58 protein-coding genes (2 of these 58 running past the window's edge) are annotated in these 54,407 nt (G+C 70.5%); 33 read left to right on the forward strand and 25 right to left on the reverse strand.

Going from position 1 to position 54,407, the window contains the following annotated elements; genetic code table 11:
• From AB0L00_RS35365 to AB0L00_RS35390, 6 genes are all read left to right on the forward strand, one after another.
• Positions 1–687, forward strand: partial view of an ABC transporter ATP-binding protein gene (locus tag AB0L00_RS35365; RefSeq protein WP_364441634.1) — the 3' portion only. The gene continues 447 nt to the left of window position 1, outside the view; the window shows 687 of its 1,134 coding nt (coding positions 448–1,134); its start codon lies off the left edge, out of view; its stop codon occupies positions 685–687.
• On the forward strand, positions 684–1,907 hold the full coding sequence (locus AB0L00_RS35370) for a spermidine/putrescine ABC transporter substrate-binding protein (RefSeq protein WP_364441635.1): 1,224 nt from the start codon (positions 684–686) through the stop codon (positions 1,905–1,907). The genes AB0L00_RS35365 and AB0L00_RS35370 overlap by 4 nt, the downstream gene beginning before the upstream one ends.
• Positions 1,908–1,910: 3 nt before the next feature.
• Positions 1,911–2,765, forward strand: a complete 855-nt coding sequence (locus AB0L00_RS35375; RefSeq protein WP_364441637.1) for an ABC transporter permease — start codon at positions 1,911–1,913, stop codon at positions 2,763–2,765.
• On the forward strand, positions 2,762–3,598 hold the full coding sequence (locus AB0L00_RS35380) for an ABC transporter permease (RefSeq protein WP_364441639.1): 837 nt from the start codon (positions 2,762–2,764) through the stop codon (positions 3,596–3,598). The genes AB0L00_RS35375 and AB0L00_RS35380 overlap by 4 nt, the downstream gene beginning before the upstream one ends.
• 7 nt (positions 3,599–3,605) lie before the next feature.
• Entirely contained in the window at positions 3,606–5,003 is a 1,398-nt protein-coding gene (locus AB0L00_RS35385) for an FAD-dependent oxidoreductase (RefSeq protein WP_364441641.1), read from the forward strand.
• A 148-nt stretch (positions 5,004–5,151) separates the two neighbouring features.
• Complete coding sequence (locus AB0L00_RS35390) at positions 5,152–5,772, forward strand: ABATE domain-containing protein (RefSeq protein WP_364441642.1); 621 nt, start codon at positions 5,152–5,154, stop codon at positions 5,770–5,772.
• Between the two features lie 127 nt (positions 5,773–5,899).
• On the opposite strand, the gene AB0L00_RS35395 is transcribed toward AB0L00_RS35390, so the two are convergent.
• Entirely contained in the window at positions 5,900–6,340 is a 441-nt protein-coding gene (locus tag AB0L00_RS35395) for a TetR-like C-terminal domain-containing protein (protein WP_364441644.1), read from the reverse strand.
• 192 nt (positions 6,341–6,532) lie between these two features.
• On the opposite strand from AB0L00_RS35395, the gene AB0L00_RS35400 reads away from it, so the two are divergent.
• Complete coding sequence (locus AB0L00_RS35400; protein ID WP_364441646.1) at positions 6,533–6,772, forward strand: hypothetical protein; 240 nt, start codon at positions 6,533–6,535, stop codon at positions 6,770–6,772.
• A 314-nt stretch (positions 6,773–7,086) separates the two neighbouring features.
• On the opposite strand, the gene AB0L00_RS35405 is transcribed toward AB0L00_RS35400, so the two are convergent.
• Entirely contained in the window at positions 7,087–8,025 is a 939-nt protein-coding gene (locus AB0L00_RS35405; RefSeq protein ID WP_364441648.1) for an alpha/beta hydrolase, read from the reverse strand.
• Between the two features lie 235 nt (positions 8,026–8,260).
• On the opposite strand from AB0L00_RS35405, the gene AB0L00_RS35410 reads away from it, so the two are divergent.
• A complete protein-coding gene (locus tag AB0L00_RS35410; protein ID WP_364441649.1) occupies positions 8,261–8,902 on the forward strand; it encodes a TetR/AcrR family transcriptional regulator in 642 nt (213 codons plus the stop codon).
• Here AB0L00_RS35410 and AB0L00_RS35415 read toward each other — a convergent pair.
• The gene (locus AB0L00_RS35415; RefSeq protein ID WP_364441651.1) at positions 8,899–9,867 is read right to left on the reverse strand and encodes a helix-turn-helix domain-containing protein; all 969 of its coding nucleotides are present in this window, start codon (positions 9,865–9,867) and stop codon (positions 8,899–8,901) included. The two genes, AB0L00_RS35410 and AB0L00_RS35415, sit on opposite strands and share 4 nt — an antisense overlap.
• Before the next feature lie 231 nt (positions 9,868–10,098).
• On the opposite strand from AB0L00_RS35415, the gene AB0L00_RS35420 reads away from it, so the two are divergent.
• Both AB0L00_RS35420 and AB0L00_RS35425 read left to right on the forward strand, forming a co-directional pair.
• Positions 10,099–10,584 (forward strand): hypothetical protein, encoded by a 486-nt coding sequence (locus AB0L00_RS35420; RefSeq protein WP_364441653.1) that lies wholly within the window; start codon positions 10,099–10,101, stop codon positions 10,582–10,584.
• A 103-nt stretch (positions 10,585–10,687) separates the two neighbouring features.
• The gene (locus AB0L00_RS35425) at positions 10,688–10,867 is read left to right on the forward strand and encodes a hypothetical protein (protein ID WP_364441655.1); all 180 of its coding nucleotides are present in this window, start codon (positions 10,688–10,690) and stop codon (positions 10,865–10,867) included.
• Between the two features lie 67 nt (positions 10,868–10,934).
• On the opposite strand, the gene AB0L00_RS35430 is transcribed toward AB0L00_RS35425, so the two are convergent.
• Positions 10,935–12,008, reverse strand: coding sequence for a tyrosine-type recombinase/integrase (locus tag AB0L00_RS35430; RefSeq protein ID WP_364441656.1), 1,074 nt, complete (start codon positions 12,006–12,008; stop codon positions 10,935–10,937).
• 165 nt (positions 12,009–12,173) lie between these two features.
• Between AB0L00_RS35430 and AB0L00_RS35435 the strand changes: the two genes are divergently transcribed.
• From AB0L00_RS35435 to AB0L00_RS35450, 4 genes are all read left to right on the forward strand, one after another.
• The gene (locus AB0L00_RS35435; protein ID WP_364441658.1) at positions 12,174–12,824 is read left to right on the forward strand and encodes a TetR family transcriptional regulator; all 651 of its coding nucleotides are present in this window, start codon (positions 12,174–12,176) and stop codon (positions 12,822–12,824) included.
• Between the two features lie 154 nt (positions 12,825–12,978).
• Positions 12,979–14,112, forward strand: a complete 1,134-nt coding sequence (locus AB0L00_RS35440; protein ID WP_364441660.1) for an epoxide hydrolase family protein — start codon at positions 12,979–12,981, stop codon at positions 14,110–14,112.
• Positions 14,113–14,177: 65 nt separating this feature from the next.
• Positions 14,178–14,627 carry a helix-turn-helix transcriptional regulator gene (locus AB0L00_RS35445; protein WP_364441661.1) on the forward strand — a complete coding sequence of 150 codons (450 nt, stop codon included), beginning with the start codon at positions 14,178–14,180 and terminating at the stop codon, positions 14,625–14,627.
• 214 nt (positions 14,628–14,841) lie between these two features.
• On the forward strand, positions 14,842–17,232 hold the full coding sequence (locus AB0L00_RS35450) for an excinuclease ABC subunit UvrA (RefSeq protein WP_364441662.1): 2,391 nt from the start codon (positions 14,842–14,844) through the stop codon (positions 17,230–17,232).
• A gap of 118 nt (positions 17,233–17,350) precedes the next feature.
• Here the strand turns inward: AB0L00_RS35450 and rox are convergent, their stop codons facing one another.
• Together rox and AB0L00_RS35460 are read right to left on the reverse strand one after the other, a co-directional pair.
• Entirely contained in the window at positions 17,351–18,778 is a 1,428-nt protein-coding gene (gene rox / locus AB0L00_RS35455; protein WP_364441664.1) for a rifampin monooxygenase, read from the reverse strand.
• A gap of 293 nt (positions 18,779–19,071) precedes the next feature.
• Complete coding sequence (locus AB0L00_RS35460) at positions 19,072–19,716, reverse strand: TetR/AcrR family transcriptional regulator (protein ID WP_364441665.1); 645 nt, start codon at positions 19,714–19,716, stop codon at positions 19,072–19,074.
• A 125-nt stretch (positions 19,717–19,841) separates the two neighbouring features.
• On the opposite strand from AB0L00_RS35460, the gene AB0L00_RS35465 reads away from it, so the two are divergent.
• Positions 19,842–21,314, forward strand: coding sequence for an MFS transporter (locus AB0L00_RS35465; protein WP_364441667.1), 1,473 nt, complete (start codon positions 19,842–19,844; stop codon positions 21,312–21,314).
• Between the two features lie 57 nt (positions 21,315–21,371).
• Here AB0L00_RS35465 and AB0L00_RS35470 read toward each other — a convergent pair whose 3' ends face one another.
• Positions 21,372–22,013: a helix-turn-helix domain-containing protein gene (locus AB0L00_RS35470; protein WP_364441668.1), complete on the reverse strand. Its 642-nt coding sequence runs from the start codon at positions 22,011–22,013 to the stop codon at positions 21,372–21,374.
• 70 nt (positions 22,014–22,083) lie between these two features.
• On the opposite strand from AB0L00_RS35470, the gene AB0L00_RS35475 reads away from it, so the two are divergent.
• Entirely contained in the window at positions 22,084–22,977 is an 894-nt protein-coding gene (locus tag AB0L00_RS35475) for an NADP-dependent oxidoreductase (protein WP_364441669.1), read from the forward strand.
• 183 nt (positions 22,978–23,160) lie between these two features.
• On the opposite strand, the gene AB0L00_RS35480 is transcribed toward AB0L00_RS35475, so the two are convergent.
• On the reverse strand, positions 23,161–24,246 hold the full coding sequence (locus AB0L00_RS35480; protein ID WP_364441671.1) for a DUF5937 family protein: 1,086 nt from the start codon (positions 24,244–24,246) through the stop codon (positions 23,161–23,163).
• A 102-nt stretch (positions 24,247–24,348) separates the two neighbouring features.
• On the opposite strand from AB0L00_RS35480, the gene AB0L00_RS35485 reads away from it, so the two are divergent.
• On the forward strand, positions 24,349–25,593 hold the full coding sequence (locus AB0L00_RS35485; RefSeq protein WP_364441673.1) for an MFS transporter: 1,245 nt from the start codon (positions 24,349–24,351) through the stop codon (positions 25,591–25,593).
• Between the two features lie 73 nt (positions 25,594–25,666).
• Here the strand turns inward: AB0L00_RS35485 and AB0L00_RS35490 are convergent, their stop codons facing one another.
• A complete protein-coding gene (locus AB0L00_RS35490) occupies positions 25,667–25,984 on the reverse strand; it encodes a helix-turn-helix transcriptional regulator (protein WP_364441674.1) in 318 nt (105 codons plus the stop codon).
• A 52-nt stretch (positions 25,985–26,036) separates the two neighbouring features.
• On the opposite strand from AB0L00_RS35490, the gene map reads away from it, so the two are divergent.
• Positions 26,037–26,804: a type I methionyl aminopeptidase gene (gene map, locus AB0L00_RS35495; RefSeq protein WP_364441676.1), complete on the forward strand. Its 768-nt coding sequence runs from the start codon at positions 26,037–26,039 to the stop codon at positions 26,802–26,804.
• 100 nt (positions 26,805–26,904) lie between these two features.
• Here map and AB0L00_RS35500 read toward each other — a convergent pair whose 3' ends face one another.
• Positions 26,905–27,660, reverse strand: a complete 756-nt coding sequence (locus tag AB0L00_RS35500) for a TetR/AcrR family transcriptional regulator (protein ID WP_364441677.1) — start codon at positions 27,658–27,660, stop codon at positions 26,905–26,907.
• Between the two features lie 150 nt (positions 27,661–27,810).
• Here AB0L00_RS35500 and AB0L00_RS35505 point away from each other — a divergent pair, with 150 nt between their 5' ends.
• Positions 27,811–28,902, forward strand: coding sequence for an NAD(P)/FAD-dependent oxidoreductase (locus AB0L00_RS35505; RefSeq protein WP_364441679.1), 1,092 nt, complete (start codon positions 27,811–27,813; stop codon positions 28,900–28,902).
• 25 nt (positions 28,903–28,927) lie between these two features.
• Here AB0L00_RS35505 and AB0L00_RS35510 read toward each other — a convergent pair whose 3' ends face one another.
• Positions 28,928–29,689 (reverse strand): SDR family NAD(P)-dependent oxidoreductase, encoded by a 762-nt coding sequence (locus AB0L00_RS35510; RefSeq protein WP_364441680.1) that lies wholly within the window; start codon positions 29,687–29,689, stop codon positions 28,928–28,930.
• 190 nt (positions 29,690–29,879) lie between these two features.
• Between AB0L00_RS35510 and AB0L00_RS35515 the strand changes: the two genes are divergently transcribed.
• Entirely contained in the window at positions 29,880–30,734 is an 855-nt protein-coding gene (locus AB0L00_RS35515; RefSeq protein WP_364441683.1) for a helix-turn-helix transcriptional regulator, read from the forward strand.
• A 95-nt stretch (positions 30,735–30,829) separates the two neighbouring features.
• Here AB0L00_RS35515 and AB0L00_RS35520 read toward each other — a convergent pair whose 3' ends face one another.
• From AB0L00_RS35520 to AB0L00_RS35530, 3 genes are all read right to left on the reverse strand, one after another.
• Positions 30,830–31,249: a crosslink repair DNA glycosylase YcaQ family protein gene (locus AB0L00_RS35520; RefSeq protein ID WP_364441684.1), complete on the reverse strand. Its 420-nt coding sequence runs from the start codon at positions 31,247–31,249 to the stop codon at positions 30,830–30,832.
• On the reverse strand, positions 31,144–31,488 hold the full coding sequence (locus tag AB0L00_RS35525) for a crosslink repair DNA glycosylase YcaQ family protein (RefSeq protein ID WP_364441685.1): 345 nt from the start codon (positions 31,486–31,488) through the stop codon (positions 31,144–31,146). Before AB0L00_RS35525 ends, AB0L00_RS35520 begins: the two co-directional genes overlap by 106 nt.
• Before the next feature lie 201 nt (positions 31,489–31,689).
• Positions 31,690–32,190: a DUF3237 family protein gene (locus AB0L00_RS35530; RefSeq protein WP_345364378.1), complete on the reverse strand. Its 501-nt coding sequence runs from the start codon at positions 32,188–32,190 to the stop codon at positions 31,690–31,692.
• A 77-nt stretch (positions 32,191–32,267) separates the two neighbouring features.
• Between AB0L00_RS35530 and AB0L00_RS35535 the strand changes: the two genes are divergently transcribed.
• Both AB0L00_RS35535 and AB0L00_RS35540 read left to right on the forward strand, forming a co-directional pair.
• On the forward strand, positions 32,268–32,837 hold the full coding sequence (locus AB0L00_RS35535) for a TetR family transcriptional regulator (protein WP_364441687.1): 570 nt from the start codon (positions 32,268–32,270) through the stop codon (positions 32,835–32,837).
• Positions 32,838–33,145: 308 nt separating this feature from the next.
• Entirely contained in the window at positions 33,146–33,529 is a 384-nt protein-coding gene (locus tag AB0L00_RS35540; RefSeq protein WP_364441688.1) for a hypothetical protein, read from the forward strand.
• 53 nt (positions 33,530–33,582) lie between these two features.
• Here the strand turns inward: AB0L00_RS35540 and AB0L00_RS35545 are convergent, their stop codons facing one another.
• The gene (locus tag AB0L00_RS35545; RefSeq protein WP_364441690.1) at positions 33,583–34,596 is read right to left on the reverse strand and encodes a hypothetical protein; all 1,014 of its coding nucleotides are present in this window, start codon (positions 34,594–34,596) and stop codon (positions 33,583–33,585) included.
• A gap of 172 nt (positions 34,597–34,768) precedes the next feature.
• On the opposite strand from AB0L00_RS35545, the gene AB0L00_RS35550 reads away from it, so the two are divergent.
• On the forward strand, positions 34,769–35,953 hold the full coding sequence (locus AB0L00_RS35550) for a hypothetical protein (protein ID WP_364441691.1): 1,185 nt from the start codon (positions 34,769–34,771) through the stop codon (positions 35,951–35,953).
• Positions 35,954–36,008: 55 nt separating this feature from the next.
• Here the strand turns inward: AB0L00_RS35550 and AB0L00_RS35555 are convergent, their stop codons facing one another.
• The 3 genes from AB0L00_RS35555 to AB0L00_RS35565 all read right to left on the reverse strand — a co-directional run bounded on the left by AB0L00_RS35555 (position 36,009) and on the right by AB0L00_RS35565 (position 38,520).
• A complete protein-coding gene (locus tag AB0L00_RS35555; RefSeq protein WP_364441692.1) occupies positions 36,009–37,319 on the reverse strand; it encodes an FAD-binding protein in 1,311 nt (436 codons plus the stop codon).
• A 71-nt stretch (positions 37,320–37,390) separates the two neighbouring features.
• The gene (locus tag AB0L00_RS35560) at positions 37,391–37,828 is read right to left on the reverse strand and encodes a DUF4267 domain-containing protein (protein ID WP_364441694.1); all 438 of its coding nucleotides are present in this window, start codon (positions 37,826–37,828) and stop codon (positions 37,391–37,393) included.
• Positions 37,829–37,863: 35 nt separating this feature from the next.
• Positions 37,864–38,520, reverse strand: coding sequence for a hemerythrin domain-containing protein (locus AB0L00_RS35565; RefSeq protein WP_364441695.1), 657 nt, complete (start codon positions 38,518–38,520; stop codon positions 37,864–37,866).
• A gap of 55 nt (positions 38,521–38,575) precedes the next feature.
• Between AB0L00_RS35565 and AB0L00_RS35570 the strand changes: the two genes are divergently transcribed.
• Complete coding sequence (locus AB0L00_RS35570; RefSeq protein WP_364441697.1) at positions 38,576–41,821, forward strand: BTAD domain-containing putative transcriptional regulator; 3,246 nt, start codon at positions 38,576–38,578, stop codon at positions 41,819–41,821.
• A 37-nt stretch (positions 41,822–41,858) separates the two neighbouring features.
• Positions 41,859–42,761: an aminoglycoside phosphotransferase family protein gene (locus tag AB0L00_RS35575; RefSeq protein WP_364441699.1), complete on the forward strand. Its 903-nt coding sequence runs from the start codon at positions 41,859–41,861 to the stop codon at positions 42,759–42,761.
• Between the two features lie 40 nt (positions 42,762–42,801).
• Here AB0L00_RS35575 and sigJ read toward each other — a convergent pair whose 3' ends face one another.
• Entirely contained in the window at positions 42,802–43,740 is a 939-nt protein-coding gene (gene sigJ / locus AB0L00_RS35580; RefSeq protein ID WP_364441701.1) for an RNA polymerase sigma factor SigJ, read from the reverse strand.
• A gap of 155 nt (positions 43,741–43,895) precedes the next feature.
• Between sigJ and AB0L00_RS35585 the strand changes: the two genes are divergently transcribed.
• Positions 43,896–44,525 carry an LUD domain-containing protein gene (locus tag AB0L00_RS35585; protein WP_364441702.1) on the forward strand — a complete coding sequence of 210 codons (630 nt, stop codon included), beginning with the start codon at positions 43,896–43,898 and terminating at the stop codon, positions 44,523–44,525.
• A gap of 130 nt (positions 44,526–44,655) precedes the next feature.
• Here AB0L00_RS35585 and AB0L00_RS35590 read toward each other — a convergent pair whose 3' ends face one another.
• Positions 44,656–45,048: a RidA family protein gene (locus AB0L00_RS35590; protein WP_364441703.1), complete on the reverse strand. Its 393-nt coding sequence runs from the start codon at positions 45,046–45,048 to the stop codon at positions 44,656–44,658.
• 111 nt (positions 45,049–45,159) lie between these two features.
• On the opposite strand from AB0L00_RS35590, the gene AB0L00_RS35595 reads away from it, so the two are divergent.
• The 4 genes from AB0L00_RS35595 (at position 45,160) to AB0L00_RS35610 (ending at position 48,901) form a co-directional block, all read left to right on the forward strand.
• Positions 45,160–46,158 (forward strand): YafY family protein, encoded by a 999-nt coding sequence (locus tag AB0L00_RS35595; RefSeq protein WP_364441706.1) that lies wholly within the window; start codon positions 45,160–45,162, stop codon positions 46,156–46,158.
• 87 nt (positions 46,159–46,245) lie between these two features.
• Positions 46,246–46,653 (forward strand): YciI family protein, encoded by a 408-nt coding sequence (locus AB0L00_RS35600; RefSeq protein ID WP_345348159.1) that lies wholly within the window; start codon positions 46,246–46,248, stop codon positions 46,651–46,653.
• On the forward strand, positions 46,650–47,795 hold the full coding sequence (locus AB0L00_RS35605; protein ID WP_364441708.1) for a DUF6596 domain-containing protein: 1,146 nt from the start codon (positions 46,650–46,652) through the stop codon (positions 47,793–47,795). Before AB0L00_RS35600 ends, AB0L00_RS35605 begins: the two co-directional genes overlap by 4 nt.
• A gap of 176 nt (positions 47,796–47,971) precedes the next feature.
• Complete coding sequence (locus AB0L00_RS35610; RefSeq protein ID WP_364441709.1) at positions 47,972–48,901, forward strand: RNA polymerase sigma-70 factor; 930 nt, start codon at positions 47,972–47,974, stop codon at positions 48,899–48,901.
• A gap of 108 nt (positions 48,902–49,009) precedes the next feature.
• Here AB0L00_RS35610 and AB0L00_RS35615 read toward each other — a convergent pair whose 3' ends face one another.
• On the reverse strand, positions 49,010–49,669 hold the full coding sequence (locus AB0L00_RS35615) for a TetR/AcrR family transcriptional regulator (RefSeq protein ID WP_364441710.1): 660 nt from the start codon (positions 49,667–49,669) through the stop codon (positions 49,010–49,012).
• Positions 49,670–49,785: 116 nt separating this feature from the next.
• Here AB0L00_RS35615 and AB0L00_RS35620 point away from each other — a divergent pair, with 116 nt between their 5' ends.
• Positions 49,786–50,184 carry a Dabb family protein gene (locus AB0L00_RS35620; protein WP_364441711.1) on the forward strand — a complete coding sequence of 133 codons (399 nt, stop codon included), beginning with the start codon at positions 49,786–49,788 and terminating at the stop codon, positions 50,182–50,184.
• An 18-nt stretch (positions 50,185–50,202) separates the two neighbouring features.
• Here the strand turns inward: AB0L00_RS35620 and AB0L00_RS35625 are convergent, their stop codons facing one another.
• Positions 50,203–50,910: an SDR family NAD(P)-dependent oxidoreductase gene (locus tag AB0L00_RS35625; protein ID WP_364441713.1), complete on the reverse strand. Its 708-nt coding sequence runs from the start codon at positions 50,908–50,910 to the stop codon at positions 50,203–50,205.
• Positions 50,911–51,012: 102 nt separating this feature from the next.
• Here AB0L00_RS35625 and AB0L00_RS35630 point away from each other — a divergent pair, with 102 nt between their 5' ends.
• Positions 51,013–51,852 (forward strand): helix-turn-helix transcriptional regulator, encoded by an 840-nt coding sequence (locus AB0L00_RS35630; protein ID WP_364441714.1) that lies wholly within the window; start codon positions 51,013–51,015, stop codon positions 51,850–51,852.
• Positions 51,853–51,885: 33 nt separating this feature from the next.
• On the opposite strand, the gene AB0L00_RS35635 is transcribed toward AB0L00_RS35630, so the two are convergent.
• Complete coding sequence (locus AB0L00_RS35635; RefSeq protein ID WP_364441715.1) at positions 51,886–52,560, reverse strand: alpha/beta fold hydrolase; 675 nt, start codon at positions 52,558–52,560, stop codon at positions 51,886–51,888.
• 94 nt (positions 52,561–52,654) lie between these two features.
• Here AB0L00_RS35635 and AB0L00_RS35640 point away from each other — a divergent pair, with 94 nt between their 5' ends.
• Positions 52,655–53,245 carry a TetR/AcrR family transcriptional regulator gene (locus AB0L00_RS35640; protein ID WP_364441716.1) on the forward strand — a complete coding sequence of 197 codons (591 nt, stop codon included), beginning with the start codon at positions 52,655–52,657 and terminating at the stop codon, positions 53,243–53,245.
• Positions 53,246–53,254: 9 nt separating this feature from the next.
• On the opposite strand, the gene AB0L00_RS35645 is transcribed toward AB0L00_RS35640, so the two are convergent.
• Both AB0L00_RS35645 and AB0L00_RS35650 read right to left on the reverse strand, forming a co-directional pair.
• On the reverse strand, positions 53,255–54,223 hold the full coding sequence (locus AB0L00_RS35645) for a pyridoxal-phosphate dependent enzyme (protein WP_364441717.1): 969 nt from the start codon (positions 54,221–54,223) through the stop codon (positions 53,255–53,257).
• 163 nt (positions 54,224–54,386) lie between these two features.
• A protein-coding gene (locus tag AB0L00_RS35650; RefSeq protein ID WP_364441719.1) for a nuclear transport factor 2 family protein crosses the window boundary here: on the reverse strand, positions 54,387–54,407 show its 3' portion. Its footprint extends 438 nt past the window's final position; the window shows 21 of its 459 coding nt (coding positions 439–459); the start codon falls outside the window, past its right edge; it ends in the stop codon at positions 54,387–54,389.

Consider the following 54,407-nt stretch of genomic DNA (forward strand, 5'->3'; position numbering starts at 1 on the left):
CGCGAGCTGTCCGGCGGCCAGCAGCAGCGGGTCGCGCTGGCACGTGCGCTGGTCAACCGCCCTCGGGCGTTGCTCCTGGACGAGCCGCTCGGCGCGCTGGACCTCAAGCTCCGTCAGGCGATGCAGGTCGAGCTCAAGCGCATCCAGCGTGAGGTCGGCATCACCTTCGTCTATGTCACCCACGACCAGGGCGAGGCGCTGACGATGTCGGACCGCATCGCGGTCATGAACGAGGGCGTCATCGAGCAGCTCGGCCCGCCCCGGCAGGTCTACGAACGGCCCGCCACCGCGTTCGTCGCCGGATTCATCGGCACCTCGAACGTCCTGTCCGGCACCGTCGCCGGCACCGACGGCGACACCGCGGTCATCGAGCCGGGCCCCGGCGAGCGGATCCTCGTGCCGCACGCGAAGCCCGCGGCCGGCGGCACCGTCGAACTGACCGTACGGCCCGAGAAGATCGCCATCGGGCTGCATCCCCCCGACGGGGAGGTCTGCGCGCTGCGCGGCACCGTGACCGAGGTCGTCTACCTCGGCACGTTCACGAACTACACGGTCCGCACGTCCACCGGCGCCGAGGTCGTGGTCTTCCTGCAGAACGCCTCTTCCGCGGACGACGTCGCCGTGTCCGGGGACACCGTCTGGCTCTCCTGGGAGCCCCGCCACTCCTACGCGATCGGAACAGAATGAACGACATCGACCCGGCGTTCCTACGCGGCATGACCCGGAGCCGGCGCGACGCGTTGCGGCTGTTCGGCCTGGCCGGCGCCGGCCTCGGCCTCGCCGCGTGCGGCGTCAAGGGCCAGAAGGCGGCCCCGGCCAAGCAGAGCGACGTCCAGAAGTACTGGAACGGCAAGACCAAGCACGGCCACGTGAACTTCGCCAACTGGCCGCTGTACATGGACAAGGGCCGTACCCCGCTGAAGCAGTTCACCAAGGAGACCGGCATCGCGGTGACCTACCGCGAGGTCATCCAGGACGACCCGTCGTGGTTCGGCAAGATCCAGCCGCAGCTGCAGGCGAATCAGTCGATCGGGTACGACCTGATGGTCATCACCAACGGAGTGTCGTTCACCAAGCTCACCGAGCTCGGCTACCTCGTACCGCTGGACCACGCGAAGCTGCCGAACTTCACCAAGAACGCCGGCGCCGCGTACAAGAACGAGTCCTTCGATCCCGGCAACGTCTACAGCGTCCCGTACCAGACCGGGATCACCGGAATCGCCTACGACCCGACGAAGACCGGCCGCGAGATCACCAGCCTCGCCGACCTGTGGGACCCGAAGTTCAAGGGCAAGGTCGGGATGCTGTCCGACATCCAGGAGATCGGCAACTTCGGGATGATGGCGGTCGGCGTGAACCCGGAGAAGTCCACGCCGGACGACTGGAAGAAGGCCGGCGCCAAGCTGCAGGAGCAGAAGGCCCAGGGGATCGTCCGCAAGTACTTCGACCAGGACTACATCGACGCGCTCACCCGCGGCGACATCTGGCTGTCCATGGCCTACTCCGGCGACATCTTCCAGCAGAACCTGTCGGAGAAGTCGAACCTGAAGTTCGTCATCCCGCAGGAGGGCGGCACGATTTGGACCGACAACCTGACGATCCCGAAGACCGCCGAGAACCCGGTCGACGCCATCACGCTGATGGACTACTTCTACCGGCCGGATGTCGCCGCCCAGCTCGCCGAGATCGTCAGCTACGTGACGCCGGTCCCGGGCGCCAAGGACGTTCTCGCGGCCGAGGCCGCCAAGGCCACCGGCGCGCGGCAGAAGACGCTCCAGACGCTGGCGGCCAGCCCGCTGATCTTCCCCTCTGACGCCGACTACGCCCGGCTCCGGCACTACCGGAAGATGACGACGGCGGAGGAACAGCAGTACAACACGGTGTTCCAGCAGATCACGGCGGGGTGACCGATGCGCAGACGCCTCGCGCCGTACCTGCTCGTCCTGCCCGGCGGGCTCTGGCTCGCGATCTTCTTCGTGCTGCCGATGGTCGTCATGCTGTCGTTCTCGCTGATGCAGGGCGACGTCGTGAACGGCTTCCAGCTCACCTGGCACTGGCAGAACTACACCGACAGCCTGTCGGCCTACGCCGACCAGCTGGTCCGCTCCCTCGTGTACGGCCTGCTCGCGACGGCGGCGTGCGTCCTGCTCGCCTACCCGGCCGCGTACTGGATCGCCTTCCGCGGCGGTACGCGGAAGTCGACGTACCTGTTCCTGATGCTGCTGCCGTTCTTCGTGTCGTTCGTGCTGCGGACGTTCTCCTGGAAGTTCCTGCTGGCCGACGACGGCATCGTCCTGGGCCCGCTGAAGCACGCCGGGCTGCTGCCGCAGGACTTCCACGTGCTCGCCACCGGCTTCGCCGTCGTGGCCGGCCTGACCTACAACTACCTGCCGTTCATGGTGTTGCCGATCTACGTCGCGCTGGAGCGGGTGGACCCGCGGCTGATCGAGGCGGCGCAGGACCTGTACGCCGGCCGGGCGCAGGCGTTCCTGCGCGTGGTGCTGCCGCTGTCGGTGCCGGGGGTGTTCGCGGGCGTGCTGATGACGTTCGTCCCGGTCAGCGCCGACTACGTCAACGCGACGGTGCTGGGCGGCACGAACAACACGATGATCGGCAACGTCATCCAGAACCTCTATCTGGTGAACAACGACTACCCCCAGGCGGCGGCGCTGTCGTTCGCGCTGATGGCCATCCTGCTGCTCGGGATCTTCGCGTACGCGCGGGCGCTGGGCACCGAGGACGTATTGGAGGTGGCGGCCCGATGAGCGCAACCGTGACGGAGGCTGAGGCCGGGCCAACGGTCCGCGCACGGCGGGGCCGGGGCCGCTGGGGCGACCAAATCCTGTACGCCTACACCTGCGCGATCGTCGCCTGGCTGTGCCTGCCGATCGCCGTGATGATCGCGTTCGGGTTCAACGACGCCAAGGGGCGTCTCAACCTGACGTGGCAGGGCTTCACGGTCAAGTGGTACGGGAAGCTGTTCGCGGTTCCGGACCTGACCACGGCGCTGGTGAACTCGCTGACGATCGCGATCCTGGCCGCGCTCGGCGCGACGGTCCTCGGCACGCTGATCGGCCTGGCCCTGGGGCGTTACCGGTTCCGCGGCCAGGGCGCGCTGAATCTCGTGCAGTTCGCGGCGATCTCCGCCCCGGAGACCGTGATGGGCGCGTCCCTGCTGTCGTTCTTCGTCCAGTCGGGCGTGGGCCGGGGCTACCTGACGATCCTCGTCTCGCACATCATGTTCTCGCTGTCGTTCGTGGCGGTCACCGTACGGGCGCGGGTGCTCACCCTCGACCCGTTCGTGGAGGAGGCGGCACGCGACCTGGGAGCGAGCGGCTGGACGACGTTCCGGCTCGTCACTCTGCCCATGATCTTTCCCGCGGTGCTGGCCGGCGGGCTGCTGGCGTTCGCCCTGTCCATCGACGACTTCATCATCACGAGCTTCAACAGCGGTTCCACCCTGACGTTCCCGCTGTGGATCTGGGGTGCGCAGAAACAGGGGCTTCCGCCGCAGGTCAACGTCATGGGGACGTTGATCTTCCTGGCGGGCGTCCTCCTCGCGGTGGGCAACGCGGTGCTCGCCCGCAGGCGGCGGTGATCCGGCGATGAACGTCCTGGCGGCCCTGGCCGAGGCCGAGCCCACTCCGTACTGGCTGACGGACCCGGCGGCGCCCGAACCCGCGCCGGCCCTGGTCGGCTCGACCTCCTGCGATCTGGCCGTGGTCGGCGCGGGCTACACCGGCCTGTGGACGGCGCTGCGCGCCAAGGAGCGCGATCCGTCCCTGGACGTCGTCATCGTCGAGGCGGACGTGGCCGGCGGCGCCGCGTCCGGCCGTAACGGCGGGTTCTGCGCGGCGAGCCTCACCCATGGGCTCGGCAACGGCCTGGCCCGCTGGCGTGCGGAGATGCCCGTGCTCGAGCGGCTCGGCCGGGAGAACCTCGACGGAATCGAGGACACGGTGCGGCGCCACGGCATCGACTGCGACTTCGAGCGCACCGGTGAGCTGAACGTCGCGACGGAGGACTGGCAGCTCGCCGATCTGCGGACGCTGGCCGAGGAGTCCGCGGCCCTCGGCCGGCCCGCCGAACTCCTGGACGCCGACGCCGTCCAGGCGGAGATCGCGTCGCCCACCTACAAGGGCGGGCTGTGGGACCGGGACGGCGTCGCGATGGTGCACCCGGCCAAGCTCGCCTGGGGACTGCGGCGGGCCTGCCTCGCGGCCGGTGTCCGGCTGTACGAGCGCACGCCCGTCGACGCGGTCGAGGCCGAGCAGCACGGCCGGCTGCGGCTGCGCACCCCGTACGGCTCCGTCGACGCGGCGAGGGTCGCGGTCGGCACCGGCGCGTTCGCGGGGCCGCTGCGTCGCCTGCGGCACTTCGCCGTTCCGGTCTACGACTACGCGCTGGTCACCGAGCCGCTGTCCGCCGACCGGCTCGCGTCGATCGGCTGGCGCAACCGCCAGGGAGTCGGCGACGGCGGGAACCGGTTCCACTACTACCGGCTCACCGCGGACGGCCGGATCCTGTGGGGCGGCTACGACGCCATCTACCACTTCGGCGGTGGGGTCTCGTCGGCGCTGGAACGCCGCCCGCAGACGTTCGCGACGCTCGCCCGGCACTTCTTCGCGACGTTCCCGCAGCTGGAAGGGGTGCGCTTCAGCCACGCCTGGGGCGGCATGATCGACACGTGCAGCCGCTTCTGCGCCTTCTACGGCACGGCGTACGGCGGCCGGCTGGCGTACGCGGCCGGCTACACCGGCCTCGGCGTCGGAGCCACGCGGTTCGGGGCCGACGTCATGCTCGACCTGCTGTCCGGGGCGGACACCGAGCGCACCCGGCTCGAGATGGTGCGCTCCCGGCCCGTGCCGTTCCCACCGGAGCCGCTCCGCTACGGCGTCATCCAGCTCACCCGCTGGTCGCTCGCCCGCGCCGACCAGCACCAGGGCCGCCGCAACCTGTGGCTGCGCACCCTGGACCACCTGGGCGTCGGCTTCGACTCCTGACCGGCCGTACGTCCGCCTCGGCCAGGGCAGGCGGCCCTGCGCCGGACGACGAGCTCGACCGCGGCCTTGTCGGGAGCGGTAGGCGGAGTGCGGGTTTTCGAACGGAAGCAGCCGCTGGCAACCGTTAGAGGTGCGTTAGGGTGCGGCCATGGACACGAGCGCGCCGCTGCTCGGCGAACCGCTGCCCATCGAGTTGATGAACACGGTGTGGGGCGACCGCGGCGGCGTGCACGACGCGCTCGACGGGCCGGCCGGCGCCGAGGCGTGGCTGCGGGCCGTCCTCCCCCGCATCGAGCCGATGACCGCGTCCGACCTCGACGCCCTGTCGAAGGAGGACCTCGACCACCTGGCCCGGCGGCTGCTCGGACTGCGCGACGCCCTGCGGCGGCTCGCGGCCGAGGCCACCGGCGATCCGCGACCGGCGGCGGCCGCTCCGATCCGGGAGCTGGGGGCCGCCGTCGCCGTGGTCAACGAGGCCGCCCGCGCCGTACCACGGTGGTCGGCGCTGACGTGGACGCCCGGCGAGGCACCGGGCCGCCTCACCCACGCCGACGGGCGGGCGGCCGACGCGGCGGTCTCGGCCATCGCCGAGGAGGCCGTCGACCTGTTCGGCCGGCCCGACCGGCTGCGGCTACGCGCCTGCCTGGCCCCCGGCTGCGTCCTGTACTTCCGCAAGGACCACCCGCGCCGCGAATGGTGCTCCGCGGCCTGCGGCAACCGGGCTCGCGCCGCGCGCCACTACCGGCGCCACCGCCACCCGGCCTCCTGAGGCCGGGACCATCTCGGCCTTCTTCCGATCCGCTGTCTCACGGCCGGCCTCGAAGGCCGACGCATGCGCTCCCTGATTCGAGCGGCCCTCGTACCGGCGATCGGCACCGGCGCATCCGTCCTGTTGTTCAACGGTCTTCCTCGTCGGCGGAGAAGGTCCGAGTCAGCAGAGGCACGAGCAGGTTGTCCACCAGGTCGGCCAGGAAGTCGTGGCCGAGCGGCCGGCCGAGGATCATCCGGCGCATGACCTGGCCCTCGGCCACCTGATGCGCCAGCCGGGTCGATGTACAGGCGGACACCTCGCCACGGGCCACCGCGCGCTCCCCGACCGTCCGGAACGGTCCCCGATCCTCATCCGCGACGTGCGAGCGCAGGCTCTCGGCCAGTTCGGCGTCAGTCCGCATCGCGTGGATCAGCCCGGTCATCATGGTCAGGTACCGGTCGTCGACCTGATCGCACAGTAGGTTCAGGGCTGCCAGCAAGTCACCCCGCAGTGTGCCGGTGGACGGGATCGCGGTGACGTGCTCGGCGTCGCGCGCGTCCAGCGCGGCCTTGACGAGCTGCGCCAAGACGGAGATCGAGGGGCGTGCCGGTGCGGTGACCTCCAGAGGCGGGACGACGATCGCATTCCTCAGCCATGGGCACGGACCCGGGCTGGTGGTGATCCCCGGGAACAACCGGCGCGCGCACCACTACGGGGTCCTGGCACAGAGGCTGTCGGATACGTACACCTGCTGCAGAACGGCAAGCGCGTCGCGGCGATGGCGACCTTCCTCAAGGGCACCCGCCTGACTCCCATCGGGGACGCGCCGACGCCCGTGTTCCGCGCGCTGGCGTTCTTGCTGCTGCGCGGGGCCGACGGGCACGACACGTCGGCGATGATGGCGACGACTCCCGCCGAAATCGGCGAGATCGCCCGTCTGGACTCCGACGGCACCAGGTACGCGGGCATCGCATCCCCGACGTTGCTGATGGGCGGCGAGAAGTCGCCCCCTATCTGACCGGTGTGCTCCCCCGCCTGGCAGGAGTGATCCCCGACGCCCGACACGTGATCTTGCGTGGGCTGGACCACAACGCCCCCGATCTGAACGCGCCTCACGTGGTCGCCGAGCGGATCCGCGCCTTCACCCAGGTGCGGCTTCCCAAAGAGCGACCCCAGTAGCAGGGACAACCCGTGTCGAGCCCGCACGCAGGACCGGGTTCCAGGTACGGGCGGATCTAAAGCGGGTGTTCTTCCTCGATGATGAGGACCGGGCGGCCGCTCGTGACTTCGCGCGGACCGGGGCGGTGCGCAGTCGGGCAGGTTTGACCGGTGTCAGTCGCCGTCGAGGATGAAATCGGCTATAGCGGCAGCGACGGCTTCGGGCTGCTCATCGGGGATGAAGTGTCCAGCGTCGGGCACGACGACTCCGGTGGCGTCGTCGGCCCATGGGCTGATGGAGGCGGCCATGTCCGGGATGGAGCCGTGGCTGCTGGAGATTCCGAGGATGGGCACGGTCAGGTGCTGCCGCTTGAGCGCCTCGTGGTTCTTGCGCGCCGACTCGGCGGCGCCTCGGTAGTAGGCGAGGGAGGCGCGGAGGCCGCCGTCGACGGCGACGGCCGCTGCGTAGTGGTCGAGCTCGGCGTCGTCGAACGTGTCGGGAGAGAGGGCCTTCATCTTCAGGAACCAGCCGACGTAGTCCCGTTCGCGGCCGGTAAGCAGCGTCTCGGGCAGGTCGGGCACAAGGTGGAACGCGAAATGCCAGGTCTTCCACGCCCGATCCGGGTCGGTGGGAATCGCTTCCGGGAGGGTGATGCCGGGAATTCCGGCGTCGAGCAGAGCGACCCCGCGCAGTTGGCTCTCGAATTGAAGGGCGAGGGAGAAAGCGACCCAGGCGCCGATGTCGTGGGCGACCAGCCAGTAAGTCGACACTCCGAGAGCCTTCACGGCGGCGTGGACGTGCGCGGCGACCGTATGCGTGTCGTAGCTGCGCTCCGGACGCTCGGAGTGGCCCTGACCCGGCAGGTCGATCGCGATGACGTGGAACCGGCCGGCGAGGCTGGGCATCACCTTCCGCCAGGCCCACCAGGTCTGCGGGAATCCGGCGAGCAGGACAACAGCCGGGCCGGTCGGCCGGCCGCCTTCGACGGCATGAAGGCGGACGCCGTCCGCGTCGACCCAGCGGTGAGTGAATCCCGCCAGGTCGTGCAGGGGCAGGCCGCGGACAGGGTTACTTTCGCAGACGTGCCAAGCGCTCGTCGCAGGGTCAGTCACGGGGATCCTCCCATCGGTGTCAGGGGCGCTGGTTCGGTGCTTCGCCCGAGGGTTGGGCCCACGAGCGCGGTACGGATGACGAGAGCGGCCAGCGCGGTGCTCGAAATCCGGGTCCCGAGAGGGGCGCCCGGCCATGACCATGCTTGGAGGCTAGCACGTCTTGAACTGATCAGTTCAAGATAGAATGGCGCGCAGCGCAGCCCGAGACATCGACACACCGGCAAGGAAGTGCCACGTGGCAGGCAAGAAGCAGTTCGACATGGACACGGCGCTTGACGCCGCGATGATCCAGTTTTGGCGCGCCGGCTACTCCGACACCTCAGTGGACGATCTGTCCCGGGCAACCGGCCTGAACCGCAGCTCCATCTACTCCTCGCTCGGCGACAAGGACACGCTCTTCCTGCGCTGCTTGGATCGCTATGCCGCGCGCTACGGCGACAAGTACGACGACGCCCTGTCGTGTGCAGCCTCGGAGCCTCTTACAGCCGTTCGTGCGTTCTTCGACGTCACCCTCGAGCGCATCGCCGATCCCGAACTGCCGGATGGATGCCTGGTCGCCCAATCGGCCATGGCAATCCCGGCGCTGAGCCCGAGCGTCGCGGCGCACGCGAAGGAGGCGCTGGGCTTCCAGCGCTTGCGTCTACGCGCCGCACTGAAGGCCGGCCGATTGACCGACCAGGACGCCGAGGCCTTCGCTGAACACGTGGCGGCCGTGAACCAGTCTCTCGCCGTCATGAGCAGAGCCGGGGCGAGCCCGGCGCAGCTCCTGGCCATCGTGGGCGTAACCGTCGACGCGCTCTCACAGGCGTTGCGCACGCGCGACCAGCGCCCCAGGGCGACATCAGCCGAACCGACCACCCGCGAAGTACGGGACTAGCCGCCCGAGCCAGGGCCGCGTCGGCGGGACCTGCGGAACGCGGACCGGTAGGCGTTCGGGGTCGTACCGGCGACACGCTTGAAGCGTTCCCGGAAGGCCGTGGCGGATCCGAAGCCCGCCTGGACGGCGATCCGCTCCACGGAGTGGTCGGTGTGCTCGAGCAGGTACTGCGCCCGTCTGACCCGAGCGCGCAGCAGCCACTGCAGCGGTGTCGTGCCGGTGTGCTCGCGGAAGCGGCGGCTGAAGGTGCGGGTGCTCATACCGCAGCGAGCGGCCATGACCTCCAGGGTGAGGTCTTCTCCGAGGTGGTCCTCGATCCAGGTCAGCGTCGGCTCGAGCAGCGAACCGCGGGGCACCGGATGCTGCTCGTGGACGATGTACTGCGCCTGGCCGCCCTCGCGTTCCAGGGGGGTGACGGCCAGGCGGGCCGCGTCCGCCGCGATGGCCGAGCCCAGATCGCGGCGGACCATGTGCAGGCACAGGTCCAGTCCCGCGGACGCGCCGGCCGAGGTGAGGAACTGCCCGTTGTCCACGTAGAGCACGTCGGGCCGCACGTCGACCTTCGGGAACATCTCGGCGAACAGCTTCGCCGCGGTCCAGTGCGTGGTCGCGGCCAGACCGTCCAGCAGCCCGGTGGCGGCCAGCGTGAAGGCGCCGCCGCAGATCGAGGCGATGCGGGTGCCGCGAGCGGCCGCGTCGTGCAGCGCCTCCAGCGCGGTGGCCGGTGGCGGCTCCGCGGTCTCGCTACCGGGGACGATGATCGTGTCGGCGTCCGCGAGAGCGTCCAGCCCCCACGGCGGGTGGATGGTGAAGATCTCGGTCGCCACCTGCGGCTGCGTTCCGCACACCTGCACCCGATAAGGACGACGCCCGTCCGGCAGGCGGACCCGGCCGAACACCTCCACCGGAATGGCCATGTCGAAGACCACCGTCTGATCCAGCACCAGGATCGCCACCGTATGCACGAGCGCAGCGTACGCCGAGTTCCGGCCAACGGGTGGCCGTGCGCCAGGTCGGCGGCAGAAGGGATTTCGCAGTTCAGCGAGTTGGCGAGAAGTCGTTGGAAACTGTCGATCCAGCCTGTGGCCGGGACCTGCGAGGTCTCCTAGCGTGAGCGCGGCAGGCGACCTCGGGCCCGTCCCGATGAGTGCCTGACCCGTTTCCCTCCCCCACACCGAGAGCCCACATACACGGCGATGACCAAGATCCTCCTTATCCTCCACGTACTCGCGGCGGTCATCGCCGTGGGACCCGTGACCGTCGCGGGCAGCATGTTCCCCGCCGCGGCCCGTAAGGCGGCCGGCGCACCCGACGCGACCGAAGCGGTCGCCGCCGTACGCCTCCTGCACCGCATCTGCCGGGTCTACGCCGTCGTCGGCCTGGCCGTCCCCGTGTTCGGCTTCGCGACCGCCGGCAGCCTGCACGTCCTGGGCACTGCCTGGCTGATCGTGTCGATCGTGCTGACCGGCGTGGCCGCCCTCGTGCTCGCGCTGCTGGTCCTCCCGGCTCAGGAGAACGTCCTCGCCGGCCTGGCCGGCACCGGTTCCGGAGTCGCGGCGGCGGCACGGCCCGAGCCCGCGCGGATCAAACGGCTGGCCATGCTGACCGGCGTCTTCAACCTGCTGTGGGCCACGGTCACCGTCCTGATGATCGTGCGCCCCGGCTCGACCACGGGAGTGTGACCCCATCGCCGCACCCACCGCATCGACGCCACGGCCGACCCGGAGGCCGCTGCGCGTCTCCGCGACCGTCGAGCTGGTCAGCCTCGCCGTCCTGCTCCTCAACATGGCGACGGTGGACGTCGCCGGAATCGCCGCGCTCTTCGGCCCCGTCCACGGCATCGCCTGGCTGTTCGGCATCTTCGCCGCCTGGCGCGACCCGTGTCGGACCACGGGGATCGTGGTGTGCGCCGCCATCCCCGGCATCGGCGGCATGCTCGCACTGCGCGCGCTCGACCGCGCCTGAGCGTGGTACCGAGTCGAGGGGGCATGGGCCAGACCCCACCGGGAGGTGCTCGGCTACATCCGCGCGGTCAGGGCAGGCGCAACCGGTCGACGGCGTCGCGGCGCTGCCGTTCGGGGCGGCGGTCATAACGCGCCGTGGTGGCCGGAGAGGCGTGACCGACGAGCTGCTGGGCGGTGGCCAGATCGACTCCGGCGTCCAGCAACTCGCCGATGAAGGTACGGCGGAAGTCGTGCGGCGTGTGCGACGGGACGCCCGCCTGCGCCAGCCGGCGGGCGAGGATGCCGGCGATCGCCTGGCCCGTGGGATGGGCCAGGGCCCCGTCCCGGATCCGGCAGCGGCCGACCCTGCTGATCGGCGGGAACAACGCTCCGGGCCCACGGCCGCGAACGGCGATCCACGCGTCCAGGCGGGTCGCCGCCTCGACCGTCACGAAGACGAGCCGCTCCTTGTCGCGCTTGCCACGTACCCGCAGGGACCGCTCCGCCGGGTCGTAGTCGCCGATCGCCAGCCCGGCGATCTCTCCGCGTCGCGCGCCGGTGGTGTACAGGGCGGCGAGCAGCGCGGCGTCACGCCGCCCGGCCGGTGAGGGGTCGGCGTCGCACACGGCCAGCGCCGCGCCCAGGGAGCGGTCCGGGATGTGGTGACCGCGCGGCAGCCGGGCCCCCTCCACCGACTTCAGGTCGACGGCACGCTGATAGTCCTCGGCGGTCATCAGCCCGAGCCGCCAGCACTCGCGCAGGACCTGCCGCAAGGCCACCAGGTGCTTGTTGATCGATGACGGCGAGTAGGCCGGCCGCCCGTCCTCACTCGTCCTGGCGCGCAGTTCGGCGCGGATGCGCGTCGTGTGCTCGTAGCGGAGCAGCCACCACGGGCGCCCGGCCCCGGTCACGGTGTCGTCCATGGCGATGATCCGGGCGATACGGTCCAGGCAGCCGCGCATCGTCCGCCGCGACTGCTCGCTGTCGAGCCGGTCCAGATAGACGCGGTACGGGTCGCGCTCGGGCTCGTACGCCGCCGGCAGACCGGGAGCCCCCCAGTCGTGCAGGGCGCGCCCGTCGGTCGGTGACAGCCGGGCCGGTGTGCCGGCCGGGTGGATCCGATGAGGGATCGGTGCGCTCGCCTGAGGTTCGTCTTCGGTCATCGGCTGACCATCCTGTCATCCAACGGCGGCCTTCTTCGAGCGGTGCGCCTTCGTCCTCCATGGGTGTCACCGTGATCAAGTCCAGCGTCCTACGCGGAAGGGGCGAACGCGGCTGCCGGACACCGATGCGTACATTTGTTCCTAGTGGGTGTTACGTTTGTCCGCATGGCACCCATCGAACGGCCGTCGGCGGACCCTGCCGAGGGAGAGACGGCTACGGGAGCAGGGCACCGTTCTGCGGCCGGGTCGGGCGGGGTGCGGCGGACTCGCCGGTACGACCCGGACCGCAGGACGCGCATCCTGGACGCCGCGCTCGACGTGATCGCCGAGCACGGGAGGGCCGGGACGACCCACCGGCACATCGCCACGCGTGCCGACGTGCCGCTGGGCTCGGTCACCTACCACTTCTCCAGCCTGGTCGATCTGCAGGCGCAGGCGTTCGCCCGGTACGTGGAACTGCAGTCCGCGCACTTCGAGAGGCTGTTCGAGGACGTGCGAACGCATGAGCAGTTCGTCGAGGTTCTGGTCGATCTCGTCCATGGAGGCCCTGCCCGGCACCGCGGCGCGGTCCTCGGATTCGAGCTCCACCTGGCCGCGCTCCGCGACCCCGACCTGCGCGTTCTGACAGAAGCGTGGACGCGGGAGAGCCGGGCCGTACTGGCCCGTTTCACCGGCCCGGACGATGCCGCGCGCCTGGACGCCCTGCTGGAGGGAATGATCATGCATGCCCTGCTGGCGACGGTGCCGGAGCCGCGCGAGGTGACGCGGGCCGCGATCGCCCGGACTCTCGACCCGGCCGACGGAACGGGCGCGTGACCGGCCTGCCGGCCCTCGCCCCCCACCGGCCCTCGCCCCACCGGCCCTCGCCCCCCACCGGCCCTCGCCCCACCGGCCCTCGCCCCACCGGCGCGTGAAGCGACGGCCGGCGCCGGCGACGTACTGACAGCCAAGACAGACAAAGGAGACCTTCATGTCCCGCACTTCGCCTCTGCTCGCGGTCACCGACGCAGAGCTGAACGACCTGCGTTCTCGGCTGCTCGGCACCCGGTGGCCGCACGCCTGGCCTACGAGCGGGTGGGGCGCCGGCACCGACGCCGGCGAGCTGCGGCGACTCGTCGCGTACTGGGCCTCCGGCTATGACTGGCGCGTCCACGAAGCCGAGATCAACGCTCTCCCGTCCCACTTCGCGGACATCGATGGAACCCCGGTTCACTACCTGCGCTTCGACGGCGAACGCCCCGGCGCCCTGCCGATCGTCCTGACCAACGGGTGGCCCAGCTCCTTCCTCGAACTGCTCGGTCTGGCCGACCGGTTGGCCACGCCGTCGCGGTACGGGGGCGACGCCGCCGACGCGTTCACCGTGATCGTCCCCTCGCTGCCCGGATTCACCTTCTCGCCGCAGCGGCCCTCACTCACGGACCCGCCGCAGACCCACGAGCTCTGGCACCGGCTCATGCACGACGAACTCGGCTTCGATCGATACGCCGCCCACGGAGGCGACCTGGGCGCCGGGGTCACCTCGCGTCTCGGCGAGGCCCACCCCGAAGCGCTCGTCGGCATTCACCTGCTGGCGATCGCCGATCCGATCGCCTACGACGCCGCCGGCCTCACCCTGCAGGAACAGGCGTACCTCGACTCCGTCGCGGCGTGGAGCGCGGAGGAGGGGGGATACCAGCACCAGCAGAGCACCCGCCCCCTCACCCTGAGCTTCGGACTGGCCGACTCGCCGACCGGGCTGCTCGCCTGGATCGTTGAGAAGTACCGCGCGTGGAGCGACTGCGAAGGCGATCTGGCCACCCGGTTCAGCGACGACTTCATCCTGACCCAGGCATCGCTCTACTGGTTCACCGAGACCATCTCCACGTCGTTCCGCCCCTACTACGAGTACGCCAAGGGACTGACGCGGCGCGTGGAACGGGTCGACGTCCCTACGGCGCTCGCCCTGTTCCCGGCCGACCTCAGCCGGCCGCCCCGCAGCTGGGCCGAGCGCACCTACAACCTCACCCGGTACACGCGCATGCCCCGTGGCGGGCACTTCGCCGCCCACGAGGAACCGGACCTGCTCGCCCGCGACATCACCGAGTTCTTCCGCGCCTACCGGTGATCATCGGAGGGTGCGGACGCCGGCGGCGTTAGCAACTTCGGGTGCGACGTGGCACTATCTCGCAGGTGACCAGCAGACCCGCCGCCGCACCGCACCTGAGCGACCTCGCGCGGCTGCGCCGTGTCCGCGACCGGATCGACCGGGAGTACGCACAGCCACTGGACGTCGAGGCACTCGCCCGTGGCGTGAACATGTCGGCCGGGCACCTCAGCCGCGAGTTCAAGCGCGCCTACGGCGAGCCGCCGTACGCCTATCTCATGACACGGCGTATCGAACGCGCGATGGCACTGCTGCGCCGTGGCGACCTGAGCGTCACCGAGATCTGCTTCGCGGTCGGCTGCTCGTCGCTGGGCACCTTCAGCACCCGCTTCACCGAACTCGTCGGAATGCCACCCAGCGTCTACCGACGCCAGGCCGCGGGCTCGATCGTAGGGATCCCGTCATGTGTGGCCAAACAGGTGACCAGACCGATCAGGAATCGAGAAGCGCCGGTCAGCGGGCCGCAGCTAGCGTGACAGCCATTCACCGACGTCACCCCGCACCGCGTCCAGTCCTGGCACGAGGTGAACGAGCCGCCCGACCGCGAACTGATGCGCGACGGCCGCCGGCTGGTCTGACGCCCCGGCCGGATCCGCTGACCAGACGCCCCTGCTCGAAGCCGGCCGAACCGGGCCGGGCGACGCCGACGGAGACCGCGCGAACGGCTTCACCCGAACAGATGGAGACACGATGAGCATTGCCACGAGAACGGACACGCAGCCGCCTGCGCCGCACGTCGCCGACAGCCACGATCTGATCCGCGTGCACGGCGCGCGCGCGAACAACCTCAAGGACGTCAGCGTCGAGATCCCGAAGCGTCGGCTGACGGTGTTCACCGGCGTCTCCGGCTCGGGCAAGAGCTCGCTGGTGTTCGGCACGATCGCCGCGGAGTCGCAGCGGCTGATCAACGAGACTTACAGCGCATTCGTGCAGGGCTTCATGCCGACGCTGGCGCGGCCCGACGTCGACGTGCTCGACGGGCTGACGACCGCGATCATCGTCGACCAGCAGCGGATGGGTGCCGATCCCCGCTCCACGGTCGGCACCGCCACCGACGCCAACGCGATGCTGCGCATCCTGTTCAGCCGACTCGGGCAGCCGCACATCGGCTCGCCGCAGGCGTTCTCCTTCAACGTCGCCTCGATCAGCGGGGCGGGTGCGGTCGCCCTGGAACGCGCCGGACGTACGGTGAAGGAGCGTCGCAGTTTCAGCGTCACCGGTGGCATGTGTCCGCGCTGCGAGGGCCGGGGCTCGGTCAACGACATCGACCTGACCCAGCTGTACGACGACGCCAAGTCGCTCAACGAGGGCGCTCTCACGATCCCCGGCTACAGCAAGGACGGCTGGTACGGCCGCATCTTCAGCGGTTGCGGCTTCTTCGACCCGGACAAGCCGATCCGCAAGTTCACCAAGAAAGAGCTGAACGACCTCCTCTACAAGGAGCCGACCAAGATCAAGGTCGAGGGGATCAACCTGACCTACGAGGGCCTGATCCCGAAGATCCAGAAGTCGATGCTGTCCAAGGACGTCGATTCGCTGCAGCCGCACGTCCGTGCCTTCGTGGAGCGAGCGGTCACCTTCACCACCTGTCCCGAGTGCGGCGGCACCCGGCTCAGCGAGACGGCCCGGTCCTCGAAGATCAAGGGGATCAGCATCGCCGACGCCTGCGCGATGCAGATCAGCGACCTCGCCGAGTGGGTGAAGGGCCTGGATGAACCGTCCGTCGGGCCGCTGCTCGAGGCGTTGCGGGAGACCCTCGAGTCGTTCGTGGAGATCGGGCTGGGCTACCTCTCGCTCGACCGGTCGGCGGGCACGCTGTCGGGCGGCGAGGCTCAGCGCACCAAGATGATCCGCCACCTCGGCTCCTCGCTCACCGACGTCACCTACGTCTTCGACGAGCCGACGATCGGGCTGCACCCGCATGACATCCAGCGGATGAACGACCTGCTGCTGCGCCTGCGGGACAAGGGCAACACCGTGCTGGTCGTGGAGCACAAGCCGGAGGCGATCGCGATCGCCGACCACGTCGTCGACCTCGGCCCCGGCGCCGGTACGGCGGGCGGCACCATCTGCTTCGAGGGCACCGTGGAGGGGCTGCGGGCCGGCGGCACCATCACCGGCCGCCATCTCGACGACCGGGCGGCCCTCAAGGAGAAGGTGCGGCTCTCCACCGGCACACTGGAGATCCGCGGCGCGGCGACGCACAACCTCCGGAACGTCGACGTCGACATCCCCCTCGGGGTGCTCGTCGTGGTGACGGGCGTGGCCGGGTCGGGCAAGAGCTCGTTGATCCACGGCTCAGTCTCCGGACGCGACGGGGTGGTGTCGGTCGACCAGACCCCGATCCGCGGCTCGCGACGGAGCAACCCGGCGACCTACACCGGACTGCTCGACCCCATCCGCAAGGCGTTCGCGAAGGCCAACGGCGTGAAGCCGGCGCTCTTCAGCGCCAACTCCGAGGGCGCCTGCCCGAACTGCAACGGCGCCGGCGTGATCTATACCGACCTGGCGATGATGGCCGGCGTCGCCATCCCCTGCGAAGAGTGCGAGGGGAAACGGTTCCAGGCAACGGTGCTGGAGTATCACCTCGGCGGCCGCGACATCAGCCAGGTGCTCGCGATGTCGGTGACCGAGGCCGAGGAGTTCTTCGGCGCCGGCGAGGCGCGCACGCCGGCGGCGCACGCCATCCTCGGCCGGCTCGCCGACGTAGGGCTCGGCTACCTCAGCCTCGGCCAGCCGCTCACGACGCTGTCCGGCGGCGAGCGGCAGCGGCTCAAGCTGGCCACCCACATGGCCGAGAAGGGCGGCGTCTACGTCCTCGACGAGCCGACCACCGGTCTGCACCTCGCCGACGTCGAGCAGTTGCTCGGCCTGCTGGACCGGCTCGTCGACTCCGGCAAGTCGGTCATCGTCATCGAGCACCACCAGGCGGTCATGGCGCACGCCGACTGGATCGTCGACCTCGGCCCCGGGGCCGGCCATGACGGCGGCCGGGTCGTCTTCGAGGGCACACCCGCCGACCTCGTCGCCGCCCGTTCTACTCTCACCGGTGAGCACCTCGCGGCCTACGTCGGCGCCTGACCCAGGCCCTACCGGACACCGTGGAACGAGTTCTCGCACGTCACGGGAAGCCTCCCGGGGACCGGAAAGCCCCCGGGGGGAAGGACCGCGGTGTCCGGCCGGGTGCCGGCGACAGCGCTCAGTCGGCGGCAGCGCCGAACCACTTGGGCAGCCGGCCGAGCAGATCCTGCTGATCATCACCGACCCACGCCACGTGGCCGTCCGGCCGCAGCAGTGCCGCGGGTACGTCCAGTTCCTCGCTGACGTCGACGACGTGGTCGACCCGATCCGCCCAGCCCGCCACCGAGAGCCGGCCCGTCTGATCGAGCAGCAGCCCGCGACCGCCGTGCATCAGCTCGTAGAGGCGGCCCTGTTTCAGGCCGATGTCACGCATCCGCTTGCCGAGCAGTTCATGCCCGTCGCCGAAGTCGTAGCGGACCCCGATCCCGATGATCTTCTCGATCAGGTACCGGTGCACGTCCTTGAACTCCATCAGTTCCGCCATCAGCCGGCGCACTGCCTGGGGGCCCGGCTCGAGGGTCATCAGCTCGGACTGCGCGCGGGTGTTGTTCAGCACGTCGTCGGCCACCGGGCGCCGTTCGGTCTGGTAGCTGTCCAGCAGCCCCTCGGGTGCCCAGCCGGCGAGTTCGGCGGCCAGTTTCCAGCCGAGGTTGAAGGCGTCCTGGACGCCGAGGTTGAGGCCCTGCCCGCCGATCGGCGGGTGGACGTGCGCCGCGTCGCCGGCCAGCAGCACCCGGCCGACCCGGTAGCGCTCGGCCAGCCGGGTGGCGTCGCCGAAGCGGGACAGCCAGCGCGGTGAGTGCACGCCGAAGTCGGTTCCGGCGAACACCCGCAGCCGCTGCTTGAACTCCTCGAGGGTCGGCGGGACCGTACGATCCTCGGCCACCTCCTGGGCGGGAACGACGACGCGGTAGATCCCCTCCCCGAAGGGCCCGAGGCCGAAAATGTGATGCGTCTTGCGGACTTCCGCGACGATGGTGGCGACCGTCGCCGGATCCTCGGTCACCTTCATCTCGCCCAGCAGCCATTCGCCCTTGGCGGGCTCGCCGGGGAAGCCGACACCGAGCAGCTTGCGCACCGTGCTGCGGCCGCCGTCGCAACCGACGAGGTAGCGCGAGCGCAGCCGCGTGCCGTCGGCCAGCTCGGCGGTCACCCCCTGGTCGTCCTGGCTCAGCCCGACCAGCTCGCAGCCGCGCCGGACCTCGGCGCCGACCTCGATGGCGCGCTCGGCCAGCAGGCGATCGATGACGGGCTGCGGGATGCCAAGAATGTACGAATGCGCGGTGTCCAGCCGGTCAGGCCACGACTTGTCGATACCGGCGAAATAACCGCCGTACCTAAACTTTTTGCCGCGCTCGAGAAATCGCTCCAGCAGACCGCGCTGGTCCATCACCTCGATGCTGCGCACGTGCAGCCCGAGCGAGCGAACGATTTCGGTGGGTTCCGCGTCCTTCTCCAGCACGAGCACGTGCACTCCGTGCAGCCGCAACTCGCTCGCCAGCATCAAGCCGGTCGGCCCGCCGCCGACCACGATCACGTCGAACATGAATCACCCATTCCCCGAGGTTGCGTTTTCGGCCGGCCGCGCCGCGCGGTTCGGCGCCGAAGCCCCGATTTCCATCGGTGCCGGCTTCAGCCGCAGATTCTGCGGCATGACCCGGGTCTTGCCGCAAGCCCCCCTGTGCGCTATACATTGAAAGTGGCAAGGAGTGGATAATCTCCTTGCCTTTTCTCGTCTTCCCCTCGCTGTGCGGTCGGCTCGGGGTACCCGGCAGGGCGAGATGGCCAGGGCAGAGCTCCACGGTCCCGACAGCCGACGAAACCGGAGCGGCGCTGCGGTCAGGCGGTTTCCGGTCCGGGGGCCAGTGCGGGCGGTTCGCCGGGGAGGACGCCGGGGGCGGGGGTGCGCAGGCCGTCCAGGACGACCTGGAGGTTGCGGTCCCACTGGCGGGTGCCCGCCTGGAGGCCCAGAGTGTGGGGTCCGGTGGATGCGGCGACCATGAGGAACGTCACGTCTTCCCAGGTCACGTCCGTACGCATCGCTCCGGCCCGCTGAGCTCGCTCCACCAGGATCTGGATGCGGTCGCGCAACTCGGCCCGGGAATTGTCCAGAACGTCACCGAGACGCTTGTTGACGTCGCACAGCTCGTTGCGAAGGTGAATGTAGGACAGGGCGAACGTCGTGAAGCCCGCCCAGGGGTCTGGATCGGCCATCCCCTCGTCGCCCTTGGCGATGATCTCCCCCAGCACCTCGCCGAGGACCGCTTCGAGCAGGGCCTCGAGGGAGCCGACCCGGCGGTAGAACGTGCCGATGCCCACGCCGGCGCGGCGCGCGATCTCGTGGGCGGTGATCTCGCCACCCTCGACGGCGGCCTGACGGGCGGCGACGACGAGGCGTTCCACGTTGCGCCGGGCGTCGGCGCGCGGACGCCGGCCCGAACCGTCGTCCAGGAGCCGGTCCACCGCGGGAACTGCTGCTGCCATACGACCAGCCTAGCAATAAGCGGACCGACTCAGTCCGATTTAAGTGGACAGATCGCCTCCGGTTGCACTAGCGTCTCGATCCGGACGCAAGGCGTCCATTTAGCTTCGGAAGCGCGGGGTCGATCATGTCCAAGATTCCGCCAGGCCCGATGAAGATCACGGCGCTGGCCGCCGGGTTCGTCATGGCGAGCCTGGACACCACCGTGATGCAGGTCGCCGGGGCCACGATCCAGGAACGCCTGCACGCCTCCCTCTCCCAGCTCACCTGGGCCGTGGACGGCTACGTCCTCACCTTCGCCGCCCTATTGATGCTGGCCGGCGGCCTGGCGAACCGGGTGGGCGCGAGACGGGTCTACATGTGGGGCATGGGGATCTTCGGTGTCGCGTCGCTGGCCTCCGCGCTGGCGCCGGGCATCGAGGTCCTGATCGGGGCGCGGCTCCTGCAGGGGGCCGGGGCGGCGCTGTTCATGCCGAGTTCGCTCGCGCTCCTGGTGCGGGCCTTCCCGGACGCGCGCGAACGCACCAAGGTGCTGGGCGTCTGGTCGGCGATCGTCTCCTCGTCCATGGCGCTGGGCCCGACGGCCGGCGGCATCATGGTCGGTGCGTTCGGCTGGCGGAGCATCTTCCTGATCAACGTGCCGATCGGCATCGCGGGCATGCTCCTCACCCGCCGGCACATCGCCGGGGCCGGCGGGGACGCCCGGCCGCTGGCGGCCCCCGGGCACGCAGCCGTCATCGTCCTGCTGGCCGGCATCAGCTTCGCGCTGATCGAGGGACCGCAGCTCGGCTGGGCCGCGGCCCCGGTGATCGGCGCCATCGCCGCCGCGGCGCTCGCCGCCGTCCTGCTCATCGGCCGCGAGTACCGGACGGACAACCAGGTGATGCCCTGGACGCTGTTCCGGAGTGCCCGCTTCACCGGCGCCAACGCCGTGGGCTTCCTGTTCAACGCCGCGTTCTACGGCTCGCTCTTCATGATCGGCCTGTACGTCCAGCACGCCCGCGGCGCGAGCCCGCTCCAGGCAGGGCTGGAGATCCTGCCTCTCACGATCTTCATCCCGGTCAGCAACATCGCCTTCGCCCGCATCTCCGGGCGCATCACGGCCGGCCCGCTCCTCACCGTTCCCCTCGTGGTCGCGGGGGCCGCCTCGCTGGCCCTGGTCGCCCTCTCACCCTCCACCCCGTACTGGATGCTGGCCGTCGCCCTCGGCCTGACCAGCATCGCGGGCGGCATCATCTCCCCCGCCCTGACGGCGGCCATGGTGGACGCGACGGGCACCCGGCACGCCAACACCGCCGGTTCGGTCCTCAATGCCAACAGGCAGATCGGCTCCCTGATCGGCATCGCCTCCATCGGCGCCGTCCTGGCCGGCTCCCCCGACTGGACCGCCGGAGCGGCCCTCTCCTTCCTCATCGTCGGCGCCGCCTACCTCGCCGGGGCCCTGATCGCCTGGCGCCTCATCCACCTGCCCGAACGCCGCGAGGCCACCACGGCCTCCGAGGGTGGTCGTGTCGAGTCGCTCGTGCGGGGAGGTGAACCCGATCTCGCGCTGGCGGAGGTCACCGACCATGGTGACCAGGCCTTGAGTGATCGGCCGTAGCGGGCGAGCGCGGGGACGGCCAACGTGTCACCGGTCACGGATAGGCGTGGCAGGCGTTCAGCGACTCGTAACGGCCCGACCGGCCTCTGCCCTACCTGGAGGAACGGCTTCTCGCGCATGTCGAGAAGGGCCGGCGACCTCCCAGGCCGCCTCGATCATCAGGAAGATCTCGTCCACCGCGGCTTCCGGGTCGGCCGCCTCGCGGGCCAGCGAGTAGGCGTCGATCGCGAACCTCGCGATCGTCCGGCAGGCCGTCGTGCTCTGCGGCAGGTCGGGATCGGCGGCGATGGCCGTTGCCAGCGACTCTGCATGGCGCAGCCTCATCGACTCCTCGTACTCCCGCAGGGCAGGTGATCCGTCGACCATGCGCCAGATCGGGGCGGCGCTGTCCGCCGTGCAATGCCGCACCAGGGCCTGGATCTCGCGGCGCAGCGCAGGGATGAGCGGCTCATGTGGTGCCCGGCCGGTGACCGCCTGCGTGAGGCGCTGCTCGAAGTCTTCGTCCTGCTCGAACACCAGGGCCTCTTTCGAGGCGAAGTGAGAGAAGAGCGTGGTGACGGCCACGTCGGCCTCCGCGGCCACATCACGGATGCCCACCGCGTCGTACCCGCGTTCCAGGAAGAGTCGCAGGGCGGCGTCAGCGATCTTCTGGCGGGTCGCGGCCTTCTTGCGCTCACGGCGTCCGGGCGGCACGGTCATACCCTAACACTACCAGATACAAAGGCGGAGCGGTTTCAAAACACTAACCGTTAGTGCTACGGTCGGCCGTATGAAAAAAGTGAGCTTCGCCGCGTTCGGCGGTCCGGACGTTCTGCAACTCATCGACGCCGAGGAGCCCCACGCGGGCCCCGGTCAGGTACGCATCGCCGTGCGGGCGGCGGGCGTGAACCCCGTCGACTGGAGGATCCGTGAAGGCCAGATCCTGAAGGCCCATCCGATCGAGTTGCCCTCCGGAGTCGGGCTCGACGCCTCCGGGGTGGTGGACGAGGTCGGCGAGGGCGTCGAAGGTGTCGAGGTCGGTGACCGCGTGTTCGGCGAAGGCTCGAGCACTTATGCCGAGTTCGCCGTGCTGTCGGCCTGGGCCCGTATGCCCGAGGGCCTGACGTTCGAAGAGGCGGCCGGGTACCCCTCCGTGGTGGAGACCGCACTGCGCATCATCCGCGAGGTCGGTGTACGGTCCGGGCAGACGCTGCTGGTCAGCGGTGCGTCCGGCGGAGTCGGATCGGCGGTGCTGCAGATCGCCCGCGACCGCGGCATCACGGTGATCGGCACGGCTGGGGCCGCGAACCAGGACTATCTGCGCAGCCTAGGTGCCGTCGCCACGACGTACGGCGAGGGCTGGGTCGAGCGGGTGCGGCAACTCGGCCATGTCGACGCGGCTCTCGACCTGGCCGGCTCGGGCGTGATCCGCGAGCTCGTCGAGCTGACCGGGGATCCGCAAAAGGTGATCTCCATCGCCGATCTCGGTGCTCCGGAGCTCGGGGTCCGATTCTCCGGCGTGCCCGGGAGCGTCCCGGACGCGCTCGCCGACGCCGTCGGCCTCATCTCGCGGGGAAGGCTCCACATCCCGGTCGAGAAGTCGTACACGCTCGCCGAAGCCGCGGCGGCGCACATCGACAGCCATGCCGGTCACACGCGCGGGCGCCGGGTCATCATCGTCTGAGCCGTTTCCTGCGCGGTTGCGCGGCCCGGCAGGCTGAATTTTTTTGGGCGGTGGTGAACACGCTTCCGCCGCCGAGCCTGCCGGGCAGGGGCGCCTGCAGGTCTTCGAGCCGGTGCTCGCAGAATGCGGTTCGCGCAGGACTCGATCGACGAGAAGTGACAAACCCTGACAGACCGAAGCCGCTCAGCGCAGTACGGCCGCCAGCAGGTCGGCGCCCAGCGCCGTCAGATCGGGCAGATTGAGGGTGTACCGGACGTAACGACCGTGCCGCCGAGCCGTGAGCAGGCCCGCACGGCGCAGGACGGCAAGGTGGCGGGACACCTCCGGGGGTGAGAGTTCCCAGAAGTGGGCCAGCTCGCCGGTGGTGTGCGGGCCACGGGCCAGGGTGCGCAGTAGCCGCAGCCGTACTGGATGCGCGAGCGCCTCCAGCCGGAGGGTGACCGTCTCCAGAGAGACCGGTTCCGCCGGACCCGGCTCGGTGACGGGGTACTGCACCACCGGATGCCACCCGGGCGCGTGGACCGCCACCAGGTGTGGGCGGCCGAAGACGCTGGGGATGAAGGTGACCCCGGCGCCACGGGCGGCGGTCGCCTTGTCCTGCACCTTGTCCACGATGATGCAGTCGCCGTCCGGTGCCAGGGTGACCGCGCCGGAGACCGAGGCGAGTGCCGCCTCGATGCCCTGGCGCCTGAGCAGTTCGTTCTTCAGGCGCAGATCGGTGGCGAGCTGCACCGCGACGTCCGCCCAGGCGCCGTCGAAGAATGCCTCGGCGCATTCTTCGAGGGTGTGGCGCACTCGCGCCCGCACCACGGCCGGGTCCGCGAGCAGCCGTTCCGCGAAGGCCTCCTGCAGCGCGCCGCGGGCCTGGGCCACGTCCAGGGCCCGCTCGCGCGCGGCCGTATCGGTGAGCGGCGACGCCCCGCGGAAATGGACCCGGTTGCTGCCGCAGGTGGTGACGAGCGCGGCGGTCACATACTTTTCGTCGTCGATCCGGTCCACGTCGTCCAGCTCCTCGGCGAGGGTCAGCCGGGGTCGCGCGGGGATCAGGAAGTCGGCCTGTGAAGAACGCCAGAGGAACTCCGCCTCCCTGAGCCGCTCGGCCAGCTCCGGCCGCAGCCCGGCCCAGACGTCCGCGGCCCAGCCGGCGAACTGCGGATGGTGACCGGGTTCGGCCAGCACGTGCAGCATCGCGGTCAGCTCGGCCAGTGGGGAGGCGGCGAACCGCATTCGCTCGGACGGCAGACCGCTGATGTCGATCCTCAGCGTCATTCCCCCATCATCACCGCCCGGACAACCTGGCGACGGCGTCGATTGACGATGTGCGTCAACCGACGTGCCCTGCCTCAGCGGCCGAACGCATCGTCTGACGCCATGGCAACCATCACCAGAATCCAGCCCCGCGCCCTGATCCGCGCCTCCGGAGGCCCCCGCTATGCCGTCGCCCTGGCCGTGGACGCGCTGGGCACCGGCCTGCTGCGGCCCTTTCTGCTGCTCTACGGCGTGACCGTACTGAGGCTGTCCGTGCCGGTCACCGGCACCGCCATGACGGTCGGCATCGTCGCGGGTCTGGTGTGCATGCCCGCGGTGGGCCGATGGCTGGACCACGGCGCACGTAGCACGGTCGTGGCGGCGTCGATGCTGGTGCGGGTGCTGGGCGTGGCGCTGCTGCTGGCCGCCCCGGCGGGGCACACCTGGCTTTTCGCGACGGCGGCGCTCTTCCTCGGCATCGGCAACCAGGCATGGCCGGCCGCCCACGCCGCGCTCGTGGCCACGGTCGCCCACGGACGAGAACGCGACACCGCCCTCGCAGGGGCCCGCGCCCTGCGCAACGCCGCCCTGGGCATCGGAGCACTCCTTGCCGCGGTATGCCTGGCCGGTGGCACCACCGCACTGCGGGCGCTGGCAGTCGTCACTGCGCTCGCCTACCTTGCCGCAGCCGCCCTGGCATGGTCGGTCCACGTGCACGCACATCCGGCGGAGGCCGCCCCGGCCAAGGACCGGGACGACGAGCCCGCACCCCGGATGCTCGCGCTACTTGCCGCCAACGTGGTCTACGTCTTCTGCCTCAACGTCCCCGAGATCGCGATCCCCCTGGTCCTGGTGACGCAGTTCCACGCGTCCCCGGTGTGGCCGGCAGCCGTCTTCGTGGCGAACACGGTGCTGGTGGTCACCCTGCAGGTGCCGGTCACCGTCCTGATGTCCCGCTTCTCCCGGCGGGCCGTGCTGGCTCTCGCCGGCGTGGTACTCGCCGCGTCCTACCTCGGCTTCCTCGCGGCCACCTCACTGGGACACGGCTGGGGTACCCCGGCCGTCGCCGCGGTGTCCGTGGTCTGCACCATCGGCGAGATCATCTATGCCGGCAGCGCCACCGCGCTCGTCACCGCCCTCGCCCCGGCTCATGTCCTGGGGCGCGCCCTCGTCCGCTTCCAGCTCTCCACGGGCTTCGGTCTCGCCGTCTCCCCAGCGGTCATCACCGCTCTCGCCTCCCACGGCTCGGCCGCCCTCTGGGGCAGCCTCGCCGCTGCGACGCTCCTCTCCGCCTCCGCCGTCGCCACCGAGAAGGATCGAGGAACGCGGCTCAGCGGTTGCCGCCACCAGGCGCGAGCAGGCTCGTGAGCTCGGCGATCGCCTCCGGGGAGGGTTTGAAGTAGCGGCGGACGTTCTCCGGCTGCCTTCTGGCGGCGGAGCATCATCCCGCCGCTCTGCGCCTGCCTTCGGCCGGAGTGTCAGCGATGGCTTCGTCCGCGGCTTCGGCGGCCGCGTCGGGTGGACTGACCTGGACCAGCAGCGCGTCGAGTGACAGGTCCAGAACCCCGGCGACGGAGACGACCGTGAAGAAGGCCGGTGTGGGGATGCGGCCCCTCTCGATCTTCCGCAGAGTCTCCGGGGAGATCCCGGCCTGGAGTGCCACGTCGGTGATGCTGCGCGAACCTCTGGCCTCGCGCAGCAGGTCGCCCAGCCGTTCCCCGCGCAGGCGGTCGGCGATCGACAACGGTTCCCGTACCATGTGCCCAATACTAATACCGGTATAGTTATCGGAAGTTAGAAGGAGGCAGGAGTTGATCGAGCTCAAGACCGCCACCGAGATCGAGGTGATGAGGGAGGCCGGCCGGGTCGTCGCGGCGGTGCACGCACAGGTCCGTTCGTACGCGACAGTCGGCGTGTCCCTCCGCGAGCTCGACGAGCTGGCCCGCCAGATCATGCACGAGGCCGGGGCTGGATCGTCCTTCCTCGGCTACCACCCGGCGTTCGGCGCCACTCCCTACCCCGGCGTGATCTGCACCTCGGTGAACGAGGTCATGCTGCACGGCCTGCCCACCGGCTATCGGCTCCGTGACGGCGACCTGCTGAGCATCGACTGCGGCGCCCACATCGACGGCTGGCATGCCGACGGCGCCGTCAGCTTCTGCGTCGGCCGAGCCCGCCAGGGCGACGGCGACCTGATCCGGACGGCCGAGCACATGCTGGCCGCCGGGATCAAGAAGGCCGTGCCGGGCGCGCGGCTGGGCGACATCGGCCAGACCATGTCCCGCATCGGCCGCGCGGCCGGCTACGGCATCCAACACGACTTCGCAGGCCACGGCATCGGGCGGGCAATGCACGAGGACCCGTTCGTACCCAACGAGGGCCGTCGAGGGCACGGCCTGAGGCTCCGCCCCGGCATGGTCATCGCCATCGAGCCGAGCCTGATGGCCGGAGGCGATGACGACTACACGATGGCCGAGGACGGCTGGTCCCTGTGCAGCGGTGACGGCAGCCGTACGGTCCACGTCGAGCACTCGGTGGCCGTCACCGACGACGGGCCGGTCATCCTGACCCTCCCCTGAGGCCCGATGAGAGAGGGCCGCGGTTCGGTTGAGACCGGCCTCGAGGTTGCTTCCATGACCGGGAGTTACACCGGTACAGACCCGCCTCGGGCTGCGGCGTTCATCCGGCGGTGTCGGATGCCGGTGTCGGCTGGGGCTGGAGCCGGGTGAGGTTGTCCAACATCAGTCCGAGGGTGAACTCGAACCGGTCGTGTCCGGTGCCGGAGGTCAGCTCAGCGGCATAGCGTCGGGTCTGCGGAAACGTGTCGGCCGGCAGTGCGGTGAACCGGCGGATCAGCTCATCGCGGCCAAGGACCCATTCCTGGTCCGGGTGTCTGCGCCGCTGCTGGACCAGCGACTGCTCCAAGGTGTAGGCGCTGACGTAGAGAGACAGAGCATCGAGCACCCAGGCGGCGCTCTGCGGTTCGATTCCGCCGGCGAGCAGGATCGCCAGAAGCCCTTCCCTGACGCGCAACGTGGAGAGGTTGGTCGGGACTACGCCCAGCGCGGCACGGGAGACTCCGGGGTATTTCAGGTACTGGTCACGGATCTGCGCGTACACGTCGAGGATCTGCTCGCGCCACTCGGCCGGGTCCGGTTCGGGCAGCACGACCTCGGAGCAGAGCCGGCCGACGAGCAGATCGTCGATGTCCTCTTTGTTGACGATGTGCGCGTACAGCGACGACGGCCCGGTGTCGAGTACCCCGGCGACTCGACGGATGGTCAGCGCGTCGTAGCCCTCGGTGGCCACGACCTGCAGCGCGGCCTCGGTGATCCGGTCGACCGTGATGGGCTTCTTGCGCGGTGACGCCGCTGAGGGCCCCCCAGCGGGCTGGGCGTGACGAGCTGCTCGGCGTTGCCGGGGATCGGAGGGCATACCGATCACTATAGCTTGACACGATCTAAGTTCTCCAAGTAGATCTTGGATCGTTTCCGCAGAACTAAGTTCGTCTCTGCTCGGAAAGTCTGTTCAGGAGGACGTGTGATGCGAGTTTCCGTGGTCGGAGCCGGTCTGGGAGGTCTGTGCTTGGCACAGGGTCTGCGTGGTGCCGGGATCGAGGCCGGCGTCTACGAGCGGGACCCGGCGATCACCGCGCGGTTCCAGGGCTACCGGCTCGTGCTGAGCCCGATGGGGTTCGAGGCGCTGCGCGGATGTCTGCCGCCGCGCTGGCACCCGCTGCTGGACGCGATCGTCGGTGACGCCTACGCCGAGCGGCTGATCCTGGACCCGCAGCTGAACCGGATCGGCGAGCTCGGCCCCGGTAGGACGGGGATCGTGATCGACCGCCACGTGCTGCGGCACCTTCTGCTGACCGGACTCACCGTGCGCACCGGGGCCGCGCTGACCGGCTACGACGTGCTGGAAGACGGCAAGGTCGAAGCCCGGTTCGCGCACGGCGACCCGACCACCGCCGACCTGCTCGTCGGGGCGGACGGGGTCGGCTCCGCCGTCCGTGCGGTGCTCTCGCCGCAGACCACCGCGACCGACACCGGTATCCGGTTCGTCATCGGCCGTACGCCGCTGACCGAGCGCTTTGCCACCCTGGAGCCGGCCTTCGGCTCGAAGATCGCCGGGGCCGGGGTGAGCCTGATGCTCGGAGCGATGCGTTTCCGTACCCCGCCGAAGCAGGCGGCCGAGGAACTGGCACCCGAGGTGACCCTGCCCGATATCCGCGACTACGTGCGCTGGGCAATGATCCTGCCACCGAACGGCTCGCTCGGCGCCCCGACCGCGCAGGAGGCCGTGCTGTCCAGGATGGAGGGCTGGCATCCGGACCTGCAGGCGCTCATCGAGCAGGCCGACCCGGACAACAGCACCCTGCTGTCCATCCGGGTGGTCGAGCCCCGCGAGCGCTGGGCGCCCGGTCCGGTCACACTGCTCGGAGACGCCATCCACGCCGCCTCCCCGACCGGCGGCAACGGCGCGAACACCGCCCTTCGCGATGCCGACCTGCTGCGCCGCTGCCTGATCGAGGCCGACGAGCGCCGCCAAGACCTCCTCGGCGCGGTCGGCGACTACGAGCGGCAGATGTTCGAATACGGGGGCGAGGCCGTGCGCCACAGCCTCGCCGCGCTACCCGCCTTCGCCCCGACCCCGGAACGACCCGAGCCGGCATAGGTTCAGAACCTCCCGGGGAAGAGTGTCAGCCTTCGCGGCTGGGGAGCATGGCCAGGGCCTGGGAGCGCTGTGCGACGAGGTCGTCGTAGGTGCCGTCGCGCTCGGCCCAGCGGTGCATGAGGACGCCCTTCACGAGGATTTCGTGGGGGGTGGGATTCACCGAGAGCAGTTGCATGACCTCGGTGGCGAAGTCGTCGAGCGGCAGCGCGTGCGAGACCACCTTTTCCTGGTCCGCTGTGGCGACGGCCGGGGGGACGAGCTCGACGACGCCGACACCGGTGCCGTCCAGCTGCGCGCGCAGTGCCTCCGAGTAGGCGTGCACCGCGGCCTTCGACGCGGCGTAGCTGGGCATGGGCGGGAACGGCAGGAAGGCGATGCCGGAGGTGACGGTGATGAAGGTGCCGGCGCCCCGCCGGACCAGGTGCGGGGTGAAGGCGTCGATGACCCGGATGGTTCCGACCAGGTTGGTGTCGATCATCGTCTCTGCCGCCTCGAAGTGCGCGGGGTCACGCAGGTCCTCCAGGAGCATGACGCCCGACATCGTCACCACCGTGTCCAGCCCGGGGTACCGGGCGAGCACGGCGTCACGAAGAGAGGCGACGGAGGAGCTGTCGGTGACGTCGACACCGAACGTGCCGAAACCTTCCCCGGCGAGTTCCGCGAGCGCCTCCGGGTTGCGGCCGCCAACGGCCACGGTGCTGCCCGCCGCGGCGAACCGCCGGGCCAGCTCCCGGCCGATACCCGAGGTCCCGCCGACGATGAGAACGGTGCGGTTGGAGGGATCCACGAGATCTTCCCTTCAGTCCAGGGCGCCGACGGCGTTCAGGCCCGCGGCGCGGACAGTGATGTCCTCTGTCTCTTTCAGAACAGAGCCATCGCAGTCTTGACGACATCCGCTGGGCGTGGCAGGGCCCCCGTTTTCCCTGGTCCTGGCAGGGCCCCCTCTGAGTCACGCGCACCGCATTACGGTGTTTGGCATGAAGGACGAGGAATCCGGCAACCGGCTTGGCAGCTACCTTCGTGCCCGGCGTGAGCTGGTCTCCCCGGCGCAGGCAGGACTCCCGCCCGGTGGCAACCGCCGCGTGCCCGGCCTGCGCCGTGAGGAGGTCGCCCTGCTCGCCGGAATCAGTCCTGACTACTACCTGCGCCTGGAACGGGGCCGTGACAAGAATCCCTCACCGCAGGTCCTCGAATCACTCGCGCGGGTCCTGCAGCTCGACGACATCGAGCGGGCCTATCTGCTCGGCCTCGCGGCGGCACGCCCCAGGGCGCCGCGCCGCAAGCGGCCCGAGCATGTACCGGCGCGGGTGCACGAGCTGCTCGCCCACCTTCAGATCCCCGCGTTCGTCGAAGGGCGCGCGTTCGATGTCCTGGCCTCCAACCCCATGGCCGTCGCACTCTCCCCTCGCTTGCGGCCCGGCCAGAACCGGCTTCGTTCTCTCCTCCTTGATCCCGAGGAACAGGCCTTCCACCAGGACTGGACGAAAGCCACCGCCGATTTCATCGCCGCCCTTCGCACCACCATCGGGGACGACACCGACAACCCCCGGTTCGTCGAGCTCGTCGGAGAACTCGCGCTGTCCAGTCAGCGGTTCCGCACCCTGTGGGCCCGCCACGACGTGCGCACTCTCGACGGAGGAACGACCACGGTCCACCACCCCGTCGTCGGTGAACTACGCCTCCACCGGGACAAACTCCCCATCGACGACGTCATCCTCGTCGTCTACTACCCCGACAAGGACAGCGACAGCGACGAGAAACTGCGGCTCCTCGCCGCGCTTTCGCACACCGAGTCGGGGGTCGACGAGCATTGGAACGAAAAGTCGCGGTAGGCCGGTCGCCTGGATTGACGCAGGCCTGACATTCTCGTTCTGATGCGTCCCGAGCTCCGGCACGGCAGGGTGGTCCACGGCCACCGAGGAACCGATCAACGATCCACGGTTCGTCGAGGACCATGTCGTGCGTCGCTTGGGGCAAGGAAAGCGCACGACCGCGCGGCCTCGGCCAACAGCGCGTCGCAGTCCTCTCGGCATAGCTTGGTGAACAGCCGGATGCCCAGTGATCGGTCCTGGATCTGCCAGGTGCCCTGCCACATGCCGCCGGCGGTCGCGCCGTTGCCCGGCGGGAGCGGCACCGGATCGGCGTCTGGCCAGCGTTCCGCGAGCAGCTTGCCGAGCTCGGCGCGGGTGCGCGGCTGCTCCTCCAGCAGCCGCTTCGCCTGCCTGAGCAGCGCGTCCCGGTTCACTCCCTGGGTACCGTGGCGAAAGCGCCCGCTGAACTGGGCGGCGTGCAGCGGATGGAACAGCGGGCGCCAGTCCAGGCAGTCGCGCGCGCTGACGAGATGCACGTGTTGCGCATCAGGTGCAGCCGTACCACCTGACGCTGCTCGGTCAGCGTCGAAAGCTCGTCCGCCGCGAAGTCCTGGAGACGGGTCCACGATCCTACGTACGGGGCGAGCGGCGTCTGGGACTGCATCCCGCCCAGGTGCTCGATCGCGTCGATCGCCAGTGTCGGCGCGCGTTCCAGCAGGTGCTGGCGAGCCGGCGTGGCCCGGTTGAGACCACGCCGGCTCAGCACATCGGTCACTTCAGCGGTCCGAAGATGGGGGTCAAGACTGGTGAGCTCGCGTATCCGACTGTCGCCAATTCGGGGCTTGAGCAGCAACCCAAACGGCCAGTCACGTTAAGGAGCCCGGCGGGCTCGTCTTGCCGTGACTGGCCGTTCCGATCGCCGCGTCGCCGACCAAGAGCCACCGAACCGATAGATCAAGATCGATCGGACACACTCCTAGACCAGTTCGAAGAATTCGTCGTGGTAGATGGCGCCCGTGGCGGCCTGCCGGATGGTCTGGCCGCGGTAGACCCCCTGGAGCTTGTTGAGCCACCGCAGGTGGTCGGCACTGGTCTCGAACAGGCACGCGCCGTAGTTCATGAGGATGTCGCGGTTGGTGGTGTCCAGGCGGCCGCTGCCGTACACGTAGATGTCGTCACCGTCGTCGGTGACGACCCGCCCACGCCAGTCCAGAGTCCCCAGGCCTTCCCGGTCGACGGTGAACCAGTCCGCCCCGGCGCCCTTGAGGCGGGCGGTCACGCCCCGGCCTTGGATGAGCCCGTCGGTGAACTCGACGATGACCCGGGTCCCCAACGGCGTGCCGGGCAGCATCAGCGTCGGCGCCAGCCGCCACACGCCGCGAAATAGTGGCTTGAGCCCGGCTGGCGCGGGGGCGCCAGGGAGCGCGGGCAAGATCTGCTCGGGGTTGAGCGTCGTGGTCTGTTCGGAGCTGGGCATCGCATTCTCCTATACCTTGAGTGTCCAAGGTAAGGTAAACCTTTGAACCTTGGAGGGTCAAGGTAGGGTTGGCTGTCATGGCAGGACGTGTGCGGCGAGAACCGCAGGAAGCCAGGCGGCTCATCTTGGAGGCGGCCGAGCGGTTGCTGATCGCAGGCGGAGTGGCAGCGGTCCAGGTACGGGCCGTGGCCGCGGAGGTCGGTATCACCGATGCGGCGATCAACCACCACTTCGGCACTCGTGACCACTTGCTGGTGGCGCTGCTCCGGCACGGCGGGGCGCGCCTTAGAAAGCGCCTGGCGCAGGCCAGCGGCGGTGACGTCGAGCAGCTGGCGGCCTCGCTCGCCGAGGTCTACGCCGACGGGTACGCCGAGCTGGCCCTTGCCCTGCACCAGTCTGGGTGGCGCGACGCGGCCACCGGGATGCTGTCACCGGTGGTCGACGCGCTGAGCGAGCGGATCCGCGCACGTGGCCGGACACCCGATCGACGGCGCGTCCAGCTCACCGTCGCCGCACTGCACCAAGGTGTTGCCCTGGACCCCATCGTGGGCACCGAGTTCCGCCGTAGCGCCGGCCTGGCGGACGCCGCGCCGGCCGAGACCCTGGACTGGTGGGAGCAGGCCCTGACGCGGATGCTCGATCTCTAGGTGAACTAAGCCGAGCCGACGAAGTCGGGAAGGTCGGGACGCAGCCGCCTCATCATCGGTCAAGAACTCCACCCGCATACGCCGCAAAGTAGGACCGACCCACCAGTAACCCACACACAGCGACCGAACCGTTACGAGATCCCCGCCGAAGGCGACGCCCCACCCGCATCGGAACGGCCAGTCACGGCAAGAGACGCCGACCGGGCTCCTTAACGTGACTGGCCGTTCGGTTGCTGCTGAACCCCCAATTCCCCCGCGGCGGCCAGGTGAGGTGGGGGGCTGCTGGCGTTGATCATTACGATGTCCGGATGCGGTACTTGGCGGACTCGTTCGCTTTGGGAGCGTTGCAGCGCGGGAAGGCGATCGCGCAGTTCCTGGGGTCGAGTCGTGCCGAGGAGCGCCGGGTGGTGATCAGTTGGGTGGAGGTTCACCCTGTCAGGGACGGCTTCGCGGTTGTGCTCCATGTCGCTGAGGATGTGGGTGGCGAGCACTTCGCTGATCTTTGGGAGTTTCTTCCGGCTGATCCAGATGATGAGTTCGGCCGTCAGATCGGCCAGGCTGATGATGCTGGGGCGGCGATGTCGCTGGCCGAAGAGCTCACCTCAGCGGTGCGAGGGCACTGGGTCAACCTTGGCGTGGTTCAGGACGAATACCTCGACTACGTCCGTGGCGAGCGTGGAGTTTCTCGCTGAAGCTGCCGCGGTGTGTGGTCACCGGGGGCGTAGCGGGTCCAGGTCTTGCCGGCCTAGGTGGCGACGCGGGTGGTGGTCTGGTGGTGGAAGCCGAGGGACTCTGCGATGACCGGGGTGGGGGCTTGGAGCACGAGCTGGCGTAGTGCGGAGGTTCGGGCCGTCTGGGTGGGGAAGCCGTGGTCGCGGAGTCGCTGCAGCATGGTGCCGGTGTTGAGGGGCTGGGCAGCGCGGCGACTGGGGAACAGCCATCGCGTGTGGGGGTTGGTGGCGGTGTTCATGTTGGGCCGGTGGTCGATGAGCTCGGCCAGCAGGGTGGCGAACGGTTCGGGCACCGGTGTGGGCGGATCACCGAGCCGCAGGAAGATCCCGTCGTCCTGGCGGAGAACGTCGTTGATGGTCAGGCGCAGAAGGCGGCTGACCGGCTGGGCGTAGAGGAGCATCAGGCAGGCGGCGACCCGGGTCGGCAGTGGGATCTGGACATCGGTGGCGGCTCGGCGGATCAGTTCCAGGCGCCGGTGCTGGCTAAGCCGTTCACCCTTGGGGGCCTGTTGGACGGGGAGGGTGAGCCGGGGCATGCGGCGGTTGTTCATGGCCCAGAGCAGGAACGCCCGAAGGACGCGGCGGTGGTGCTCGCCGTGCGTGGCGTTCCAGGCGTCGAGGTCGGCCTGGGTGCAGGTGGCCAGGGTGAAGTCGCGTTCGTCGAGCCAGGTCAGGAACTTGCGGGCCGCGGTGAACTGCTCACCGGCAAAGCGGCGGACGTTGGGTGTGAGCGGTCGCTGACGGGCCCGGTCCCGCAGCCGGGGCAGCACATGCCAGGTGGCGAACCGGCGCAGCGTCTGCTGGTGCGGGTGGCCGTCGAGTTCGACGAGGCGGCGGGTCAGCCACGTCTCATAGTGCAGCAGCTGCTTGTCGAGGGCGGGCAGGACGCCGCTGGCCATGAGGAGATCGCGGAGGTAGGCGACGGTGCGCCAGTTCGGCAGCGCGTGGAGTGCTTCGTGAGTGAGGGGGATGCGGCCGGTGGCCAGGTCGGCGAGCAGTTCCTGGACCCAGGATTGACGGATCCACATCCATCCCTTCCACGGGTCGGGCATGGCGATCAGATGGCCGGCCAGCGGCTTGCAGTGCTCCCGTGGCTCAATGTAACTTGCGGGAATCATCATTCCCGTGGGTTGGAGATGTGTTTTTCTAGGACTTCTTATTTTCCGGAAACAGAAAAACAGAAAATGCTAGGCTGGCGTCGTGACGACCTCGAGTGCCCAAGACGCCGACGCGGACGAGACACAGCCGGCGGAGCGGCCCTGTCGCTACTGCGGACGTCCGGTCCCCCAGCGGACCGGACGCGGCCGACCACGTGCGTACTGCCTGGACGGCGACTGCCAGGCCCGCGCCAAACGCGACCGCGAGCTGCGCCGCGCGGTGCCCGGTCTCGAAGGAGCGCTCGCCCGCGCCGAGGACCTCTACGACCGCATGGAGCAGGGCCTCACCGCCGCCATCGCTCCCCTCGCGTCCGCGCTGGAGTCCGAGCTGTCGCCGCGCGGTGTCGAGGCCCGGCTGAGCGCCGAGCGCGCGCAGGCGCAGGCCCGGGTGGCCGCCGCGATGGCGGCCCGGGAAGAGGCGACCCGCCTCGCCGAGCAGGCCCAGCAGGCCGCCGCGGACGCCGACGCCCGCGCCGCAGCCGCCGAGCAGCGGACGGAGGAGGCCGAGCGCGGCCAGGCGGAGGCTCGGAACGCCGCCGATCACGCGCGTGCTGAGGCCGAACGCGTACAGGCGGAGGCGGCGGACCTGGTGCGTCAGGCCGAGAACACCGCCGAGGAGACGGCTCGGCGGGCCACTCAGGAGATCGAGGACATCCGCCGGGCGGCCGCCGAAGACGTCGAGCGCGCACGAGCCGAGGCCGAACGCGCCCGGCAGGACGCCGAGGTCGCGCGGCGCGCGCAGGCGGAGGCCCTGGCCGCCGCCCAGCGCGCCGAAGACGAGACCGAACAGGCCCGCGCCCGGCTGGAGGAGGCTCGGGCCGAGCTCGCCGAGGCGCGGACCGTCGCCGTACAGGCCGACCGGGACCGGACGGCCGCGGACGCTCGGGCGGAGGTCGCCGAGGCCGGCCGGGAGCGTGCCGAGACCAGGGCTGCCTCCGCCGACGCCGAGCGCGCCGCCGCCGTCGCCGTACGGGACGCGGCCCTCGCGGACACGGACCGGATCCGCGCCGAAGCCGCCGAGGCCCGAGCGGCCGCCGAACGCCTGCGCGGTGAGCTGGAGGAGGCGCGCCTGCGGTTGAGCGCGGAACACGCCCGTGTCCGTGACCTGGAGCGCGACCGCGCCGCGGCCCGCGCCGACGCGGACGCCCAGCGCGAACGCGCCATCACCGCCGAGCTGCGCGCCCGCCACGATGAGCAAGGACGGGCCCGAGAGGAGCATCGAGACTGATTCGCGGCCCCGCCGCCCTGGTGGGCGGAGGGGCCGCGACCTGCGGGGAACCGATCTATCCGAGCACCGGGTAGTTCGCGCGGAAGACGTTGTGCGGGTCACGGGCCCGCTTGATCTCCCGCAGCCGCGCGAGCGCGCTGCCGGAGAAGGACTTCGCCGCCGTCTCACCAGGAGACAGCACGGTGTACGGCTTGCGGCCGCTGATGTAAGCCTCCAGATCGGCCACGACCTCGGCCTGCTTGGCGCGCGTCGCATCGGCCATATGCGGCAGGCCGAGGCCCAGCAGGCCCAGCAGGTACGGCTCAACCACCGCGCCGCTCGCGCCGGCCCCGCCGCCCGGCTCGGCGAGCGCCCCGCCCAGGTGCCTGATCTGTACGTTGATGAGCGGTTCGACCGGCTTGGCCAGCAGGAGCTCCACCGCGTCCGCGTCCAGGCCGGTGAGCAGCTCCGCACGAGTGATGGAAGGGGTCGGGTCGGTGGGCTCGGCGGTGATGTCCCCCAGGTCGGCGACCGGGACGACGCCGCGGCTGTCGGAGATCGCGCCCTCAACCTTGTCGATGCGCGCCAGCAGGTCCTCCCCCTGAGCCGCCTCACCCAGGTAGGCCAGATCCAGCGTCACCATCGGCGATGCGCCGGGTGGCTGGAACCGGTTGATCCAGACACTGAGTTCACGCGGCGCCTCGGCGGTGATCTCCAGGAATGCGTCGTATACCTCTCTGGTCCGGTGCTCCGGCCAGATGACGCGCCCGCCGTACATGGTGGGCGCGGGATACAGCTCGAGTTCGAGGGCGGTCACCACCGCGAAGTCCCCGCCACCGCCGCGCAGCGCCCAGAACAACTCGGGATCGGACTCGGCGGTCACCCGGCCGGGCTCGCCATCGGCGTCCACGATGTCGATGGCCCGCACGCTGTCGGAGGCGAAGCCGTACTTGCGGCTGAACCAGCCGACCCCACCGCCCAGGGTGTAGCCGGTCACGCCGACCCCCGGCGCGCTGCCGGACAGGCCGGTCAGACCCAGCGGACCGGCCGCCGCCAGCACCTGCCCCCACCTCACGCCCGCGCCCACCCGGACCACGCGCTCCTCCGCGCGTACCTCCACCTCGTTCAGCAGGCCGGTCCGCAACAGGATCAGGCCTTCCACATCACCCGAGGCTCCATGCCCGGTCGGCTGCGCGGCCACCGTCATACCCGCCCGCCGCGCGTAACGCACGAGCGCCGCCACGTCATCGGCATCCGCGGCCTCCACCACGGCAGCCACCGGCTGCCTGACGGTCAGATTCCACGCGGTGGCCGCCTGTTCGAAGCCGTCGTCATCGGCAAGGAGCACGCGCCCCTTGAGGACACCGCGCAGATCGTTGATCGTCATCGTCGTCTCCCTTTTTCGAGTTCTCAGAGAATGCGAAGGAGCACCGTCCACCCCTTCGGTGCGTGCAGACGTCAGGCGGGCTGCGCGGCGGGCGCTGGGGCGGCGGCCTCCTGGGCCTTACGCGCCTTGCCGGACTCGCGGAGGATCAGCAGGCCGGTGACCGCGATCAGCGCCGAGGTCAGGCCGTGGATGCCGAACGCGGCGGCCATGGAGCCGTGGTGGGCCAGGACGTTGACCATGTCGCCGAGCGGGGCGACGGCCACCATCAGCAGGACCCAGCCCAGGGCGCGGCGGTGGCCCGCCACCAGCAGGACGCCCATGGCCAGGCCCATCGCGAGTTCGCGGCTGCCCTTCACGATGAGGAATCCGCCGCCGTCGCCAGAGGGCCAGTTCGGCAGGCCGAAGCCCGGGGCGGACGTCTCGGGGGTCAGGACGAAGGAGATCCCGAGGTAGAGAGTGAACAGGACGACGGCGGCGGCCAGGACGGTGTTGACGTTCTTCAGCGACATGGTTCTTCTCCTTTGATGTTCAGACTGGGCAGGGTTCAGCCGCGGACGCGGCGGATGTGGCGGGCGTAGCGGGGGCGGCCGATGACGTGCCAGACGACGCGGACCGGGGTGGGGAGGCCGCGCAGGACGAGGGCGCGCTCGGCCGGGTTGGCGTCTTCCAGGACGGCGCCGAAGAGCGTGAGCAGGGTGGGCTTGGGGGTGTTGTTCACCAGGTGGTCGCCCAGGGAGGCCCACTCCTGTTCGGTGATGTGCTTGGCCGCGAGCGGCAGGAGGGTGGCCTCCTCGTCGTCGAGGTGTTCCAGCAGGACCGCGCGGTGCTCGGTGAGGGCGGCCACGAGGGTGTCGCGTTCGTCGGCGCCCGCGGTGGCCTCCCAGGCGGGGACCGCGGCGTCCAGCCTGGTCAGGGTGGCCGCGATGCGTTCGTGCTGGGCCTCCATGCGCAGGACGATGTCGGCCTCCAGGTCCACCCGGGAAAGGAGCGGCGGCCACAGCAGCTCGTCCTCGCCCTCGTGATGGTTGTGCAGGCCCAACCGGTAGATGCGGAAGTGGTCGGCGATCACCTTGGCGCGAACGGTGTCACCCGGGGCGACGGCCGCGACGAGCTCCACCAGCAGCCGTGACTCACGGCGGAGGACGCGGTGGACGATCTCCATGTCCTGGGTGTTGACGCTCATCTGTTCCTTGCCCTTCATCGGTTGCGATGTGTTCAGGCTGCTCCCGGGCCTTTGGAGGGGACTTGGAGGTGACTTGGAGCAGTCCACGTACGATGTGCGGATCATGGTCTTCGTCCGGGTGCTGGGTTCGTTCGCGGCCGAGGTGAACGGTGAGACCGTTCACCTCGGCGGGCCGCGGCAGCGGGGCGTGCTGGCGTTGCTGGTGGCGGCGCGTGGGCAGGTCGTGCCGGTCGACCGGATGATCGAGGATCTGTGGCGCGGGGAGCCGCCCGCGCGGGCGCTGATGTCCTTGCAGGCGTACGTGTCCAACCTGCGCCGGCTGCTGGAGCCCGGGCGTCCGCCGCGCACGCCGGCCCGGCTGCTGGTGAGCGCGTCGCCCGGTTATGCGCTGCGGCTCTCGCGGGAGTCGGTGGACGCGTGGCGGTTCGAGGACCTGCTCGACCAGGCCCGTACGGACACCGACCCGCGCGCCGCCCGGGCTCGGCTCGCCGAGGCGCTGGGGCTGTGGCAGGGACCGGCGTTCGCCGAGGTCGCCGACGAGCCGTGGGCCGCCGCCGAGACGTCCCGGCTGGGCGAGCTGCGTCTGGTCGCCACCGAACTGCACGTCGCGGCGGGACTGCGAATCGGCGACCCCGCCGCGGTGGTTCCCGAGGCCGAGCGGCTCACCCGCGACGAGCCCCTCCGCGAGGAAGGCTGGCGGCTGCACGCCTTGGCGCTGTGGAGCAGCGGCCGCCAGGCCGACGCGCTGGCGACGCTCCGCCGCGCCCGCGGCATCCTCGCCGAGGAGCTCGGGCTCGACCCCGGCCCGGACCTGACGGCGTTGGAGGAGGCGATCCTCACCCAGCGCACGGACGTCATGCGCGAGACCGTGCCCTCGCCCCCGCCGACCGCACCGCTGCCGCGGCCGGCTCCGATCAACGAGGCGCCATTCGTCGGACGTGAGGCACAGCTGTCGGCACTGGTCATGGCCGCCGCCGAGGCCGCCACCGACGGCGCCCGCATCGCCCTTGTCACCGGCGAGGCCGGGCTCGGCAAGTCGACGCTCCTGGAACACCTCGGCAGGCGCCTCGAACGTGACGGATGGCTGGTCGCCGCCGGCCACTGCCCCGAGGTCGACAGCGCGCCGCCCGCCTGGGCCTGGACCGAGGCGCTGAGAGCCGTCGCCGCGACCACGTCCCCAGGCGAGTTCGCGGACGCCCTCGCGCCGCTGCTCACCGACACCGAGCCGGTGAACGCCGACCCCACCGCCGGACGGTTCCGGCTGCGCCAAGCCGTGTGGAAGTGGCTCGCGGCGGTCGCCACGGAACGACCGGTCGCCGTCGTGCTGGACGACCTGCACTGGGCGGACGCCGCCACGCTGGAACTGCTCGGCGGCGGCCTCGGCCTGCGGGCCCCGATCCTGGTCGTCGCCGCGTACCGCGCGGACGAGAGTGGGCACCTCACCGAAACGCTGGCCTCCCTCGCGCGCGCCGCGCCCGTCCGCCTAGCGCTGCCGGGGCTGAACGACGAGGCCGTCGCGGAGCTCGTACGGAACGAATGCGCGGCCGACGAGGAGACCATCGCCGGGATCGCCGAGCGCACCGGCGGCAACCCGTTCTACGTGCGCGAAAGCGCCCGGTTGCTGAACGGCGAAGGCGCGCTGGTCGCCCTCTCCGAGGTCCCCGAGGGAGTACGGGACGTCCTCCGGCGCCGGCTCGCGCGCCTGCCCGAGGGAGGCGTGTCCATCCTCCGGCTCGCCGCGGTCGCGGGCCGGGAAAGTTCAGTGGACGTCCTCGTCAAGGCCGCCGACACCGACGAGGACGGCGTGATGGACGCGCTGGACGCGGGCGTCATCGCCGGGCTCCTCGACGAGCCCGGCCCAGGCCACATCCGCTTCGTCCACGCCCTCGTCAGGGACACGCTCGTCGCCGACCTCAGCAGATTGCGTGCCACCCGGATGCACGCCCGGATCGCCGCCGCTCTTGAAGGCACCGACGACATCGCGGCGCTGGCCCACCACTACGCGCGCGCCGGCTCACCGAAGGCCGTCGGCTACTGCGTCCGGGCCGCCGAGCTCGCCGAGGCCCGCTACGCCCACGACGTGGCGGCCGACCTCCTCACTGACGCCGTCACCAACTCGACCGGACCGGACGAACGCGTCGAATTGCTCGGCAGGCTGCTGCGCGCGCAGATCCGGGCGGGAGCCGTCGGAGCCGCCCGCGAGACACGCCGTGAAGCCGTGGAGTACGCGGAGTCCCTGGGCCGGGACGACCTGATGATCGCCGCGTTCACCGCGTGGACAGAGCCGACCGCCTGGCAGGCCCGTACGTACGGCACGGTGGACCGGCCCATTGTCGACCGCCTGAGCCGCCTGCTGAAGCGCGACCTGGCCCCTCCGGTGCGGTCCCGGCTCCTGACGGCGTACGCGAACGAACTGGTCGGCGAGGACGACCCGACCGTCCTGGAGGCAGCGCAGGAGGCACTCGACCTCGCCACCGAACCCCGGCTGCGGGCCGCGGCACTCCAGATCCTGACCCGAGTCCACGGCGACGCCGAGCTCTGCCGGGAACTCGTGGAGATCGGCGCCGAGTACGACCTGCCGGTCTACCGCGTCACCGGGCTGCTCAACCACGCCTCCGGCGCCGCCGCCGCCAACGACCCGGTGACCATGCGCCAGGTGACCACCGAGGCCCTGGAACTCGCGCGCACCTACCGAATGCCCGAGGCGATCGCCGTCGCCGAGATCACGCTGGCGACCCTGGCGCTCATCGAAGGCCGATTCGCCGACGCCGAACTCCTCTACATCAAGGCCGACGAGGGCATGCGGCGCATCGGATCGGTGCACGCCACGGGCTTTCTCCACCTCGCCCTGGCCACGATCTGGCTGAACGACGGTACGCTCGGTGCGCACCTGGACGACGTTCGCGCCCTCCACACCGCGCTCGGCCCCATTACCTCCGACCTGCTCGCGCTCGCCCTCCACGCCAACGGCCTGGACGCCGAAGCCCGCGAGGTCCGCGCGTCACCCAGCCCGATCCGCCCCGACTTCTTCTTCACCTTCCTCACAACCTTGCGCGCGATGGCCATCGTCGCCTTGAACGACCGCGACGCCGCCGAGGAGATCTACGCGACGCTGCTTCCGCACCGCGGCGGCCCCCCGGCGGGCGCCACGAGTCTGTCGGTGGCGCTGCGCCCGGTCGCCCACGCCCTCGGCGAGTTGGCCGTCCTCCTCGGCCGCGATCAGGAGGCCGCCGCCCACTTCACCCAGGCCGCCACCATCGCCGACCAATGGAACGCACCCTCCTGGGCCGCCGAGGCCCGGTCGCGAACGACCACCTGAGTGTCCGGTCCGCCTGCCTCGCGTACGGTCACTTCACATGACCGACTCCGAGATCGAGATCACCGCCGAGCTGGTACACGATCTTCTCAAGGAGCAGCATCCGGACCTTGCGGGGTTGGCCATCCGCGAGGTGGCGGGCGGCTGGGACAACCAGATGTGGCGCCTTGGGGATGAGCTGGTCGTGCGCATGCCGCGCACGGAACGTGCCCCGGATCTCCAGCGCAAGGAGCGCCAATGGCTGCCCGTCCTGGCCCCGCGCCTTCCGCTCCCGGTTCCGACTCCTGTGCGGATCGGCGAACCGTCCGCGCGCTTCCCGAGGCTCTGGAGCGTCATGACGTGGGTTCCCGGCGAGCCACTTGACTCCGCCTCGATCAGCCGCGACGACCACGCGGCCGACACTCTGGCGGGCTTCCTCAGGGCGCTCCATGCGGAGGCGCCCGCCGAGGCGCCGACCAGTTCGGACCGCGGCGCTCACCCCAAGAAGTGCACGGACGGCTTCGAGAAGTCCTTGCAAGCCGTTGCCCTCGGCGGCATCGCCGCCGACGTCCGGGCCGTCTGGGACGATGCTGTCGCGGCTCCCGAGTGGGAGGGTCCGCCGCTATGGCTGCACGGTGACCTCCATCCCGCGAATGTCGTCGTCTCGGACGGGACGCTCTCGGGCGTGATTGATTTCGGTGACATGTTCGCCGGCGATCCGGCGTGGGACCTCGCGGCCGCGTGGCTGCTCCTTCCCGCGGGCGCGGGCTCACGGTTCTTCGAGGTGTACGCGCGCGCGGACGAGGCGACGATCCGGCGCGCCCGAGGACTGGCCGCGCTGAAGAGCCTTTTCCTTATTCGTATGGGCCAGAACGGGGATCGGGGCCTGCCTGGTGGCAAGCCGACATGGGGACCCGCAGGCCGGGCGGCGCTCGAGCGTGTTCTGACATCCGGCTCGAGCTGACCCTCTCCCGCAATGGCCCCCGCTCCCGTCGCGACGCTCCTCAGCCCATCGTCCAGCGACGGAGCTTCTCGGGGTTGCGTACCACCCAGATGCGCTTGATCCGCTCGCCCGTGACCTCGAACGCGAACACCGTCACGGTGACGCCGTCTTGCTGAGCCACCAGGCCGGGCTGACCATTGACCGTACGCTCCAGGAACGTCATGTTGCCGGGCCTTCGGTTGGCGATCTCGATCCAGGCGCGCGCGACCTGCTCGCCGCCTTCGATGGGGCGCAGGAAGGTGGTGACGAGGCCGCCGCCGTCGGCGATCGCCGTGGCGTCGGGGTCGAGCAGGCCGATCAGGGCGTCGATGTCCTTGGCCTCCCATGCCTGTTTGAAGTCCCTGACGATGCCGGCCTGCTGGGTCGTCGGACTCGCGGGGCCCTGCGATTCGCGAATGCGGCGGCGGGCCGAGGAGGCCAGCTGGCGGCATGCCGCCGGTGTACGGCCGACGATCTCGGCCACTTCGGCGAAGGAGTGGCAGAAGACGTCGTGCAGGATGAACGCGACGCGTTCGGCCGGGGTCATCGATTCGAGCACGACCAGGAAGGCCATGTTGACCGACTCGTCCAGGGTGACCCGGTCGGCCGGGTCGACGGTCGCACCGCCCGGCCGCCCGCTGATCCACTCCGTACGCTCGGGCAGCGGCTCGGGGATCCACTCGCCCACATACCGCTCCCGCCTCGCGCGCGCCGAGCCGAGCACGTCCAGGCAGATGCGACTGGCGACCCTCGTCAGCCAGGCGCCGGGGGACGCGATGGCCCCCTGCTGCTCCCGGGACATGGCGTACCAGCGGGCGTAGGTCTCCTGGACGACATCTTCGGCCTCGGCCAGCGAGCCGAGCAGCCGATAGGCGAGATTGATCAGCTGCCGCCGCTCGCTCACGATCGCGTTCAGACCCGGGTCGGCCCGGCCCTCTCCTGGCCCGTATCCGGTGGTCATGGTGTCGCCCCCCCTGGTCGCATCCGCTCTCACCGGTTCGACGAGACAGCCCCTTGGAATGTGAGGCCGGTGCGTCGCCTCACATTCGCAGCGGCTGTGTCGTCGTACTGCTCGGAGGAACGCACCATCCAGCGAACAGGAAGCACAGAGACACCATGACCATCCCAACGCCGACAGCACCGTTCGCCGACCCGGCGCCCGCGCAGCACCTGGAGCGGGCGGCCGCTGCGTTGACCGCACACGGTTTCACCGTCGAAATCCTCGACGACGCCGCCGCCGCGCGTACCCGCGTCAAAGAGCTGATCCCCGAGGGCGCCAGCGTGTTCACCGGGGCCAGCGAGACCCTCCGCCTGTCCGGCATCGATGAGGACATCAACGCCAGCGGACGCTACGACGCCGTCAAGCCACGCGGCCTGGTCATGGACCGCGCCACCCAGATGCGCGAGATCTGGCGGCTGATGTCCACCCCTGACGTCATCGTGGGCAGCGTCGCGGCGGTCACCGAAACCGGCTCCCTCGTGGTCGCCTCGGCCAGCGGAAGCCAGCTGCCCGGCTACGCCGGCGCCGCCGCCCGCGCGATCTGGATCGTCGGGGCGCAGAAGGTGGTACCCGACCTGGGCACCGCGTTGCGGCGCCTCGAAGACCACTGCCTTCCGCTGGAGAACGAGCGCGCCATGAAGGCCTATGGGCAGCCCAGTTCCCTCAATCGCCTTCTCATCCTCAACGCGGAGCCCCACCCCGGGCGCGGCACCGTCCTTCTGCTCCGCGAAGCCATCGGATTCTGAACCACCGGTGGGGACCCGATTCAGCAGAGGCCCCGATTCGGCACAGGTACGGTGCGCACGGCGTCACCGGCTGTGCCGAATCGCCCGGCCGACGTCGCCGGGCCCACAGGGTCGATCCGTGTGTCTCGTCCTACTCGGGGATGATCGCTACGGCGTCGATCTCCACGAGAGCACCCGGGCGGGCGTGTCCTGCGGTGGAAACGACCGTGACGGCCGTGCGGTGATCGCCCCACACGGATCGCGCCGCCGCGTATCCCACCTGCGCGTCGACCCCATTGACGAGGTAGATGTTGAGTTTGACGACATGCTCGGGACCGGTACCCGCCGCGGCGAGCACGGTCAGCACGTTCCGCATCGCCTGAGCGGTCTGCGCTTCGACACCGTCGAGCAGGTTCCCGGTGCCGTCGCTGCCGAGTTGGCCACCGACATAGAGCGTCCGGGCCGCCGGTGCGATCACACCCTGTGTGAAGGCGGGGTTGGCGGCGAGTTCTCGAGGGTCGAGGTGCGTCGTCTTGGCGGTCATGAGTCTCTCCTGGAGCTGCCGGGTTTCCGGTCTGGTTCGACCGGATTCAGGGAGTCACGCTGACACTTCTAGCGGACAGAATCGGTCCGCTATCTGGCAGGGTGGGGCGACATGGACAGGGCCGGCGGTGACGAGCGGAGTACGACGGAGCGGGTGCTCACCCTGCTCGGGTTGCTGCAGCAGCGCCAGGTCTGGACCGGGCCCGAGCTCGCCGACCGGCTCGGGGTGACGCCGCGCACGGTACGGCGTGATGTGGAGCGGCTGCGCGCGCTCGGCTATCCGGTGTACGCCAGCCAGGGTGTCGGCGGCGGCTACCGGCTCGGCCCGGGACAGGACCTGCCGCCGCTGCTCCTCGACGACGAGGAGGCGATCGCCACGGTGGTCTCGCTGCTCGCGGGCGCGGGTGGTGCGGTCGCCGGTGCCGGCGACGCCGCGCTTCGGGCGCTGACCAAGCTCGACCGGGTGCTGCCCACCCGGCTGCGGCACGAGGTGCGCGCGCTCTCCGGCTCTGTGGAGTCCTTCTCCGGAGGCCGCGTGCCGGTCGACCCGGAGGTGCTCATGACGCTGGCCCGAGCCTGCCGCGACGAGGTCGAGGCCGGCTTCGACTACCCGTCCGGGAGCGAGGTGCGACGGCGCCGGGTCGAGCCGTATCGCCTGGTCGCCTCCGACCGGCGCTGGTACCTCCTCGCCTACGACCTCGATCGCGACGACTGGCGTAGCTTCCGCGTCGACCGGATGACCGATGTGTCCGCACGGACCTGGCGCTTCCACCCGCGCGCGGCGCCCGACGCGGCGACGTACGTCCAAGAAAGCGTTGCGAGTCGGGTCTACCCGCACCAGGCGCGCTTCCTCGTGCACGCCCCGGCCGACACGGTGCGCGCGCAGGTTCCGGCATCGGCGGCCGTCGTACGGCCGCGCGGCAGCGAGTTCTGCGAGGTGCTCAGCGGCGCCGGCAGCCTCGACTTCGTGCTCATGCACGTGCTCCTGCTGGGGCACGACTTCGAGGTACTGGACCCTCCGGAGCTCAGGAGACGCTGCCGCGCGCTGGCGGAGAGACTCCTGTCGGCCGGTGCGGCGATCTCGCCGGTGCCGGACGTGGAGAAGTCATGAGCCTCGGGTGTCGAGAATGTGGCGCCGGCTCCGTCCCAGGGACGAGAGCGGCCACGACGGGCCGCGCGACGACGAAGGAGAACCACGATGAAGTACCTGCTGCTGAAGCACTACCGAGGTGGCCCGGCCCCCGCCGTGGACTACGGGTCGATGGACCAGTGGACGCCGGAGGAGGTCGACGCGCACGTGCGGTTCATGCGCGACTTCGCCGCCCGCCTGGAGGAGACGGGTGAGTTCGTCGACACCCAGGCCCTGACGCCCGAAGGAACGTTCGTGCGGTACGGCGGCGAGGGGCGCCCGCCGGTGACCGACGGTCCGTTCGCCGAGACCAAGGACCTCATCGCCGGCTGGTACATCATCGACGTGGAGTCCTGGGATCGCGCGGTCGAGCTGGCCGGGGAGCTGTCCGCCGCTCCCGGGCCCGGCGGCGAGCCCATCCACGAATGGCTCGAGGTCCGGCCGTTCTTCACCGAGCCGCCCACGGTGACCGAGTGAAGGAGTCGCTGCTGCGGGAGCTCGTGCCCGCGGTGATCGGTGTCCTCGTCCGACGCGGAGCCGACTTCGCGTCGGCCGAGGATGCCGTGCAAGAAGCCCTGATCCGGGCGCTGGAGACCTGGCCGGACGATCCACCGCGCGAGCCGAAGGGATGGCTGGTCGCGGTCGCGTGGCACAGGTTCCTCGACGCCACCCGTGCCCAGGCGTCGCGGCGGTGCCGCGAACTCGCCGTGCACGCCGAGCCCGCCGCCGGTCCGGCGCCCGCCACGGACGACACGCTGCGGCTCTACTTCCTGTGCGCGCACCCCACCCTGCCGCCGGCCTCGGCCGTCGCCTTGACGCTGCGCGCGGTCGGCGGCCTGACCACGCAGCAGATCGCGACGGCATACCTGGTCCCCGAGGCGACCATGGCGCAGCGGATCAGCCGGGCCAAGCGGCGGATCGCGGGGCTGCCCCTCGACCGGCCCGGCGACCTCGGGACGGTGCTGCGTGTGCTGTACCTCGTATTCAACGAGGGATACGGCGGAGACGTCGATCTGGCGGCCGAGGCGATCCGCCTCACCCGCCAGCTCGTCGCCTTGACGGGCGATCCGGAGGCCGTGGGGCTGCTCGCGCTCATGCTGCTGCACCATGCGCGCCGTGCCTCTCGCACCGGTCCGGGAGGTCGCCTGGTGCCGCTCGGCGAGCAGGACCGGTCGCGCTGGGACACCGGCCTGATCACCGAGGGGGTGACGATCCTGCAGGCCGCGCTGGCCCGCGACCGGCTGGGCGAATACCAGGCGCAGGCCGCCATCGCCGCCCTGCACGCGGACGCCCGGAGCGCCGCCGAGACGGACTGGGTGCAGATCGTGGAGTGGTACGACGAACTGGCGCTCCTCACCGGCAGCCCGGTGGTGCGGCTCAACCGCGCGGTGGCGGTCGGCGAGGCCGACGGACCCCAGGCCGGCCTGGCGGCGCTGGCCGACGTGAGCCCCGACCTGCCCCGTTACGCCGCGGTGACCGCATACCTGCACGAACGCGCCGGCGACCTCGAGCACGCCGCCGAGCTGTACGCCGAGGCCGCCCGCGCCGCCACCAGCGTGCCGGAGCGCGACCACCTCACTCGAAAGGCCGCACGGGTGCGGCAACTGCTGCGTCCGTGAGTGCTGCGTCGCCCTCTCCAGCCACCGACCACGCTCCTGCCGCTGCTCGCGCCGGGGTCCGACTTCGACCGCGCGGCGATGTGAGGTACGCCATCGACCCCTGGATGTCACAGAACGACGGCGACCGGCATCTGATGCGTGTGGCACAGTCGACAGCGAACAGGCAGGAACCGATCATGAGCGAGCACGTCAAGCCGACGGACACAGCAGACCCGCTCGCCGGCGGCGACCGAACCGACGCCGCCACCGAGGCGTTCGTGACCCACCGCAACCTGCTGTTCACCGTCGCGTACGAGATGCTCGGCTCGGCCGCCGACGCCGAAGACGTCCTGCAGGAGACCTGGTTGCGGTGGACGGGCGTCGACCTCGACACGGTGCGGGATCAGCGCGCCTACCTGGTCCGGGTCACCACCCGCCAGGCACTCGGCCGCCTGCGTACGCTCCGCCGCCGCAAGGAGGCCTACGTCGGCCCGTGGTTGCCCGAGCCGCTGCTGACCGCGCCCGACGTGGCCGAGGACGTCGAGCTGGCCGACAACCTTTCGATGGCGATGCTGCTGGTACTGGAGACGCTCGCGCCGACCGAGCGGGCGGTGTTCGTGCTGCGTGAGGTGTTCGACCTGGACTACGACGAGATCGCCGAAGCCGTCGACAAGAGCCCGGCCGCGGTCCGCCAAATCGCCCACCGTGCACGCGCACACGTCGCCGCCCGCCGACCACGCGGAACCGTCTCCCCGGCCGAGACCCGAGGCGCGCTGCAAGCGTTCCACCAGGCGATCGAAACCGGCGATCTCCAACGTCTGCTCGACATCCTCGCACCCGACGTCGTCTTCCTCGGTGACGGTGGCGGACTCGCGCAGGCAGCGCTGGAGCCCATTGTGGGGGCCGACCGGGTGGCCCCTCTGGCCGCCGGGTTGAGCAGGTTCGGCGCTGCGTCGCTGCAGTCGACACAGGTCAACGCCTATCCGGCGCTGGTTCTCCGGCTCGACGGCGAGGTCGACACCGTCATGGCGATGCGCATCGACGACGGTCTCATCACCGGGCTCTACGCCGTACGCAACCCCGAGAAGCTGTCGCGCATGGAGCGGGAGACCGCCCTGCGCCGCTGAGCCCAAAACCCCGGAAACGAGTGCGCGAACGGCATCTCCACCCGTACATCGCCGGCGACGGCGCGACGAAGTCCTCCCCCGGCGCGTTCCGCCGGCGCCGCCGAGGCGTCAGGAGGGATCCACGGGGGCCGCGCCGTATGCCCGCAGGAAGGTGTCGACGGCGGCGGCCGCCACGGCACGGGTCTCCGCGGCGCTCACCTTCCGGCTGCCCAGTTGGGAGCGGGTCTCCATCGGACCGGTGAGCAGCGCGAGGAACTGCTCCGCCGCCTGCGTCGGGTCGCACGGGCGCAGGTGCCCGGACAGGCACAACCGCGCCAGCCGGTCGGCCAGCCCCTCGGCGAGCCGGCCGGAGGTGCGCCGATGCACGACCTCGATCACGTCAGGGAAGCGGTTGAGTTGGGCGTAGGCGAGCCGCCGTAGGGCGCGGGAACGCTCGTCACAACAGATCCGGAGCATGCGGTAGGCGACGTCCTCCATGGTGGCACGGAGGTCGTCGCCGATGTCGCGCATCCGGTCGACGACAGCGAGGTTGTCCGCCATGACGGCGTCGGCCGCGGCCTCGATCGCGTGCCGGAACAGGTTCTCCTTGTCGCTGAGGTGGTTGTACACGGTCGGCTTGGCGACGCCCGCCACCTCAGCGATCTCCTGCACACACGCCTGCTCGTAACCACGACGGGCGAAGACGGTGAAGGCGGCGTCCAGGATCGCCACCCGTTTGTCGATCCGGCCACGCGGGGCCGACCGCTTGGTGGAAGCCGTATCCGTCACCCTCACAGGCTACCAACCAGGACGATCCACTGAACTCACTGGTTCACCGTCTCAGCGATCACGTGTATCGTTCGGATCAATCAGGTGAACCAGCGAGTTCAAAAGGAGAGAGATCCATGATCGTCAACCTGCTGCGATTCGCGTTCCGGGACGGGACGTCCGACGAGGAGAGAGCCGAGGTGCTGGCCGCCATGCGGCGTACGGCGACGGTCGAGTCGGTGTCCTTCTCGACCGTCGGACAGGACCTGGGAGATCCGGCGGAGGGCTACACGCACGTGTACTGCGCCGCGGTCGAGGATCTCGCGGCGCTCGAGCGTTACATGTACGACCCGGTGCACCTGGAGGGCGACCACCTCATCATCCCGCGCCTGGCGCGGCTGTCCGCAGTGCGCTTCTCGGACGACCCCGACCCGGAGTTGGCGGCGAAGATCGTCGCCATGCATCTGAAGAAGGTCGCGACGTACCCCGAGTGGGGCGCGTTGCTGAACGCGATCCCGGACGTACAGGTCGCCTGACCGCGCAGAGCGGCAGCGTTACCAGGGAAGAGTGCCCTCGGCGTCGAAGTAGCCGCCGGTCGGGCCGTCGGGGCCCACCTGCGCCATGCGCACGATGATCTCGGCGCCCTCCTCCACCGTCTGGATACCCGTGTGACCGTTCAGGTCGGTGGCGGTGTAACCGGGCTCGACGGCGTTGATCCGCATGTTCGGGAACGCCTTGGCGTACTGCACCGTGACCATGTTGAGCGCGGTCTTCGACGCCGGGTAGGCGACTCCCGGGTACGCGTACGTCGGCGTGCCCTCGGCGGTGACCGCGGTCAGCGAGGCCAGGCCGCTGCTGACGTTGACCACGACCGGGGCCGCGGACCGCCGCAGCAGCGGCAGGAAGGCGTGGGTGACGCGAACGACGCCGAAGACGTTCGTCTCGAAGACCTCCCGCATGATGTCCGCGGTCACCTCCGCGGCGCCGACCACTCCCCCGTCCTGCGTCCGCCCTTCGATGCCGGCGTTGTTGACCAGTACGTCCAGGCCGCCGTCGGCCTCGATCGTCTTGGCCGCCGCGGCGACGGACGCGTCGTCGGTGACGTCGAGGAGGACCGCCCGCGCGCCCAGCCGCTCGGCGGCCCGGCGACCGCGTTCGGCGTCCCGGCTGCCGATGTAGACGGTGTGGCCCGCGGCGATGAGTCGACGGGCGGTCTCGTGACCGAGCCCCTTGTTCGCTCCGGTGATCAGTGTTGTCGTCATGTCTCCAGGCTGCCGCCGCGTGCGGGAGACACCCAGCCGTCCCGTCTTCCTGGGACCACCGGTACCAGGCAGGTCCTCGGCCGGCCGTGCACACTGGTGGGCATGACCACGACGGAGTTCGGGCGGACGGTGCACCGCTGGCGCGACCGCGTCTCCCCCGAGGTCGCCGGACTGCCCGCCGGTGGGCAGCGGCGCGCGCCCGGCCTCCGCCGCGAGGAGCTGGCCCTGCTGGCCGGCATCTCCGTCGACTACGTCACCCGCCTCGAACAGGGCCGCGCGGCCAACCCGTCCGCGCAGGTCGTCGAGGCCCTCGCCCGGGCCCTGCGGCTGTCGGGCGACGAGCGGACCCACCTGTTCCGCCTGGCCGGGCTGGTACCGCCGGGCCCCGACACGGTGCCCGCGTACATCACCCCGAGCGTCCAGCGGATGCTGGACCGGCTGGCCGGGACGCCCGTGGCGGTCTACGACGCGTCCTGGACGCTGCTCGTGGCCAACCCGCCGTACGCGGCCTTGATGGGTGACCCGTCCGGCTGGCGGGGCAACGAGCGCAACGGCGTGTGGCGGAACTTCCTCGGCCACGAGGGCCGGACCCGGCAGACGCCGGAGTCCCGGCGCGCGTTGCAGGCCGCGCTGGTCGCCGACCTGCGCGCGACCGCCGGCCGCTATCCGGGCGACCAGCGGCTCCGGCGGCTGGTGGCGGACCTGCGCGCGCACAGCGAGCGGTTCGGCGAGCTGTGGGACTCCGGTGCCGTCGGCCGCCACGAGGCCGCGCGCAAGACGATCGACCATCCGCAGGTAGGCGCCCTGACGCTGGACTGCGACGTGCTCACCGTGGCGGGCAGCGACCTGCACATCATGATCTACACGGCCGAGCCCGGCACCGAGGACGCCGAACGCCTCGCCCTGGCCATCGTGCTGGGCACTCAAGCACTCGTCGGCTGATCGCCACTGCGGTGGCCGTGGCCTCCCCGTCGGTCAGGCCGGTTCGGCGGCTGCCAGCAGGACCTTCAGCAGGTCCTGCGGTGCGTCCCGCATGAGGTTGTGCCCGCCGTCCAGCGCGTACGTCGTCCACGCGGGGTCCTCGCGGAGCCGCCGGTAGACGGGCGTGAACGGGGAGGGCCCGGCCCACCCGGCCGCGTACACGTAGACCCTGCGACGGAGGTGCGCCAGGTCGCCGGTGAGCCGCAGGGGCTGCATCAGCGAGGCGAGCGGATGGGGCGTGGCCCGCGTGTCGAAGAACGGCAACGGCCGTACGCCGTAACCGGTGTCGGTGACGTCCGTGTACCACCGCCGCTCCTGGTCGGTGACCAGTGACCAGCAGGAGTCGCCGTTGCCGGGCACCATGGCGTCCAGATAGACGAGGGTCCCGACCCGGTCGGGCGCGCGGTCGGCCATCCCGGTGATCACCATTCCCCCGTAGCTGTGGCCGACGAGCACCGCGTCCTCGATGTTCTCCGCGGCCAGCACGCCGATGCCGTCCTGGATGTGCGTGTCCAGATTGACTCCGCCGTGCAGCAGATGACCGCGCTCGGCGAGCCCGGTCAGCGTCAGCGGGTGGACGCGGTGCCCCTCCGCGCGAAGCCGCCCGGTGAGCTCCTCGAAACACCAGCCCCCATGGCACATGCCGGGGATGAGGACGTATGTCGCCACAGTCGTGCTCCTTCATGACCGAACCCAAAGATCGAACCGATCGGTACGATCATTGAATGGTAGCTGCGATCGAACCGGTCGGTACTATCCATGCATGCCGGTTCCCAAGGGCTCGACCATCGACCCGGCGCGAACTCGCGCCGCCATCCTCGAAGCGGCCACTCCGGTGCTGTACGAGCGTGGCCTCGACGGCATCGGCGTCGCCGAGCTGTGCACCCGTATCGGGGTGTCCAAGGAGACGCTCTACCGGCACTTCGGCACCAAGGACGGGCTGGTGCGGGCGATGCTCGAGGAGCGGAGCGAGCGGGTGACCCGGTGGTTGGCCGACGCCGTCGCGGCCGCCGGGCCGGACCCCGCCCGCCGGCTCACCGCGGTGTTCGAGGCGCTGCAGCAGTGGTACGACGACCCGGTCTTCCGCGGTTGCGCGATGCTGAACGCCGCCGCCCAGCACCACGTGGAGGCCGTACGCGCCATCACGGCCCGTCATCTGGACCGTTACCTCGAGCTCCTCACCGGCATCGCCGACCTGGCCGGAGCCGCCGACCCGCGGGCCCTGGGTCGGCAGTTGCTCATGCTGGTCGAAGGCGCGACGGTCGTGGCCGCCCACCACGACGCCGCCGACGCGGGTGAGCACGCCCGTCAGGCCGCGCTCACCCTCCTGTCCGCCGCCTCCCGCGGCGGCTGACCGCCTCGGTCAGCCGCCGCAGAGCTCGGCGAAGCGCCGGGCGCCGATGTTGCCACCGGAGACGATCACACCGACGCGCGGCGGGATCGGGGCGATACGGCCGGCCAGGAGGGCGGCCAGCGGCGTAGCGCCGCTCGGCTCGATGACGATCTTCATGCGTTCGAAGGCCAGCCGCATCGCCTCGCGGATCTGGTCGTCGGTGACCACGGCGATCTCGTCGACCAGCCGCCGGTTGATGGAGAAGGTCAGGTCGCCCGGGATGTCCGCGGCCTGGCCGTCGGCGATCGTGCGGGGCACGGGAATGGACACGCGCCGGCCCGCCTCCAGGGACCGCTTGGTGTCGTCCCCCTCCTCCGGTTCCACGCCGATCACGCGGATCGCCGGGGTGAGACCCTTGGCGGCCGTCGCGCTGCCGGCGATCAGCCCGCCGCCGCCGACCGGGACCACCAGGGCGTCGAGTTCGCCGACCTCCTCGATGAGTTCGAGCGCGGCGGTGCCCTGTCCCGCGATGACGTGCGGATGCTCGTAGGGCGGGATGAGCGCCAGGCCGCGGTCGGCCGCCAGGGCCTCGCCGATGGCGACCCGGTCGCCGGTGTAACGGTCGTACGTGACGATCTCCGCGCCGTAGCCGGCGGTGGCGTCCATCTTCGACTTCGGGGTGTCCTCGGGCATGAGGATCACCGCGGTCGTCCCGAGTTCGCGCGCGGCGAGGGCGACGGCCTGGGCGTGGTTGCCCGAGGAGTACGCGGCGATGCCCTTGGCCAGCTGCTCCGGCGTCAGCCGGGAGGCGGCGTTGTAGGCGCCGCGGAACTTGAACGCGCCGATCCGCTGCAGGTTCTCGCACTTGAGGAAGACCTCGGCGCCGACGAGCGCGTCCAGGGTCCGGGAACGCAGTACCGGGGTACGGTGCGCGACGCCCTCGATCCGGGCGGCGGCCGAACGGACGTCTTCCAGGATTACCGGTGATGTGTCGGTCATGCTCCGTCTTTCTGCGAGGCGATGGCACCGGGCTCGGCGCCCTCGGGCGAGGCCGCGGTCCGGGCCTCGGCGAGATGGTCGTAGGTGGACGCCCGGGAGATTGCCGAGCCGAGCCGGGCGGCGACCTGCCGCGCCACCCCGCGTACGGCGAGGATTTCAGACCTCAGTGGATCGGGAGGAGGGC

Source organism: Actinoallomurus sp. NPDC052308 (genome assembly GCF_040679195.1).
GTDB classification, from domain to species: domain Bacteria; phylum Actinomycetota; class Actinomycetes; order Streptosporangiales; family Streptosporangiaceae; genus Actinoallomurus; species Actinoallomurus liliacearum.

Coding starts and splice junctions, on each gene's coding strand:
- AB0L00_RS35470 (WP_364441668.1), bottom strand. CDS start 22,013: ATGACCGTGCCGCCCGGACGCCGTGAGCGCAAGAAGGCCGCGACCCGC.
- AB0L00_RS35465 (WP_364441667.1), top strand. CDS start 19,842: ATGTCCAAGATTCCGCCAGGCCCGATGAAGATCACGGCGCTGGCCGCC.
- AB0L00_RS35480 (WP_364441671.1), bottom strand. CDS start 24,246: ATGACGCTGAGGATCGACATCAGCGGTCTGCCGTCCGAGCGAATGCGG.
- AB0L00_RS35645 (WP_364441717.1), bottom strand. CDS start 54,223: ATGACCGACACATCACCGGTAATCCTGGAAGACGTCCGTTCGGCCGCC.
- AB0L00_RS35400 (WP_364441646.1), top strand. CDS start 6,533: ATGGCGACCTTCCTCAAGGGCACCCGCCTGACTCCCATCGGGGACGCG.
- AB0L00_RS35600 (WP_345348159.1), top strand. CDS start 46,246: ATGAAGTACCTGCTGCTGAAGCACTACCGAGGTGGCCCGGCCCCCGCC.
- AB0L00_RS35500 (WP_364441677.1), bottom strand. CDS start 27,660: ATGCCCTCCGATCCCCGGCAACGCCGAGCAGCTCGTCACGCCCAGCCC.
- AB0L00_RS35590 (WP_364441703.1), bottom strand. CDS start 45,048: ATGACCGCCAAGACGACGCACCTCGACCCTCGAGAACTCGCCGCCAAC.
- AB0L00_RS35460 (WP_364441665.1), bottom strand. CDS start 19,716: ATGGCAGCAGCAGTTCCCGCGGTGGACCGGCTCCTGGACGACGGTTCG.
- AB0L00_RS35370 (WP_364441635.1), top strand. CDS start 684: ATGAACGACATCGACCCGGCGTTCCTACGCGGCATGACCCGGAGCCGG.
- AB0L00_RS35560 (WP_364441694.1), bottom strand. CDS start 37,828: ATGTCGCTGAAGAACGTCAACACCGTCCTGGCCGCCGCCGTCGTCCTG.
- AB0L00_RS35620 (WP_364441711.1), top strand. CDS start 49,786: ATGATCGTCAACCTGCTGCGATTCGCGTTCCGGGACGGGACGTCCGAC.
- AB0L00_RS35575 (WP_364441699.1), top strand. CDS start 41,859: ATGACCGACTCCGAGATCGAGATCACCGCCGAGCTGGTACACGATCTT.
- AB0L00_RS35380 (WP_364441639.1), top strand. CDS start 2,762: ATGAGCGCAACCGTGACGGAGGCTGAGGCCGGGCCAACGGTCCGCGCA.
- AB0L00_RS35430 (WP_364441656.1), bottom strand. CDS start 12,008: ATGACCGAAGACGAACCTCAGGCGAGCGCACCGATCCCTCATCGGATC.
- AB0L00_RS35515 (WP_364441683.1), top strand. CDS start 29,880: ATGAAGGACGAGGAATCCGGCAACCGGCTTGGCAGCTACCTTCGTGCC.
- AB0L00_RS35625 (WP_364441713.1), bottom strand. CDS start 50,910: ATGACGACAACACTGATCACCGGAGCGAACAAGGGGCTCGGTCACGAG.
- AB0L00_RS35420 (WP_364441653.1), top strand. CDS start 10,099: ATGACCAAGATCCTCCTTATCCTCCACGTACTCGCGGCGGTCATCGCC.
- AB0L00_RS35390 (WP_364441642.1), top strand. CDS start 5,152: ATGGACACGAGCGCGCCGCTGCTCGGCGAACCGCTGCCCATCGAGTTG.
- AB0L00_RS35385 (WP_364441641.1), top strand. CDS start 3,606: ATGAACGTCCTGGCGGCCCTGGCCGAGGCCGAGCCCACTCCGTACTGG.
- AB0L00_RS35540 (WP_364441688.1), top strand. CDS start 33,146: ATGCGGTACTTGGCGGACTCGTTCGCTTTGGGAGCGTTGCAGCGCGGG.
- AB0L00_RS35440 (WP_364441660.1), top strand. CDS start 12,979: ATGTCCCGCACTTCGCCTCTGCTCGCGGTCACCGACGCAGAGCTGAAC.
- AB0L00_RS35640 (WP_364441716.1), top strand. CDS start 52,655: ATGCCGGTTCCCAAGGGCTCGACCATCGACCCGGCGCGAACTCGCGCC.
- AB0L00_RS35595 (WP_364441706.1), top strand. CDS start 45,160: ATGGACAGGGCCGGCGGTGACGAGCGGAGTACGACGGAGCGGGTGCTC.
- AB0L00_RS35630 (WP_364441714.1), top strand. CDS start 51,013: ATGACCACGACGGAGTTCGGGCGGACGGTGCACCGCTGGCGCGACCGC.
- sigJ (WP_364441701.1), bottom strand. CDS start 43,740: ATGACCACCGGATACGGGCCAGGAGAGGGCCGGGCCGACCCGGGTCTG.
- AB0L00_RS35585 (WP_364441702.1), top strand. CDS start 43,896: ATGACCATCCCAACGCCGACAGCACCGTTCGCCGACCCGGCGCCCGCG.
- AB0L00_RS35450 (WP_364441662.1), top strand. CDS start 14,842: ATGAGCATTGCCACGAGAACGGACACGCAGCCGCCTGCGCCGCACGTC.
- AB0L00_RS35485 (WP_364441673.1), top strand. CDS start 24,349: ATGGCAACCATCACCAGAATCCAGCCCCGCGCCCTGATCCGCGCCTCC.
- AB0L00_RS35425 (WP_364441655.1), top strand. CDS start 10,688: ATGGCGACGGTGGACGTCGCCGGAATCGCCGCGCTCTTCGGCCCCGTC.
- AB0L00_RS35535 (WP_364441687.1), top strand. CDS start 32,268: ATGGCAGGACGTGTGCGGCGAGAACCGCAGGAAGCCAGGCGGCTCATC.
- AB0L00_RS35375 (WP_364441637.1), top strand. CDS start 1,911: ATGCGCAGACGCCTCGCGCCGTACCTGCTCGTCCTGCCCGGCGGGCTC.
- AB0L00_RS35565 (WP_364441695.1), bottom strand. CDS start 38,520: ATGAAGGGCAAGGAACAGATGAGCGTCAACACCCAGGACATGGAGATC.
- AB0L00_RS35475 (WP_364441669.1), top strand. CDS start 22,084: ATGAAAAAAGTGAGCTTCGCCGCGTTCGGCGGTCCGGACGTTCTGCAA.
- AB0L00_RS35530 (WP_345364378.1), bottom strand. CDS start 32,190: ATGCCCAGCTCCGAACAGACCACGACGCTCAACCCCGAGCAGATCTTG.
- AB0L00_RS35545 (WP_364441690.1), bottom strand. CDS start 34,596: ATGTGGATCCGTCAATCCTGGGTCCAGGAACTGCTCGCCGACCTGGCC.
- AB0L00_RS35435 (WP_364441658.1), top strand. CDS start 12,174: ATGGCACCCATCGAACGGCCGTCGGCGGACCCTGCCGAGGGAGAGACG.
- AB0L00_RS35555 (WP_364441692.1), bottom strand. CDS start 37,319: ATGACGATCAACGATCTGCGCGGTGTCCTCAAGGGGCGCGTGCTCCTT.
- rox (WP_364441664.1), bottom strand. CDS start 18,778: ATGTTCGACGTGATCGTGGTCGGCGGCGGGCCGACCGGCTTGATGCTG.
- AB0L00_RS35610 (WP_364441709.1), top strand. CDS start 47,972: ATGAGCGAGCACGTCAAGCCGACGGACACAGCAGACCCGCTCGCCGGC.
- AB0L00_RS35490 (WP_364441674.1), bottom strand. CDS start 25,984: ATGGTACGGGAACCGTTGTCGATCGCCGACCGCCTGCGCGGGGAACGG.